The organism is Streptomyces sp. NPDC017940 (assembly GCF_044328435.1).
Lineage (GTDB): Bacteria > Actinomycetota > Actinomycetes > Streptomycetales > Streptomycetaceae > Streptomyces.
Genome location: NZ_JBIRHJ010000004.1, coordinates 453,368 through 508,968 on the forward strand (window position 1 = coordinate 453,368; position 55,601 = coordinate 508,968).

Below are 55,601 nucleotides of genomic sequence, written 5' to 3' on the forward strand. Positions count from 1 at the left end.
CCGCGGCACCGGCCTCATCTCCGTCGGCCTCCTGGACCCCACCGCCTGGCACGCGCTGCACGACGCCCGCCGCCACGCCGCCCAGGACACACCCCGCTCCCCCGGGTCCGGCACGGGCTCCCGGGCGGACACCGCGGGCTCCACGGGCTCGGCGGACTCTGCGAAGTCGGCGAACTCGGCAGGCCTCACGGACTCCACCGGCTCGTCGAACGCGGCGAACCCGGCAGGCGCCACGGACCCCACGGGCTCGGCGGACTCCTACGTGGTCGCCCCGCTCCACCTGCTCGACGAGGGCGAGGACCCCCGCGGGGACGCGGCCCGGGACGCCACGGGCCACCTCGTCCTGTCGCTCCTGGCCTTCGCCGCCGACACCGCCGCCGACACACCCGCCTTCGCCGAGCAACTCGGACCCGAGGAACGCGAGGCGGTGCGGCGGCTCCTCGACCGGCGCGGCACCACCCCCACCGCGCCGGACCGGCACACCAAGCTCTACCCCGACTACCTCGAACGCATCGCACCGCAGGACCGGGACCTGGTTCTGCCCTCGCTGATGAACGCCCTGGCCCTGCTCGGCACTCGCGACGACCTCCTCGCCCGCATCACCACCCTGGAACAGGCGGGCGTCGACGAGCTCCTCATCCAGCCGGTGGTCGACCCACCCACCGAGATGGCCCGGCTCGCGGGGCTCCTCACCTGAGCGGCCCCGCGCGAGCCGCCCTGTGCCCAGTCCGGTCCGGCCCTACCCGGCCCAGCCCGGCAGGACATGATGGACCCCCATGAACGACGACCCACACCCCCTCCTGGCGCTCTTTCTGCACGCCGCCGAGTCACGCTTCCCGCCCGCGGACGGCCGGGTGACAGTCCTTCCCCCGCTGTCACGGGGGCTGGAGTGCTCCGTCGCCTTCACCGGCCACGCGGTGCTCGCCACCGCGCTGCCCGCTCGCGAGGTCCTCGCCCATGGGCCCGACGGGTACGGGGGTTCCCTTGCGCCCGACTTCCTGCGCCACCTCGCCGGCCGCGAAGGCGACGTCGGCAGCACGGACGTCGTACTCGTCGCGCGCGGCACCTCAGGCTCTGCCCGCCTGTTCGAGCGCTCGGACGTGGACCATCACCCGCGCGTTCGCTACGCCAGGGAGGTGCGTGAGAACGTGCGGGTCCTCGGGGACGCACGGGGTTTCGTCACCATGGCCGACGGACTCGCGGGACGCCGCGAGATCAGTATCGAACTCGAACACCCCGACGGCGCCGGTACGGGGCGCGGCCGGGCCCTGTTGCGTGACGCGCTCACCCTGGTCCCCGCGGGTGAGCCGGTGTTCGCCGCCGTCGCACCGGGGAACGCCCGCTCCCTCCGGGCCTTTCTCGCCACCGGTTTCACACCGCTGGGGAGCGAGGTCGTCATCCGCCCCCGGCGCCCCCGGCTCGGGGAGGGCGGCGGCCCCGAGGCGGCCGCGTACGCGGGGAGCTGAGTCCCGCTTCCCGGTCACTGCGGGGCCGGGCGCCTCGTTGGTAGTCTGTTCGAGGCAGCGTCGACGCGGCGGGTGTGCAGCCGGAGGACAGCGGCTAGAAGCCGTCCAGATGGTCACCGAGTCGGTCGGCGGGCGTGTTCGCGCAGGTGGCAGGGGTTTGTGATGTCCGCACCCGTGTCCTACCCGGCTCCTCTGCCACCCCCGTTCCGGCTCCGCCGGTGCGGTCACCTGCTCGGGCCCGCTGTCGCGGGCCCGCATCTGCCGGGCCTTCCTCGGCACGTACCCCATGAGGAAGGCTCTTCATGACGCACCACGACCGCCGCCCCGACACCGACACCACTGCGCACGACGAGGGCCCCGCCAGCCCGTCCGGGCGGGACACCGGGGCCGACGCCCCCGGGCAGGCCGGGCGCGCCCCCGGCGCGGAGGCGTCATCGGCGCCCTCGGCCGCCACCTTCGCCGATCTTGAACTGCCCGCCGCACTGCTGCGGACGCTGGACGGCCTCGGCGTGCGCGAGCCCTTCCCGATCCAGGCGGCCACGCTGCCGAGCGCCCTCGCCGGACGTCATGTGCTGGGGCGTGGCCGCACGGGGTCAGGCAAGACGCTCGCCTTCGGCCTGCCGCTGCTCGCCCGCACGTCCGGGCGCCGCGCCGAGCCGAAGCAGCCGCTCGCCCTCGTCCTGGTGCCCACCCGGGAGCTGGCGCAGCAGGTCACCGAGGCGCTCACGCCGTACGCCGCCGCGGTGGGGCTGCGGCTCGCCACGGTCGTCGGCGGCATGTCGATCGGCCGCCAGATCGCGGAGCTGCGCGACGGGGCCGAGGTCGTCGTCGCCACCCCGGGCCGCCTGCACGACCTCGTCGAGCGCAAGGCCGTGCGCCTCGGCAGGGTCCGCGTCACCGTCATCGACGAGGCCGACCAGATGTGCGACATGGGCTTCTTGCCGCAAGTCACCGAGGCGCTCGACCTGGTGCACCCCGACGGCCAGCGGATGCTGTTCTCGGCCACCCTGGACCGCGACGTCGACCAGCTCGTCGCCGGCTACCTCCACGACCCCGTCGTCCACTCGGTCGACCCGTCCGCGGGGGCGGTCACGACGATGGAGCACCATGTGCTGGTGGTCCACGGACCCGACCGGTACGCCGTGACCACGGAGATCGCCGCCCGCGACAGCCGCGTCCTGCTGTTCCTCGACACCAAGCACGCCGTCGACCAGCTCACCCGGCATCTGCGGGCCAGCGGTGTGCGCGCCGCGGCCCTGCACAGCGGCAAGTCGCAGCCGCAGCGTACGCGCACCCTGGCCCAGTTCAAGGACGGGCAGGTCACCGTACTGGTGGCGACCAACGTCGCGGCCCGGGGCCTGCACGTCGACAACCTCGACCTGGTGGTCAACGTCGACCCGCCGACCGACCCCAAGGACTATCTGCACCGCGCGGGCCGCACCGCCCGGGCCGGGGAGTCCGGCCGGGTGGTCACTCTGGTCCTCTCCGGTCAGCGCCGCGAGACGAGCCGGCTGCTGGCCGAGGCCGGCATCGAGCCGAAGGTCACCAAGGTGCGCTCGGGCGAGGCGGAGCTCAGCCGCATCACCGGGGCCAAGGCTCCCTCCGGCACCCCGCTCGACGGCGGTCCCCCGGCGTCCCGCCCCAAGAACACGAACACTCCCTTCCGCGGCCTCGGCACCAGCAAGGACACCTCCCGCGGCGCGGGCGGCAAGTCCCGCAGGACGGGTGAGGCCCGCAAGCTGGCGGAGGCCAGGAAGGCGGCCCGGGTCCGCCGCGGGGGCTGACGGGGGCTCGCCACCGCCGGGCCCCCGGGGGTCCGCTGTGAAGGTCCGGGGCACCGGTCCGCCCGGCGCCGTGTAGCCCCCGGCGGCCCACCACCACGGGCGGGACGCGGACCTACGCGTCCTGCGCCTCCTCGATCAGCGACCGCGCTTTGGCCTCCGCCTGGTCGTAGCGTTCCGGGTGGCTGGAGCGTTGGACGGCCTGGGCGAGCCGGCCCGCCGTCCAGCCGGGGTTGCGCCGGTCCTCGTCGACGGCGCGCCGGAGGAAGGACGCGGTGGCGTGCGGCACGTCCCCGCACTGCTCGACCGTGCCCCAGCCCTGGCTGGGGCGCTGCTGGAAGACGCCGACCGAGTCCTGGTCCCCGCAGGCGAGGTTGTTCATGTGGGACTCCACCCAGCCGGCCTCGAAGGCGGCCAGCCGGACCTTGCTGCTCACATCGAGGTCGACGCAGGCCCGGTAGACGGCTCTTGTCACCTCCGGGTCGTGCTCGGCGGGCACCGAACATGGCGCGTCGTCAGGCATGGGCCCCCTGTCCCCGGTACGGGTCGCACCGGCTTTCCGGCCGGGGCCCGCCCGCTCAGAGCGAACGTCGACCGCGTGGTCCCGGCAAAGTACAGCAGCGGGGGGGCGGGTGCGGCAGGTGCCGTGAGGGTGACGGCCGCGGCCACCGACGCCTCACCGCGTGCCGTTCCCAGCGGTGCGGGTGCGCGTCTGCTGAGGTGGTCCGGGGCGCAGCGCCCTCACGAGGTCGGGGTCGTCCGTGCAGGGCCGGGGGACGGGTTCCCCTGCGGACTCGTGTCACCCGCTTCGCCCGTCCGTGGCCGCACCCGGCGCGGAGCCTCACCCGTAAGGAGCGGAACCTCACCCGTAAGGAGGAGCGAAGCCTGTGCGTGTCCTGGTGTGTGCCCAGCGCGACCTCGTGGTGTGCGTCGCGTTGAACCGTCTGCTGCCACAACTCGGCGATCACGAGGTGGCGGTGGCGCTGAACAGGCCGTCGCCGGGTGACCCGACCGCCGCGGACCCGCTGCGGCGCCAGCGCTGGTTCGAGCGGGGCCTCGTCGACGAAGTCGTCTTCCCGCCCCTGGACTCCCGCCCGCACCCGGCCGGCGAACTGCTGACCTTCCACCACCTCTCGCGCGCGCACGGCATCGGGTTCCAGGACGTGCAGCGCGTCAACACCGGTGACGGCCTGGCGTTCGCCCAGGCGTTCCGGCCGGACCTGATCCTGTCCGTGCGGTTCGACCTGATCTTCAAGGAGCCGGTCCTGTCGCTGCCCTCCCTGGGGATCCTCAACATCCACCCAGGAGCCCTCCCGGAGTACGCCGGGCTTGCCGCGCCCATGCGCACCCTGATCGCCGGTGAGCAGAAGCTCACCAGCACCCTGCACGAGATCGACCGCGGCATCGACACGGGCCCTGTGATCGCCAGCCACGAGCTTCCGTACGACCGCGGCCGTTCGCTGTTCTGGCATCTGACGCGCCTGTACGAGCTCGGTGTCGACCTGTTCCTCCAGGAACTGCCCGGCCTTGCGGAAGGCAGGAGGCCTCCGGCGCGGCCACAGGACCGAACGCACCGGCACTACCACAGCAAGCCGACTCCCCAGGAGATCGAGACCTTCGAGCAGCTGGGGTTCCGATTCCTTCTGGAGAGGGACTACGAGGAAGTCGTCAAGCGCTTCGGCGGCACACCGCCGGAGTACCCGGAGCACGGGGCCCCGGTGTCCTGATCGCAGGGCGTCGACCGCCCCGCGGTCGCGCTCAGGGCACCGGGCCCGCTGGGTGAGCGCTGTGTGCCCGGAGGCGGGGCGCCTCCGGGCACGGGCAGCCGGATCAGCGGGTGACCCGGCAGGCCGGACCCGCTCAGCGGGTCAGCGGGTCACCACGTGGCGCTCGTTGGGCACGCAGTGCGTCATGGTCAGCCCCGCGACGTCGCGCGGCGGGTTGTCGCCCAGGTGCTCCAGGCGCTTGCGGTCCTCCTCCGTCAGGGTCTGGCCCGGCAGCGGTGCCAGGTGCGCGACGTCGGACGGCCTGATGCCGAGGCCCTCGCCGACCCGCAGGCCGAGGTCGTTCTCGACCAGCAGGAAGTGCCAGACCATGCGCTCCTGGACCGGTCGCTCGCACTGGGAGATCAGCGACACGAAGTTGTGCACCAGGTCGTCGCGTTCCCAGTCCTCCATCAGCAGGTAGCGCTGTCCGGCCTGGAGGTAGTCGTTGGTGCGCGGGATCCGCTTGCGGGTCAGCCGCCCCTGGATCTGCGGCCCCTGCTCGTCGTGGTGCGGGTACTGGGCCTCACGGAGGCCGCCGGTGATGGACGGCTCGTAGTTGACTTCGGGGTTCTCGTTGGCCGCACCGTTGTCGTAGGCCATGAGACCGTCGCGCTGGTTGGTGCGCACGTCCGTGTTCTTGGCCTGGTTGACCGGGAGTTGCAGGTAGTTCGGGCCGACGCGGTAGCGCTGGGTGTCGCTGTAGGAGAACGTCCGCCCGACCAGCATCTTGTCGTCGGAGAAGTCGAGCCCGTCCACCAGGACGCCGGTGCCGAAGGCGATCTGCTCGTTCTCGGCGAAGTAGTTGTCGACGGTGCGGTCCAGGACGAGGCGGCCGACCGCCTTGGGCGGGAAGTCCTGCTCCGGCCAGGTCTTGGTGTCGTCGAGCGGGTCGAAGTCCAGCTCCGGGTGCTCGCCGTCCTCCATCATCTGTACGAGCAGTTCCCACTGGGGGAACTCGCCGCGGCGGATGGCCTCGTACAGGTCCTTGGTGGCGTGGCCGAGCTCGTCGGCCTGTACGTTCGCCGCGTCCTGCTCGGTCATGCTGCGTACGCCGCGCTCGGGCATCCAGTGGTACTTGACCAGGACGCTGCGGCCCTCGCCGTTGATCCACTTGTAGGTGTTCACGCCGAAGCCCTGCATGTGCCGGTAGTCCGCGGGGATGCCCCGGGGGCTGAAGAGGTTGACGAGCATGTGCATGCTCTCGGGCGTCTGCGACATGAAGTCGAAGATGCGGGCGGGCTTCTGCTCGTGCGAGACGGGGTCCGGCTTCAGCGCGTGGATGACGTCGGGGAACTTCACGGCGTCCCGGATGAAGAAGACGCCGAGGTTGTTGCCGACCAGGTCCCAGTTGCCGTCCTCGGTGTAGAACTTCACCGCGAAGCCGCGCGGGTCGCGGGCGGCCTCGGAGGAGTCACGGCCTCCGATGACCGTGGAGAAGCGCAGGGCGACGTCGGTGCGCTTGCCGCGCTCCTGGAACAGCTTGGCGCGCGTGTAGCGGTCGATCGGCTCGTCGCCCCAGGCTCCGTACGCCTCGAAGTAGCCGAAGGCGGTGACGCCGCGGGCGTGGACGACGCGCTCGGGGATGCGTTCCCGGTCGAAGTGGCTGATCTTCTCCAGGAAGTGGTAGTTCTCCAGCGTGGCGGGGCCTCGCGCCCCGACCGTCCGCTGGTTCTGGTTGTCGTAGACGGGGTGACCCTGCCGGTCGGTGAGGACCGGCCGGGGGTCGTCCGCGGATGAACCCATGCTGGACACGTCAGTCATGACCGTCGGCTCCTTGGCGGGGTGGCCGCGTGCCCGCCCCCTCGCGTGGCGGCGGGCGGGCGCGCGGGCTCGTCGGGGGATTCGGTACCCACCAGTACTCACCCCGGGTGCCCTCGTACGACGGTCATATGCGGTGTGTCGGCCGAAGTGCGCACGTCCGGCGGGTGCCCTCCGACCCTTTTGTCACAGACCCCGGGCGGTGGGGTGCGCGGATGCGGAGGGCGCGAGCCGTCAGCGGGCGGGGGCGAGCCGTCAGCCGTTGCGCACGCCGTTGCCGGAGAGCGCCGGGATGTCGTCGAGGATGTGCGACAGCGGCTCGTCGCCCTTGGCCTGGGTGGAGTTCTCGGTGCAGATCTGCTTCTGCTCCGCCGAGAGGACCGGGATGTCCTGGACGGCGACGTTGATCAGCAGGAGCAGGGAGCCGATGTTCGCGTCGACGGGCACGCCGAGGCAGGGCTTGTTCAGCGTGCCCTGGATCAGAGAGAGCTGCGGGCTCTTGTCCCCCTGGGTGCCGCTGTTGCCGTACGACTCCTCGGCACCGTTGCCACTGGCACTGCTGGTGCCGGAGTCGTCGCCGATCGCGGCCGCGCTCCCGGCACTGCCGACGAGAGCGAGGGCGGCGAGGCTCAGGGCGAGGGGGAGGTTACGGGATCGCATGTCTCTCCAGTGCAGAACGTCCGGTCGGGCAGTCGGGCCAAGTACATCCGCCCGCGGCCCGTGAACGTCCCGATTCGCCCGTTGGCGGAGTGTCGGTGTCACGAGGCTGACGCCGACCGCCCGGGAGCGGTCGTCCCCGCGACGCACACGCCGCACGCCGTCGACCGAGAACGCACCCCCCGGCCTTCTCGCACCGTCGCGACCGCGAGGCCGACCAAGGGGGCCGCGGCATACGAACGACGTCATGCGCCCTGTTTCCGTACCCTTGCGGTATGCGCTCCCGCCCCACCCTGAGCTGGTCCCCCACCGGGGACCTCCCGCCGGGCACCACGGACCCCCAGCCGGTCGCCGACGCGCTGGGCAGCGGCGGTGTGCTGGTGCTCAGCGGGGCGGGCCTCTCCACGGAGTCGGGCATCCCCGACTACCGGGGCGAGGGCGGCAGCCTGAGCCGGCACACCCCGATGACGTACCAGGAATTCACCGCGGACGCCGGTGCCCGGCGCCGGTACTGGGCGCGCAGCCACCTCGGCTGGCGTACCTTCGGCCGTGCCCTGCCCAACGCCGGGCACCGGGCCGTGGCCGCTTTCGGGAAGCACGGCCTGCTCTCGGGTGTGATCACCCAGAACGTCGACGGCCTGCACCAGGCCGCGGGCAGCGAGGGCGTCGTGGAACTCCACGGCAGCCTGGGCCGGGTCCGCTGCCTCTCCTGCGGCACCGTCAGCCCGCGCAGCGAGCTCGCCCGGCGCCTGGAGGCAGCCAACCCGGGCTTCGATCCCGTGGCCGCCGGGATCAACCCGGACGGTGACGCCGACCTCTCCGACGAACAGGTCATCGACTTCCACGTGCTGCCCTGCACGAACTGCGGCGGCATCCTCAAACCGGACGTGGTGTTCTTCGGTGAGACCGTGCCGCCGCAGCGGGTCGAGCACTGCCGCCGGCTCGTCCACGAAGCGACGTCGGTGCTGGTCCTCGGCTCCTCGCTGACGGTGATGTCCGGGCTCCGGTTCGTCCGCCAGGCCGCGCGGGCCGGGAAGCCCGTACTGATCGTCAACCGGGACCCGACCCGGGGCGACCAGCACGCCCGCACCCGGGTCGCCCTCCCCCTCGGCACGACCCTCACCACCGTGGCCGCCCGCCTCGGCATCCCCACCGACACCCACTAGCCCCTGACGCCCCGACCGCTCCGGGCACCACCGGCACCACCACCGCCGGAAAACCGGTGGAGCCCCGCTTCGCTGTGCCATTACCGTGCTCCCGCCCCTGTCACCCGGCCTGGGACGTGCCGTTGTACACCGCGTGAGACCTCCTGAGCGCTGATCCGTCGCGCGTCGCACCTGTGCGACGTGCCCCTTTTCGCTGCGGACTTCTCACTGGAACCGGTGTGTCACTGTGTCCGAAACCTGGGTGGTCGTTCCCACCCGTCTGCCTCTCGTCCTGCGCCGTTGCCGCACCTGCGCCTGCGAGCGCTTCCGTACGGACGGCAAATTCCGCGTCGACGCCCACCACAAGCTCATCGACGCCTGGCTGCTCGCGCTGTGCACCACGTGCGGGGCGGCCACCGGGCTCACCGTCCTGGAACGGGTGAACGTGCGCTCCGTACGTCCCGAACTCCTGGACCTGCTGCACGGCAACGACCCCGGCCTGGCAGCCGAACTGCTCCAGGATCCGGTGGTGCGGCGCCGCAACCACATCGCCCTCGACTGGGACGCCGCCTGGCGCCTGGACACCGGTGCGCCGCACCGGCCGCGGGGCGAGGCGATCGAGGTGTCGGTCCGCTTCGCGGCACGGATCCCCGTCCGGCCGGTGCGGCTGATCGCTGAAGGTCTCGGCCTTTCGCGCGCCGAGGTCGAAGGACTGCTCGCCGAGGGCAACCTCGTCTCGGCAGTCCGCCTGGGCGGCAAGCCCACCGGCGACTTCACCTTCACGCTCAAACGCTGAGCACCAGGGACCCCGGCGAACCGGGCCGGGGTCCCGTCCCGCCGGCCGCGCGTCGCGGCCCGCGGGGCGTTCGGGTTGCGGTGGGTGCGAACCCGTCAGCCGTTGCGCACGCCGTTGCCGGAGAGCACGGAGATGTCGTCGAGGATGTGCGACAGCGGCTCGTCCTCCTTGGCCTGGGTGGAGTTCTCGGTGCAGATCTGCTTCTGCTCCGCCGAGAGGATCGGGATGTCCTGGACGGCGACGTTGACCAGGCCGACGATGGAGCCGACGTTGGCGTCGACGGGGACACCCAGGCAGAGCTTGTTCAACGAGCCCTGGACAAGGGAGAGCTGCGGGCTCTTGTCCCCCTGGGTGCCGCTGTTGCCGTACGACTCCTCGGCACCGTTGCCACTGGCACTGCTGGTGCCGGAGTCGTCGCCGATGGCGGCCGCGCTCCCGGCACTGCCGACGAGAGCGAGGGTGGCGAGGCTCAGGGCGAAGGGGTTGCGGGTGCGCATGTCACTCCAGTACGAAACGTTCGGTTGACCAGAAGAGGCAAGTACATCCGCTGATGTCCGGAGAATGGCCCTATTCGCCCGTTGGTGGAGTGTCGGCGCCGCAGGGCTGACGGCCGCCGGGGGCCGTACCGCTTGTGTCTCCCGTAAGGGGAGACATCAGGGTGTGCCCATGGACGACGACACCCTCTGCTCGATCGGTGAACTGGCCCGGCGTACCGGGTCGACGGTCAAGACGATCCGGTTCTACTCGGACCGGGGCCTCATCGAGCCCGCGGAACGCTCCCCGGCCGGGTACCGCCGCTACGACACCGAGGCGGTCGCCCGCGTCGAACTGGTGCGGACCCTGCGGGACCTCGGTCTCGACCTGGACACGATCCGCAAGGTGGTGGCGCGGGAGGTCTCGTTGGCGGACGTCACCGCGTCCCACGCCGAGGCCCTCGACGTGCAGATCCGTGCCCTGCGGCTGCGCCGGGCGGTGCTGACCGCGGTGTCCGGGCGGAACTCGACACCCGCGGACCTGGAGCTGGCGCACCGGCTGGCGAAGCTCTCCGGTACGGAACGGCGCCGCCTCGTCGACGACTTCCTCGCCGCCGTCTTCGACGGGCTACACGGCCACCCGGCGTTCGTGGGCGTCATGCGCTCGATGACGCCGGAGCTGCCCCACGATCCGAGCCCCGAACAGATCGTGGCCTGGGTGAGGTTGGCGGAGCTGTTCCGTGACCCGGACTTCTGCTCCAGCATGCACGGGATGGCCCACGGCATGGCGGCCGACCAGGCCCCCGACGACGCCTTCGGGCTCACCCGCACCCTCGCCGAGGCCGTGCGCACCCGTGTCACCCCGGCACTCGCGGCGGGCGTCGACCCGGCGTCGACCGAGGCCGGGGCCGTCGTCGACGGCCTCGCCGCCCACTGCGCGCGCGTCCTCGGCGAGGGTTCCGGCACGTCCGCCCCGCGCTCCCGGCTGCTGTCCCGCCTGGAGTCCATGAACGTCCCGCGGCGCGACCGGTACCAGGAACTGCTGGCGGTGGTCAACGGCTGGCCGCCGCCCGAGCGCCTCGCGCCGGTCCTCGACTGGGCCCTCGCCGCGCTCCGCGCCCACTGACCGTGCGGTCCGGCCCGCCCCTACGCGTGGGCCTCCGCCTCCACCGGCTTCGGGATGAGGAAGGACGTGACGAAGGCGGCCGCGATGAGGACCACGCCGGCGATCATGCCTGCCGAGTAGCCCGCGACCGAGGTCCTGTCCGCCGGTTCCGCCGCGGTCTGGACCGCGTACAGGAGGGCGAAGCTCAGGCCCGCGCCGAGGTTGAAGGCGCCCGCGTTCAGGCCCGGCAGGAAGCCGGGGTTCTCCTTCGGGGACAGCACGATGCCGAGGCCGTTCAGGACGATGTTCCCGACGCCCGCGTAGGTGACGCCGATGAGGACCGACGAGACGAGCAGGAGCGGGCGCGAGTCGGCCTGGAGGGTGAACAGCATCAGGGCGACGGTGACGGCGGAGCCGACGAGGCCGAGGCGCAGGATGCGGCCGTAGCCGTGCGTGGCGGCGAGCCGCCCGGCGATCGGGCCCATGGCCAGGCCCGCGAGGGCGTACGGGGTGAGGGTCCACCAGGCCGACTGCTCGGCGCTCATCCCGAAGCCGGCGTCCGCGTTCTGGGCGAACGCCGGGATCATGCCGTTCATGACGGCGAAGACGCCCGTCATGGTCAGGACGGTGGTCAGGAGCAGCGCCCAGGTGGCGCGCCGGCGCAGGTGCCGGGTGGCGACCAGGGGGTGCCTGCTGCGGTTCTCGGTACGCCAGAAGGCGGCGAAGGCGAGGGCGGCGACGACGGCGAGGGCGGCGACCAGCGGCCAGTTCGCGGCGCCGAGCTTGCCCGCCTCGTTCAGGGCGACGAGGGCCGCGCCGACGGAGACCACGAGGAGTGCCACGCCGGGCCAGTCCATGCGGTTGTCGGAGCCGGTGGCGCGGGCGGTGGACTCGGGGGTGAGCGTGGCGATGAGGACCATGGCGAGGCCGGCGACCACGGCCATGACCCAGAACACCGACTGGAAGCCGTAGTGGTCGGCGAGGGAGCCGCCCGCGATGGAGTCGACGCCCGCGATGCCGCCGTTGACGGCGGTGATGACGCCGAGCAGGGTGCCGTACCGCTTCGGCTCGTGCACCTCGTTGCGCAGCATGATCAGGCAGAGCGGCACGGTGGGTCCCGACACGCCCTGGATGACGCGTCCCGCGAACAGCATGGGCACGCTCTGCGCGAGCGCGGCCACGACGCAGCCGACGGCCATGAGCGCCATCATCGCGGCGAGGACGCGGCGGCGGCCGATGAGGTCGCCGAGGCGCGGCAGGAACAGCGAGAAGAGGGCGGCGGAGGTGAAGAACGCCGTCTGGGTCAGGCCGACCTCGGCGGAGGTGGCGTCGAGGGTGTCCTCGACGCTCTTGAGGGCGGGGCTGAGCATGCTCGCGTTCAGCTGGAAGGCGAAGCAGGCCACCAGGAGGGCGGTGACAAGGACCCCCACGCGGACGGGGCGGCCGCCCGGCGAAGCGGCGGGGTGTGCGGGTTCGGTGCTGGAGGTGTTCACGCGGCCACGTCACCGATCCGCTCGAGGGCATCCACGACCAGGTCCCAGAATCGTCCGTGGTCCAGGTCGACGGCCACCTGGGTGCGGCAGTCGGCGGGGGCGGGCGCGCGGAGGTCGGTGACGGTCATGCCGAGGGTGAGCGTGCCGGTGAGCTCGATGTCCACGGGGGCCTTGCGTACGGTCATGACGCTCGGGTCGATGACGTAGGCGACGGCGCACGGGTCGTGCACGGGCGGCGCCGCGAAGCCCTGGGCCCGGAGGTACATGGCGCCGAAGAAGTCGAGGAGCTCGTTGACGAAGACGGCGGGCTTCGTGCCGACCCGGGCGATGCGCTCCACGACCTCGGGGGTGGCGAGGGCCTGGTGCGTCAGGTCGAGGCCGACCATGGTGACGGGCCAGCCCGCGTTGAAGACGATGTGCGCGGCCTCGGGGTCGATCTTGATGTTGAACTCGGCGACGGGGCTCCAGTTGCCCGTGTGGTAGCCGCCGCCCATCAGGACGACCTCGCGTACGCGCTCGACGATGCGGGGCTCCTTGCGCGCGGCGAGGGCGATGTTGGTCAGGCCCGCCGTGGGCACGATGGTGATCTCGCCGGGCTCGTGGGCCATGACCGTGTCGATGATGAGGTCGACGGCGTGGCGGTCGTCGAGGCCGAGGACCGGCTCGGGCATGACCGGGCCGTCGATGCCGCTCTCGCCGTGGATCTCGGGGGCGGTCTCGACGGTGCGGACCAGGGGGCGGGGGCATCCGGCGGCGAAGGGCACACCGGTGATGTCCGCGACGCGGGCCACGGAGAGGGCGTTGCGGGTGACCTTCTCCAGGGTCTGGTTGCCGACGACCGTGGTGACCGCGACCAGCTCGACGTCGGGGTTGCCGTGCGCCAGGAGCATGGCTATCGCGTCGTCATGCCCGGGGTCGCAGTCGAGGATGATCTTCTTGGCCATCGCGGAACCTCTTTGTTCGGCTGAGCCGCCACCGCCGGGTGACGCTCGGGAAAACGTTCTCCGAGCACATTGTGCAGGAGGGTGAATCCTGTCAATGACCTGCACCACGCCCGAGCTGTGCGTTCCTCGTCACAGGCTTGTTGACTGCTCTGTTCGGGACACGTGGCCGTTGATAACGTTTGCCGAAACGCAGCGGAGGGGTGGGGCTCAGGCGTGGCTGATGTGACTCTGCGGGATGTGGCCCGTGCCTCCGGCTGTTCCGTCGCCACCGTCTCGCGGGTCCTGGCAGGCACCCGCCCGGTCGGCGCCGACACCGCCCGCCGGGTCCGCGCGGCCGCCGAGGCGCTCGGCTACCGCCCCAACCACGCAGCCCGCGCCCTGCGCAGCCGCGCCACCGGCACCGTCGGCCTCGTCCTGCCGCAGATCACCAACCCCTTCTACCCGGCCCTCGTACGCGAGCTCGCCCACGCCCTGCACGCCGAGGGCCGCGCCGTGCTCCTCGCCGACTGCGACGACGACCCGGTGGCCGAGGCCGGGTACCTCGACGATCTCCTGGCCCGCCGGGTCGACGCCCTCCTGGTCGTACCGGCCGACGAGCGCCGCAGCCGGGACGCGGTCGCCGCGGCCGCCGCGCAGGTGCCGCTCGTCCTGCTGGACCGCGGCTGCGGCCCCGGCGTCGCGGACTCCGTGGCCGTCGACAACTTCGCGGGCATGGCCCTCGTACTCGGCCATCTCGCCGCCACCGGCCGTCGGCGCGTCTGGTTCGTCGGAGCCGAGGGGACGGCGTCGACCGCGGCGGAGCGCCGTGCGGCGTACGCGGCCGGGGCCGCCGCGCTCGACGAGGGGGCTCCGGGGCGGATCGCGCTCGGCGACTTCTCCGTGGCCTGGGGCCGCGCGGCCGTCGACCTGGTGTGGGAGGCGCGACCCGACGCCCTGGTGTGCGCCAACGACCTCATCGCGGTGGGCGCGCTGCAACGGCTCGGGGAACTCGGCGCGGACGTGCCCGGTGACGTCGCCGTGACCGGCTTCGACGACATCCCGATGGCGGCCCTCGCCGCGCCCGGCATCACCACCGTCCGCCAGCCGGTGCCCGAACTGGCGGCGGAGGCCACGCGGCTGCTCAACCACCGCCTCGCCGGTGGCGACGACGGCCCGCAGCAGGCGGTACGGCTCGCGCCTGAGCTGGTGGTACGGGAGTCCAGTGCGCCCCGGCCGCCGGCGCGGGGGGACGGGCAGGGCCCGGGGGCGGCCTCCGGTCGGGCCGCGGAGGTGCCCGTGCCCCGGCAGGTTCCCTGACCGGAGCGGTCACGGCCCGCGCAGGACGCCCGCGGCCACTCCCCCGCCGCCGGGTTGCCGGTGCCGGCGGGCGGACCCGTCGGCACCGGCGGCCCGGAGCGGGCGCGGACGTCAGTCCCGCAGTACCACCAGGACGAAGACGGCGGAGATCGCTCCCAGTGCCACGGCCGCGACACCCCGGGGGAAGCGGTGGTCACGGAGTCCCGGCAGGAGCTGGTCGGCGGCGAGTCGGCCGGGGCCGGTCAGGGCGACCGCCACCGCGCCGGAGAGCAGCACCAGTTGGTACTCGATGCCCTCGGGGGCGAAGAAGCCCCCGTCCCAGGTGACGGCGATGGCGTTGAGCATGACGCCCAGGATGCCCGCGGCCGCCAGCGGGGTGAGCAGGCCGATGGCGAGGCCCAGGCCGCAGAAGGTCTCCGTGAGCGCGGCGACCCACGCCATGGCCCTGGCCGCCTTGTAGCCCTCGGAGGTGAAGAAGGCGGTGGTGGCGTCCAGGCCGGAGCCGTCGAACCAGCGGAAGAGCTTCTGCGAACCGTGGACGGCCATGATGAGCCCGACCGCGAGACGCACCACCAGCACACCGCTGTCGAGCGCGACCTGTCGGTCCTGCTCCGCGGACGCTCGGCGGCGCGAGGGATCCGTCCGCGTACGAGGGGAGGCGGACGGTGGCGGCGGGGACTGGGGGTCGGCGGAGTGCGGGGGAAGGGAGGAGGACATGCTGGATCTCTCCTTGGGCCAGGGGGATGTGAGGGGGACGCCGTGCGGCGCCCGCCCGGGGTGGGTCGGCGTACGCGGACGGGAGGAGAGGGTCCCGCTACGTCCTGATCACCCGGGTGCTGTACAGGTCGACCGCGCTGACGTCGGGCGCGGCCGTGCGGACGAGCGGGGCCAGGCCCTGACCGGAGTCGTGGCGGACGGAGGCGGGCCGCTGGCCGTGGCCGCCGCCGGGCTGTTCGGGCACGGGGAGCACGGCGGCACGGGACGCGTCGCCGTCGTCACCGCCGTGGCAGCCGCTGTCGCCGCCTGCTTCGCCGCGCACTGCGCCGCCCGCGCGGCCACGCGCTGCGCCGTCCGGCACGCCGCCCGTTTCGCTGCGTGCCACGCCGCCCGTTTCGCTGCGCCTCAGGCTGCCTGTTTCGCTGCGTGCCAGGCCGCCCGTTGCACCGCGCGCCGCGCCGTCCGTTACACCGCGGGCCACGCCGCGCGCTCCACCGTGCTCTGTGAGCGCGTCGGCCGGAGGTCCGAACGGAGCCGTGGCGGCTGCGTCGTCGCTCCGGTGCGCGGAACTTTCGGGGAAGACCGCAGCCGACGCGCCGAGCGCCGTGACCAGGCAGAGCAGGGCGACGAGCAACCACGGGGCGTACCCGCCCCCAAAAGCCCGTACGACCTGCCCCCTCGCCGGACAGCCCCTCGGGAGCCGGGGCGTAGGCCCCGGTCCGTGCCCGGGGGCGGCACCGCGGTGGGGGAACGCTGGCCCGCTCATGACAACGGATGATAGGTCCAGACCAACGTCGGACTGAACCCCTCCGACGCACCCAGGACCCGGCCCGGCACATTGCGGCCGGAATTCACCCTTGGCCGACGGGCCCCTCGCCGTGCCGGGCCGCCGCGGGGGTGGCAGGCGGCGGCGCCCCGGGGGTAGCCCGCCGCCGCACGGGGCGCCCCATGCACACCCGCGGCCAGCGGTCGAGGCCGAGCGCCGACTCGTCCGCACGGACGGCCCGCAGCTCCGGGCCGACGGCCTCCTCGTCCAGGACGGCGAAGCCGCAGCGCGCGTAGTACGGCGCGTTCCACGGCACGTCCCTGAACGTCGTCAGGGTCAGCGCGGGGACGGCGTCGGCCGCCGCCCGGTCCGCGAGGTGGTCGAGGAGGGACCTGCCGATGCCGCGGCGCGCGTACCCGGGATGCACGGACACCTGCTCGACGTGGAGGTTGCCGTCGACGCGGTCGGCGATGAGGTAGGCCACGGGCACACCGGCGGCGGACGGGCCGGCGGCGGACAGGTCGGCGGCGGACGGGTCGGCGGTGGCGGACAGGCCGTCGGCGGACGGGGCCACGGCGACCCAGGCGAGACCCGCGCGCAGATGGCGTGCGAGCACGTCCAGGGCGGGCGGCTCGTCCTCGGCGATCTCCGCCATGCCGACGTCCCGGAAGCACCGGCCCGCGGCCCGCTCGATGTCCTGAAGACGCGGCAACTCGTTCCTGAGGGCTGCTCGGATGCGCATCGGACCATTGTCCCGCGGCCCGCGCGGCCCGCGCGGCACGTCGGCGCGGGGGCGGGCCGACGTGCCGCGGCAAGGCCCGGGCGGTCCCGCGGGACCGCCGCGTCGCCCTCCCGTCAGCCCTCCTCGTGCAACGTGATGGCCCGCACCGGGCAGGCCCGTGCCGCCTCCCGCAGCAGGGGATCGTCCACCGGCTCCGCGCACCCGGCGAGCAACTCGCCGAAGCCGTCGTCGTCCTGGGTGAAGACCTTCGGCGCGGTCAGGACACACTGACCCGCACCGATGCACACGTCCGTGTCGACGGTGACGCGCATCAGCGAGGCCCCCAGGTGACCGGCAGTTCCCTCAGACCCTGGATGGTGTCGCCTGGCTTCATCCGGATCGCGTCGGCGGGCACGGCGAGGCGCAGGTCGGGGATGCGGGCGAGCAGGGTCCGCAGGGCGATGTCGAGTTCGAGGCGCGCGAGGTTCTGCCCGAGGCACTGGTGGATGCCGAAGCCGAAGGCGAGGTGGTGCCGGGCGCTGCGGCGCACGTCGAGCCGGTCCGCGTCCGCGTAGACGGCGGTGTCGCGGTTGATGGTGGAGGCGGCGAGGACCACGCCCTCGTGGGCGCGGATGGTCTGCCCGGCCACCTCGATGTCCTCGGTGGCCACGCGCAGCAGTCCGTCCGCGATGGACAGGAAGCGCAGCAGTTCCTCGACGGCGTCACGCGTCAGGTCCGGTTCGGCGCGCAGGGCCGCCAACTGGTCGGGGTGTTCGAGCAGGGTGAACATGCCGAGCGAGATCATGTTGGCGGTGGTCTCGTGCCCGGCGACGAGCAGGATGAGGGCGACGCGCACGAGTTCGTCGCGGTCGAGGGAGCCGTCCGCGAGGCGCTCACGGATCAACTCGTCGAGCAGCCCTTCGGGGGTGTCGCGCCGGGTCTCACGAGCTTCGCGGGGCCACTCGGGCGCCGGGGAGTCGGCACCCGGGAACGCCCCGGCGTCGGCCGTCTTGCGCTTGCGGTCGACCAGCTCGCCCAGGTAGTCCGTCAGTTCCCGGCGGCCCGCCTCCGCCTCCTCGGGGGTCTCGGACCGCAGGAGCCTGCGCGACGCCCCCTCGAAGAATTCGTGGTCGGCGTAGGGAACACCGAGCAGTTCACAGATCACGACGGAGGGCACGGGCAGGGCGAACGCGGAGACGAGTTCGACGGGAGGCCCCTCGGCCTCGACGGCGTCGAGGAGTTCGTCGACGACGCGCTGGACGCGGGGCCGCATCGCCGCCACCCGCTTCACCCCGAACGTGGGGATCAGCATGCGGCGCTGCTTGTTGTGCAGCGGATCGTCGACGCCGAGCAGCGCGGTCTGCACGTGCCGGGAGAGTTCGAAGCGCGGCGCGGTCAGCGGGAAGGCGGGGTTCTGCCGGTCGGCGGAGAGCCGCGGGTCGGTGAGCAGGGCCTGGGCCTCGGCGTGCCCGGTGACGAGCCAGGCCTGGCTGTCGTCGTAGAGGGTGACGCGGTTGAGCGGCGCGCGTGCGCTCAACGGCCGGTATCCGGTGGGCGGGTGATAGGGGCAGGTGCGGTCCTGGGGGAAGGGGGCGGCTTGCGCCATGGCGTCCTCCGCGGTGCTCGAACGGGACGTACGGGTCGTACGGTGTCCCGCTCCTCACTTCATGCCCTATGCACCTAGCCGGACCACGACCGGTTCGGCCAACTTCGCCACGGTCCGCCCCGAGTATGACGCCGTGGCCGGATTGCTACGCCGGCTCACGGTCGTCACCCCATACGAACTCACTGGGGGCGCGCCCCACGTACGCACAGGTGCGTCAGTCACCGACGCGAATGGCGTGATCGCGCCGACCGCCGTCGAGGGGCGAGACGTACTCGCGCAGGTGGCGCGCCGTCACCGTGTCCGCGGTGTCGACGAGTTCCCTCGGCGTGCCCGTGAAGACGATCTCGCCGCCGTCGTGGCCGCCGCCGGGGCCCAGGTCGATGATCCAGTCGGCGTGGGCCATGACGGCCTGGTGGTGTTCGATGACGACGACGGAGTTGCCGTCGTCGACCAGGCGGTCCAGGAGCGCGAGGAGTTTGTCGACGTCGGCGAGGTGCAGGCCGGTGGTCGGCTCGTCAAGGACGTACGTGGAGGACTTCTCGGCCATGTGGATGGCGAGCTTGAGGCGCTGGCGCTCGCCGCCGGAGAGGGTGTTCAGTGGCTGGCCGAGGCGCAGATAGCCGAGGCCGACGTCGCAGAGGCGGCCGAGGATGGTGTGCGCCCGGCCCGTCGGGAAGAAGTCGTACGCCTCGGCGATCGACATGCCGAGGACCTCGCTGATGTCCTTGCCGCGCAGCCGGTGGGTGAGGACCTCCGGCATGAAGCGCTTGCCCTCGCACCGTTCGCACACGGAGGCGACGCCCTGCATCATCGCCAGGTCCGTGTAGAGAAGGCCGAGGCCGTTGCACTTGGGGCAGGCGCCCTCCGAATTGGCGCTGAACAGAGACGCCTTGACGCCGTTGGCCTTGGCGAAGGCGTTGCGGATCGGACCGAGCAGGTTCGTGTACGTCGCCGGGTTGGAGCGGCGTGAACCGCGGATCGGGGACTGGTCGGCGACCACGACGCCGTCCTGCCCGGACAGATGGCCGTGGATCAGCGAGCTCTTGCCGGAGCCCGCGACTCCGGTGACGACGGTGAGGACGCCGAGCGGCACGTCGACCGAGACGTCCTTGAGGTTGTGCAGTCCCGCGTCCTTGATGGACACGTGCCCCCTGGGCGTACGCGGCTGCTCACGGAGCCGGGCGCGGTGGCCGAGGTGGCGGCCGGTGAGGGTGCCGGAGGCGCGCAGTCCCGGCACGTCACCGGTGTAGCAGACCTCGCCCCCCGCGGCGCCGGCGCCGGGGCCGATGTCCACCACGTGGTCGGCGATCGCGACGACCTCCGGCTTGTGCTCCACGACGAGCACCGTGTTGCCCTTGTCCCGCAGGCGGAGCAGCAGGTCGTTCATGCGCTGGATGTCGTGCGGGTGCAGCCCGACGGTGGGCTCGTCGAAGACGTAGGTGACGTCGGTGATGCTGGAGCCGAGATGGCGCACCATCTTCACGCGCTGCGCCTCACCGCCGGACAGGGTGCCGGTGGGGCGGTCGAGGCTGAGGTAGCCGAGGCCGATCTCGGTCAGCGAGTCGAGGAGGTCGAGGAGGTTGGCGAGCAGCGGGGCCGTTCCCGGGTCCTCGATGGCGCGGACGAAGTCGGCGAGCTCGTCGATCTGTAGGGCGGCGCACTCGGCTATGTTCAGGCCGTCGATCTTCGAGGAGAGCGCCGCCCGGTTGAGCCGGGTGCCCTCGCACAGCGGGCACCGGGCGAAGACCACGGCGCGCTCGACGAAGGCCCTGATGTGCGGTTGCAGCCCGTCGCGGTCCTTGGCGAGCCAGGTGCGCTGCATCTTGCTGATCAGACCCTCGTAGGTGAAGCCGTTGGAGCCCACCTTCACCTTCACCGGTTCCTTGTGCAGCAGGTCCGCCCACTCCTGCTCGGTGTAGTCCCGCAGCTTCTTGTCGGGGTCGTGGAAACCGGCGTTGACCACGACCTGCCAGCTCCAGGAGTCCACCGCGTGGTACGGCAGCGTGAGAGCGCCCTCGTTGAGGGAGAGTTCGCGGTCGAGGAGCTGGTCGACGTCGACGGTGGAGACCTCGCCGGTGCCCTCGCATTCGAGGCACATGCCCTCCGGCACGTTGAAGCTGAAGGCTCCGGAGGTGCCGATGTGCGGCTCGCCGAGGCGGCTGAAGATGATGCGCAGCATCGTGTACGCGTCCGTGGCCGTGCCCACCGTGGAGCGGGAGTTGGCGCCCATCCGCTCCTGGTCGACGACGATCGCGGCGCTGAGGTTGCGCAGTTCGTCGACGTCGGGGCGGCCGACGCTCGGCATGAACGACTGCACGAAGGCGGTGTACGTCTCGTTGATCAGGCGCTGCGACTCCGCGGCGATGGTGGCGAACACCAGCGAGGACTTGCCGGATCCGGAGACGCCGGTGAAGACGGTCAGCCGCCGTTTGGGCAGGTCGAGGGAGACGTTCTTGAGGTTGTTCGCACGCGCTCCACGGACCTGGATCACGGTGTGGCTGTCGGCGGGGGTGACGTTCACGGGTGCTCCTCGGGTGGCTCGCACGGCCCTGGCCCTGCGTACGGTGCGCTGCCCTGCGGCAGGAATCGCGTACAGCGTACCCAGTGAAGGAACGGCGTACAACGTACTCGGTGAAGTGTGCGAGGGAACCCGGTGGACCGGTCCCGGGGGGCCGGTTCCAGGGGGCCGGTTCCGGTCAGGGCACCGCAGGGCACAGGGCGCCGCAGTGCTCCCCCACCTCGACCTTGCCGGTCACGACGTGCAGGGAGAACTGGAGATCGCGCAGGCCGCCGAGGGTGCCAAGGTCCCTGGCCAGATGCTGTTCGAGAGCGCGCAAATGGGAGCGCACGGTGGCCTCGGACAGGCCGAGGGCCCGCGCGGTCGGCTCGATGTGCGCGTCGTGCGTGAGCCAGACCGTCGCCGTGGTGAGCAGGTCCCTGCGGTCGCCGCGGGCGGAGAGCAGCAGCGTGTCGGCCCAGGCCGTCACCTGGGGCGAGGACAGCAACGAGCGCAGCGTCGGCGGCAGTTCGCCGGACGGCGCGGAGCCGTCCGGCTGTTCCCGGCAGGTGACCAGTTCGAGGGCGAGGCCGACGGCGATGCGGTCGGAGACGGCGGCGAAGTCCACGTGCAGGGCCTCCGCCGCCCGGGCCACGCGGCGCGTGACGGTGTTGCGGTGCAGGCTCAGCCGCCGTGCCGCGACGGTGTACGGGTGGGCGAGGGCCGTGAGCAGGGTCTCCCGCATCTGCTCCCACTGGGCGTCGTTGCGCATCAGCGGGGACAGCAACTGCCGGGCCCACAGCTGTGCCTCGCGCGCGGGGAGCAGGCTGAGCAGGTCCGTGTGGTGGGCCGTGAGGGCGGCGGAGTCCGGCTCTTGCAGCGCGAACCCCTGGGCGGCGGTCGCCTCCCGGAGCGCTTCGGCGAGCAGGGACATCGAGTAGACGCCGCTGCCGCCCACGGAACCTATCCCCAGGGCCGCGATCAGCCTGGTCAGCTCGGTGCCCACGCCGTCCGTCGGCCGGCCCGCCCGCACCGGCTGGACCACCAGGATCCGGCGGTCCGTACGCGGGTCCGCGATCACCAGGGCCCGGCCGGACGTGGCGGCCTCGCACCGGCGCACCGCGGTGTCCCGGTGGGTGCGCGGCACGTCGACCACGAAGACGCGGGCCGTGTCCGTCTCCAGGAGGCCGGGGGCCTGCGGCGCCATGACGCGCCGCGCCTTGTCCACCTCGCCGTCCAGGAGGAGTTCCATCGCGGCCCTGCGGGCGGCACGGGAGGCGTCGGCGGCCGCGCGGTGCTCGCGGCGCGCCTGGTCCAGGAGTCCGAGGAGCCGCGCCGCGTGGCCGAGCAGCCGCAGCTCGGCCTCGTCGAACGGGGCGGAGCTGCGGGCGACGGCCAGGACCGTGTCGGCCCCGCGGGCCGGGGCGAGGGTGATGAGCCGGGTGTGCGGGCTCGCTGGGTACGTCACGTCCACCGGGTTCGCCGCGTGCGTCGGGGATGCCGGGTTCGCCGGGTACATCGGGGACGCCGGGTTCGCCTGGTACATCGAGGACGCCGGGTTCGCCGCGTGCGACGGGGACGCCGGCCAGTGGGTGCCCGGGTGCGGCGCCGACTCGGCCATGGACCGGTGGATGATCGCCGGTGCCAGGGTCTCGGCCGCGGTGGCCGGGGAGGCCGCGAGGACGCGGTGCGGATCGCTGACGAGGACCTGTACGTGCAGGGACCGCGCCAGCCAGTCCGCGATGCGCTGCATCGCCTGCGGGTCCGCCAGTTCGGTCGGCACCTGCTGCACCAGCGTGGTGAGGTGCGTGACGTGGCGCTCGGCACCGGCGAGCCTGCTGTCCCTGAGGAGGTGACGCGTCCTTGCCCACATCGGCGGCGCCGCGGAGGTGGTCAGGAGCGGGACGGCGAGGGTGTGGGACAGGTCGACGACGGCCCGGGACAGGCCGTGGGCGGCCCGGAAGGGGGCGCGGGCCGCTCGGGAGGACGGGTCGTGGGCCGTTCGGGAGGCGGCGTGGGTGGCTCGGGGCGGGTCGTAGGTGCCTCGGGACGGATCGTAGGCGGCGTCTCGGGGCGGATCGTAGGCGCCTCGGGGCCGGGTTGCGGACCGTGGCGCGTCGGGGGTGGTGTGCACGACGAGGCCCGCGCACCGGTCCAGGGCGAGCTGCTCCATGAGTGTTTCCAGGGCGACCTCCGCCCGCCCCCGCAGCCGCGACTCCAGGCCGGTGATCAGGACGAGGGATCCGGGCTCCAGGCGCCGCTGCGGCTCGCCCTCCAGGAGCTGCGACAGGGTCAGGGTCGTCAGGGTGGCGACCCCCACCGCCTCGTACCGGGCAGCGTCGACACCTGCGGCGAAGTCCAGCTCCAACTCGGCCCTGCCGACCAGCGTGCCCAGTGTCAGCACGTCATCTCCCCCTTCTGCCCGAGGTGTTGGTCCTGTCCTGCGACGGCGTGTCACAGCCGCGGGGTGCGCGGGCGCGCGCCCTCGGGCCCGCCGGCGCATCACCTCCGGCGATGCGAGCTCGGGCAGTGCGAGGCGACTTGGGCGGACTTCCCGCCGTCCGCCGCCATGGACATACTCAACGGGTTGCGCACAGAGATTGCAAGCGACAAGGTATGCACTATCAGCAACTTGAGGTGAGTGCCGGAAGGAGAGCGCGTGGCCCGCGAACGGTCAGGCCCGACGCTCGCCCATCTCGTTCTGGCCACCCGGCTCAGAATCCTGCGCGAGGCGGCAGGGCTCTCCCGCAAGCAGGCCGCCGACGACCTCGGCGCCCACCCCGTCACCGTGCGCCGGATCGAACAGGCCCAGACGTCCCTGGACGAGGGCCAGGTCCGGGCGCTGCTCCGGGCGTACGGGGCGCCGCCCGCCGAGACGGAGGAGTTCCTCGGCAAGCTGGCCACCGCCAACCTGCCCGGCTGGTGGCACCCCTGGCGCTCCGTCATGGACCCCTGGCAGCTGGACCTGATGAGCGTGGAGTCGGCCGCCAGCATGATCCGCGCCTGGGAACCGGCCCTCGTCCCCGCCCTGCTGCGCACCCGGGCCTACGCGCGCGCCGTCGACGACACCCTGCGCCCCGATCTGTCCGCGGCCGTCAAGGACGCCCGTACGGATCTCCTGATGGCACGTCAAGAGCGTTTGCGTACGCAGCAGACCAGGATCTGGGCGGTGATGTCGGCCGTGGCCCTGCACACCCGCGTCGGGGGCGAGGAGGTCATGGCGGAGCAGGTGGCGGCGTTGCGGGCGGCCGTCGACGGTCCCGACGTGACCCTCCAGATCCATCCCCTCGACGGGCCGCCGCACGCCCTGACAGGCACCCCCGCGATCACCGTGTACCGGGTCGAGGCACCGGAGATACCGGACCGCGTGGTCCGCGAGTGCGGTCCTGCGGGCGCCGCCGACGTATGGGACGCGAGCACGACCGTGACGGACTACCGGCTCCTCCTGGACTACTCCTGCGCCACCGCTTTCCATCCCGACAAGTCGAGAGAGGCCCTGGCATGACCGAGCCGACAGACCCCCAGCAGATAGACACCTCCGTCGCCCACAGCGCCCGGGTGTGGAACTACTGGCTGGGCGGCAAGGACTGGTTCCCCGCGGACCAGGCCGCCGGCGACGCCTACCGCGACAAGTATCCGCTGATCGAGCCCATGGCCCAGGAGTCACGGGGCTTCCTGGTGCGCAGCGTCACCTGGCTGGCTCGGGAGGCCGGGATCCGTCAGTTCCTCGACGTGGGCGCCGGTCTTCCCACGGCCAACAACACCCACGAGGTGGCCCAGCGCATCGCCCCCGAGTGCAGGGTGGTGTACGTCGACCACGACCCGCTCGTCCTGCTGCACGTGCACGCGATGCGCAAGAGCACGCCCGAGGGCGCGATGGACTACGTACTCGCCGACATGCGGGACACGGAAGCCGTCCTGGAGGGCGCGGCCAAGACCCTGGACATGAGCCGGCCCGTAGCGCTGGTGATCAACGATGTGCTCGGCCACATCGTGGACTGGGACGAGGCCCTGGCGCTGGTGCGCCGGCTCGTGGACCGGCTGCCCTCCGGCAGCTATGTGTCCCTGAGCCACTCCACCGCCGCCGACGACAAGCACCGCGAGGTCCAGGAGGAGTACAACAGCTCCGGCGCCATCCCCTACGTCTTCCGTGAGCCCGAGCAGACCGTCGCGTTCTTCGACGGCCTCGAGCTGGTCGACCCCGGATACGTGTGCTGGCCCGACTGGCGGCCCGACGCGACCACCGGCCGCCTCACGGAGCGGGCGGGGTGGGGCGGCGTCGCACGGATCTCATGACGGGGAGCGGTGTGACGGGGAGCGGCGTGGCGGGCAGTGACGTGACCGGCGGTGGCGTGACCGGCAGTGGCGCCGCGGGCGGTTCCGCGGGGCGCTCGGCGCAGCCTTGGGAGGCCGCTGTTCCCGCCGTTCCCCAGGGTGCGGCGCCGGGGTCCGCAGCTTCCACCGGCAGGGCGCCGGGGCCCGCGGTGTCCGTGCCGGGCGCTGCCGCGCAGGAGGTGTCGTGCCCCTGGGTGCGGCGCCTGACGCGGTCCGCCGCCCATTCCGGCGCCTGTCTCGTCGCCGAGGCGGCCGCTCTCGCCGACGGCTGGGCGGCCCTGGTGGACCCCGTGGCAGGCGCGGTCCACAGCACGCCGCGCGGTGCAGGGAGCGAGGCCGAGCGCGCCGCCGCGCACCCGGGGGCCGCCGCGCACCTCACCGTCCATCAGGTGGCCGACAGCGACGGCACCGTCCTCGTCATCGGCCCCGGCAGGGCACCCGTCGCGCCGGCCTCCCTGATCGCCCAGGCCACCGCGGACCTGCTGCGGGTACGGGCCCGGCGGGCGGACGACGTGCGCGGAGCCGAGCAGCGGCTGCACACCGCGGTGCTCCGGCTGCTCAAGGACGGCAGGCCCGAGCTGGCCGCCGACGTCCTCGGCGCCGCCGCCACGCACGCCACGGTGCACCGGCTCACCGGGCGGGCCGTGCACGCCGCGCACCAGACCCTCTGGCGGGCGGCGCAGCCGGGCACCGCGCTCGGCGGCACCCGCATGCTGGTCTGCCTCGACGGCACCGAGCTGGTGGTCGTCGCCCTGCACGGCGCCGCCCACGGCGAACACGCCGCGGTGCGCTCGCTCGTCGCCCGCATCGCGGACCGGCACGAGCTCTCCGGGGGCGCGGCCGACCCCGCGCCCCTCGACATGTTCGCCACCGCGTGGGCGGAGGCCGGGACCGCCCGTACCGGTGCCACCGCCGGCTGTCTGTCCGCCGCGGGCGGCCTCGGCGCGCACGGTCTGCTCCGTGTCGTCCCCGCCGAGCGCCTGCGCGCCTGGGCCGCGACGGTGCTGCGGCCCCTGGACCGGGAGCGGCGCCGGACCCTGGAGGCATGGCTGCGTTCGGGGTCGGTGCAGACCGCCGCGCCCGCCCTCGACGTGTCCGAGGGCACGGTCCGGGCGCGGCTGCGGGGCATCGCCACCCTCCTGGGCGCCGACCTCGACCACCCCACGGTCCAGGCGCAGCTCCTGCTCGCCCTGCGCGCGCCCGCCGCTCCCCGGCCCGCGGCGGCGACGGCCCGGCTCCGCCCCGATCCGCCGCTGCCCGCCGACCTGATCCACGCCGAGGACGCCGGGCGCTGGGCGGCCGCGCTCCTGGAACCGCTGGACACCCGGCTGCGGATCGCGCTGCGGTGCTGGCTGCGCCACCGCGGCAGGACCGCTCCCGCCGCCGTCGAACTCGGCCTGCACCGCAGCACGCTCGCCGCCTGGCTCGGCGAGTGCGGCAAGGCCCTCGACCTGGAACTGTCGTCGGCGACGACCAGGGCGGAGCTGCACCTGGCCGTCGAGACCACCGCCACGCCCGACGACGTACCGGCAGCGCTTCCGCGCCGCGGCGGCCGGACGTACCGGGCAGGACGGAGCGAGGGCTGACGCCTGCGGACGCGGACGAGCGCCGGTGCCTCAGGTCGTGGGTGAGCGCCGACGTCTCAGGTCGTGGACGAGCGCCGACGCCTCAAGTCGTGGACGAGCGCCGACGTCTCAGGACTTGCGGAGCCAGTGCGTCACCGCTTCCCGCCACCGCGCGAACAGCTCGCGGTCCCCGGTGAACTCCACCGCGTCGTCCAGGACGTCCTGCCGCTGGTACATGAGCAGCAGCAGTGCGGCGGCCGATCCGCGTACGGTCACGGCGGCTTCCTCGCCCGTCCGCTCGGCGGCCTCGGCGTCCCGTGCGACGGGGGCCGCACCGGTGAGGTCGACCAGCCACGACGCGCCGGGGGCGGCGTCCGCCCCGCTCACCTCCATGCGCACCGTGCGGCCGGGGGCGAGGAGTGCGCGCACCGCCTCCGGCGACGGGTAGGCCTGCGGCAGTTCGGTGAAGCCCCGCCACTCGTCGAGGCCGTCCAGGGCGACCTCACGGTCCAGGGTGTACGTGCCGCCGACGGCGACGGCCGCGTCGGCGCGGTGGAGCGCCGACTCGTGCATCATGCGGCGTGCCCAGAACAACGGGGTGCCGTTCGGCGCCACCGTCCAGACCCGCGCGTCCGGGCCCGCGTCCCTGAGCGCGCCGGCGAGCAGGGCCGCGCCCTCGCGGAGCCAGTCCGCGAGGGCGGCCGCGTCGGCGCGGTCGTCGCCGGACACGTCGTTCACCTGGTCGTCCGACACCGGGCCCGTCGCCCTGGTGCGTACGATCTCCTCGGCCCAGCGGTGCGCCCCGCCCACGTGTCGCAGCAGGTCGCCGAGGCTCCAGCCGGGGCAGGTCGGCACCGGCAGAGCGAGGTCGGCGCCCTTGGTCCGCTCCGTCAACCTGTCTGTCTGCGCGATGATCTGGGCGGCGTACCGTTCCAGGGGCATGAAGGTCATGTCGTCACACTAGGCGACGTGCCGCGGCCGCCTCGACGGGGTTTTTCCCACCGTCCGGGGCCGCCCTCCCCTCGGCGCACCCGGCTCACGACGACGCCAGGAACTGCGTCGCGGCCAGCTCCCCGTACAGCGGATCGGCCACCACCAGTTCGTCGTGCGTGCCCACCGCGCGGACCCGGCCCGCGTCCATGACGACGATCCGGTCGGCGAGCGTGACCGTCGACAGGCGGTGCGCGACGACGAGGACCGTCACCTGCTGGGACACCTCGGCGACGACGTCGCGCAGCGCGAGTTCGTTGACGGCGTCCAGCTGGGACGTCGCCTCGTCGAGCAGGAGCAGCCGGGGCTTGCGCAGCAGCGCGCGGGCGATCGCCACGCGCTGGCGTTCGCCGCCGGAGAGCTTGGAGCCGCGGTGCCCGACCACGGTGTCCAGGCCGTCGGGCAGCGTGTCCACGAGGGTGTCGAGCCGGGCGCGCACGAGGACGTCGCGGATGTCGGAGGCGGTGGCGTCGGGCGCGGCGAACAGCAGGTTCTCGCGCAGGGTGCCCGCGAGGACGGGGGCGTCCTGCTCGACGTACCCGATGGCGGCGCGCAGTTCGGCGAGCGGCAGGCGGAGGACGTCCTCGCCGTCGACGAGGACGCGGCCGTCCGAGGCCTCGTAGAAGCGTTCCACGAGCCCGAAGACCGTGGTCTTGCCCGCGCCCGAGGGGCCGACGAACGCGGTCATGCCGGGGCCCGGGACCGTGAAGCTCACACCGTGATGGACGTACGGGAGGTCGGGCCGGTAGCGGAAGGTCACGTTCTCGAAGGTGACCGACGCGGGGCGGGTGCCGGCGGGGGCGGGCACCCGCGGCGGCGTGTCGGACTTCTGCGTCCCTCTCGGCGGCGAGGCATCGAACTCCTCCGTCTCCATCCGCTCCGCCTGCACGATGCGGGCCACCGCGGCGGAGCCGACCTGGTACTGCGTGACGGCGTCCACGAGGCGGGTCACCGGGTCGATCAGGTAGAAGAGCAGCATCAGGAACGCCACGAGCGTCGCGACCGAGATGGCCTCCGACGCGACCCGTGCCCCGCCCACGCCGAGCACCGCGAGGAACGACACCTGGATGGCGAAGCCCATGGAACTCCACGCCACGGCCTGCCACTTGGCCGACCTCACGCCGTGCCGCCACGCTTCGCTCGCCGCCTCCTCGACCTTCGCCACCTCGCGCTCCTCGGCGCCGGATGCCTTCAGGGTGCGGAACGCGCCGAAGGCCCGCTCCAGGGCGGTCGAGATCGAGCCGACGGCTTCCTGCGCCTGCCGGGTGGCCTTGGAGATCTTCGGCATGACCAGGGCGGTGGCGGCCCCGATGAGCACGATCACGCCGAGGGTGACGCCGAGCAGCACCGGGTCCATGAAGGCCATCATCACGACGGTGGCGACGACGGTGAGGCCGCCGGAGAACGCGGACACCACGGCCTGCGTGGTGACGGCCTGGAGCAGGGTCGTGTCCGAGGTGACGCGGGACATCAGGTCACCGGGCTGCACGCGCTCCAGCTCGGTGACCTTCAGCCGCAGCAGGCGTCCGATGAGGGAGCGGCGCGAGTCGAGGACGACGGACTGCGCGGTGCGTTCGAGGATGTAGCTGCCCACGGACTCGACCGCCGTGCCGATCACCAGCAGACACGTCAGGAGAACGAGGATCGAGGTGACCGACTCGTCGTCGGAGAGCCGGTTCACCAACGCCTCGACGGCGACCGGCTGGGCGAGTCCCGTGGCCGCGCCGATCAGGGTGAACAGGGCGCCGACGGCCACCACCCCGCGGTGCGGGCGGAAGTGGCGGTACAGGACGGCCCAGGTCTCCCGGGCGGAGAGCGGCGGCCCGGCCTCCGTGGGGTCCGCCGTCTTGACTTGCGGTTGTTCGTCGAACACGGGTTCTGAGTGGGTCACGCACCACAGGACGCGTCAGGGCGCGTTCCGCCTGACCGCGCCCGGAGAAGCCGGGGGGGGCGCCACGGCTCGCCACCCGGGGCGAGGGGGGGCGCCGGGATCGCACGGCGTAGCAGTCCGATCATCTGCATAGGCCCCGAGTTGCACCGCGTGCCCCCGGCATGTGACCGCGTTCCCGGTTAACACGGACGGCGCAGGGGAGGACGGTGCTGGCGGAAGGTGCGCGCGCCTCCCGCACGCCGCCCTCCGCACACCGCCTCCCGTACGCCGCCCTCCGCACGACGCCTTCCGTACGCCGCCCTTCGCACGACGCCTTCCGCACGCCGTCCTCCGCACACCGTCCTCCGCACACCGCCTCCGCGTGCCCGCCGTGCGGCATCCGGCCCTTTCCGACGACCTGCCCCGGGGAGAGAGCGCACCATGACCGACATCCACCAGATCACCATCGCCCTCGTCACCGCCGATGTCGCGGGGGCGGCCACGCAGGGGCGGATCTACCTGGGCATAGCCGGACGTGAGTTCCTGCTGGCGAACTCGGACAGGATCGCGCGCAACGGCGACAACCAGTTCGTCCTCGGCGAGGGCGGCAACGTCGTCAACGCGTACTACAACGACCCGCGCAGACCCCAGCTCGACACCGAGGACCTCGACCTGTACCCCGTCTACATCCGGCTGCGCGCCGAGGGCAACGACCCGGCCTGGTGCCTGGAGCAGGTGTGCGTCGCGGTCGACCCGCGGGGACCTGTCCGGCACCAGTTCTCGAACCCGCGGCTCGGCGGCATGCACACCGACGAGGCCCGCATCTGGCTGGGCGACGACTACGGCACCCGGCTGCACCTGAGGCGGGGCGGCCTCGGAACCTGACCGGCCCCGGGAACGCCGGGGTGCTCAGGCCCGGAACGCCGGGACGCTCAGGCCCGGAACGCCGCGGGGCGTTCCGGGCTCGCGTCCGCGAGCGCCCGGGTCACCTCGGCGACGCCACCGCGCAGCCCGTACACGGGGGTGTCGGGCTGCTGACGCCACGACTCGTCGATGCCGCCCGCGTCGACGGTGTCGAAGCCCATCTCGTCGATCAGCTCGCGGACCACCTTCTTGGCGGCCTCGTCGTCCCCGGCCACGGGCAGCGCCATCCGCTCGGGCGCGCCCTCGGGGAGCGGCTTGTCGAGGATGTCGTCCGCGTACGTGCCGTTGAACGCCTTGATGACGGGGTGCCCGACGTGCTGCTCGGTCCAGCGGCTCTCCGGCAGGCCGGCCTCGATGGCGTCGATCCTGCCGTCGCGCTCCCGGGGGTAGTAGTTGCCCGTGTCGATCACCGCGAAGCCCTCCGCGGCCCCGTCGAACAGACCGGACGGCAGATCGGGGACGTTCTTCAGCGGGACGGTCACCACGACGACCTCGGCGCCGCGTGCCGCCTCGTCGACGGTCACGGGCGTGGCACCGGTCTCCTCGGCGAGGGCGGTGAGGGTCTGCGGGCCTCTGGAGTTGGCCACGGAGACGTCGTGGCCGAGTGCGGTCAGGCGCCGGGTGAGGTTGCCGCCGATGTTGCCCGCGCCAATGATGCCGATCTTCATGGAGTCCTCCGGTGGGGTGCCGCGACCGGGTGCCGCTGGCGCATGTGTGCCTCCAACCCCCCTGACGACGGGGCTATTTCCGCCGGTCCGAGGGAATATTCGGCAGTCGCGTATTCCCTTTCGCCCCATCGGATATTCCATGTCTCTCACTCGATTGCCCAGTGGATTCCGATGGCTGGGACGGGCGGGGACCTGACGACCACGCCGCGGGTCGCGTGGCTGCTCCGGGGCCGCCTCGTCGCGGCGGGCGCCGACTTCGGAAGGACTAGCCGCATGCGCCGCGCTGTCCTGTCCTGTCCGACGTGACGCGGGGGCGGTCGAGCCGGGCCGCCCGCCCGTGACCGGCCGCGAGGCTGCCGCTGCATGCCCGTATCCGCCGTTCGGGCGTTCTTGCGCATAGGTTCGTAACCGTCACCCGTCTTCTCGTAGCCGTCACACATCTTGTGGTACGCACGCCGTGAAAGGACCGCTCCCATGAGCACCTCGAACACCTCGCGCCCCGCCGACGCCTCGGGCACCTTCGCCCTCGGCGGCGACCTGCCCGTCAACCGTCTGGGTTACGGCGCCATGCAGCTCACCGGACCGGGTGTGTGGGGCGAACCCAAGGACCGGGACGAGGCCGTTCGTGTGCTGCGCCGCGCCGTGGAGCTCGGCGTCACCTTCATCGACACCGCCGACTCCTACGGACCGTTCGTCAACGAGGTCCTCATCCAGGAGGCCCTCAAGCCCTATGCCGACGACCTCGTCATCGCCACCAAGGGCGGCTTCACCCGCTCGGGGCCGGACGCCTGGAGCGCGGTCGGCCGCCCCGAGTACCTGCGCCAGCAGACCGAGCTGAGCCTGCGCCACCTGGGCGTGGAGCGCATCGACCTGTACCAGCTGCACCGCATCGACGAGCAGGTCCCGCTCGCCGACCAGCTGGGCGAGCTCACCCTGTTGCAGAAGGAGGGCAAGATCCGCCACATCGGTGTCTCCGAGGTGACCCTGGAGCAGCTCGAGGCGGCCCGCGAGCACGCCGAGATCGTCTCCGTGCAGAACCGGTACAACCTCGTCGACCGCGGCTCCGAGGACGTGCTCGCGTACGCCGAGCGGGAGAACATCGCGTTCATCCCGTGGTACCCGATGGCCACCGGTGAGCTGGCCCGGCCCGGCGGACCGCTCGACGCCGCCGCCACGGACCACGGCGCGAGCCCCTCCCAGCTCGCCCTCGCCTGGCTGCTGCGCCGTTCACCGGTCGTGCTGCCCATCCCCGGCACGTCGCGCGTCGCGCACCTGGAGCAGAACGTCGCCGCCGCGGGCATCACCCTGGACGACGCCCAGTTCGAGGCGCTCGCCGCCGCCGTCTGACCCGGCTCCCGCACGGCGAAGGCGCCGGTGCTCAACCGACGTGCGGTGAGCACCGGCGCCTTCGCGGTCAGCCGGACGGTCGGTCCGCCGGTCGGTCAGCCAAGCGGTCAACCGGTCAGCCGGGACCTCGGCGCGCCCCCACCGCCACCGCGAGCACCGCCGTGAGCCCGCCGAGCACCATCACCGTCGAGGACGAGGTCCGGTCGAGCACGGCGCCGCCCGCCAGCGCCCCGAGCGAGAGCGTCGCCTGGAACGAGGCGGTGAACAGCACCGACGCCGCCTCCGGTGCGCGCGGCAGCGCCGCCGCGAACCAGGCCTGCGAGCACACCGGCACGGCACCGTAGGCGATCCCCCAGACCACGAGGAGCACGACCGCACCGACCGGCCGGTCACCGAGGACGGGCAGCAGCAGCGTGGCACACGCGATCAGACCCGCCGCCGTCACGAACCCGGCCCGCGGCCTGCGCGCCACCGCCGCGCCGCCCACGAAGTTCCCGGCGATCCCGGCCGCGCCGTACGCCAGCAGGAACACGGTGACCAGGTCCGGGCCCACGCCCGTCACCTCCCCGAGGAAGGGCGTCACGTACGTGTACGCGCCGAAGTGCGCCAGTACGACGACGACGGTCGTCCACAGCGCCCCGCGCACGCCTCGGCCGCGCACGGACTCCCGCAGCACGGCCACGCGCAGCGCCTGTTCCGGCGGCAGCGGCCGCAGCACCGCAAGCATGGCGCCCCAGACGCACAGGGACAGAACTCCCAGGGCGCCGAAGGCGGTCCGCCAGCCGGCGGCCTCGCCGACGAACGTACCGGCGGGCACCCCGAGCACCGATCCGAGCGGCACCGCGGAGAAGATCACCGCCGTCGCCCGCGCGGCCGATCCCGGTGCCACCAGACGCACCGCGAGCCCGGCTGCGATCGACCAGAACCCGCCGATGGTGACGCCCACCATGACCCGGGAGACGAGCACGAGCCAGTAGGCGGGCGCGGCTGCGGCGAGGAGGTTGGCCGCCGCGAGCAGGGCCATGAAGGCGCACAGCATGGTGCGCCGGTCCACGCGGGAGGTGGCCGTGGTGACTAGGGGCGCGGAGAGGGCGGCGAGGAAGCCCGGCATCGTCATCGTCAGACCGGCGGTGCCGTCCGTGACGTCGAAGCTCCGTCCGATCGAAGGAAGCAGGCCGATGGGCAGGATCTCCACGGTGACGATGGCGAACAGGCCTGCCGTCACCGAGCCCACGGCGAGCCATCCGCGCAACGGCGTGCGGGAGGCCGGGGCGGGCACGGCGGTTCTGAGCTGGGGCATGGGTCCTTCCTGGCGGGAATCCGGGGGTGCGGGGTACTTGGGGTACGGGGTACTCGGGGTACGCGGTACTTGGGGTACGCGGAGTGCTCGGGGTGCGCGGGGCACTCGCGGTACTCGGCGTACCTGTCAGGGGTGCCGGTCGGGGGCACGGCTCAGTTCACCAAGGGGCACGGCCCGTGGTCTGGCAGGTATGCGACGCCGTAGTGGAGGACCCGGCGGCCCGAGGCTTGGCGGCCCGCGACCCCAGCGCCCCGCGGACCGCTGTCCTGCGGACCGGCGCCCCGCCGACAAACACCCCGCGGACCAGAACCCAACGGACCAGTGTTCACGCGAAAACCCCGGGCCCCGTCCGCGGGCCCGGTGCTAGCATCCCCGCATGATCACGCCCGAGTTCCGCAGCGTCATGATGCCCCGCCGACGGGGCCGCTGACTTCGGACGCACGCGTGTTCCGAGGCCCCGAGACGGGGCCTCGTCGCGTTGCGGTCACGGAGCCCCGCCTCTCCCCCTGGAGATCCTGGAGGCTCCCATGACCACCCCGCGTACCACGTACGTGACCACGACCATTCCCTACGTCAACGCCCGCCCGCACCTCGGCTTCGCCCTCGAGATCGTCCAGGCGGACGTGCTCGCCCGGCACCGCAGGCACCGCGGCGACCGGGTCCGCTTCCTGAGCGGCACGGACGACAACTCGTTGAAGAACGTTCTCGCCGCCGAGGCGGCGGGCGTGCCCGTGCAGGACCTGGTGGACCGCAACGCGGAGGCGTTCGCCGCGCTGCGCGGTCCCCTTGACCTCTCCTTCGACGACTTCATCCGCACGAGCCGCGACCCGCGCCACCGCGTGGGCGTGGAACGCCTGTGGCGGCGGTGCGCCAAGTCGGGCGACCTGTACCGCAAGCACTACGAGGGCCTGTACTGCGTCGGCTGCGAGCAGTTCTACACACCGGCCGAACTCGTCGGAGGGCGCTGCGCCGAGCACGGCACGGAACCGCGGTCCGTCGCCGAGGAGAACTGGTTCTTCCGGCTCTCCCGGTACGCGGACCGACTGCACGGGCTGATCTCGTCCGGGCGCCTGCGCGTCGAGCCCGCCGTGCGCCGCAACGAGGTGCTCGCCCTCATCGAGGGCGGCCTGCACGACTTCTCGGTGTCCCGGTCGCACACGCGGGCCCGCGGCTGGGGCATCCCCGTGCCCGACGACCCCGAACAGGTCGTCTACGTCTGGTGGGACGCCCTCGGGAACTACGTCACCAGCCTCGGTTACGGCACCGGCGACCCCGCGTACGAGCAGTGGTGGAGCGGTGCGACGCGCCGCACCCACCTCGTCGGCAAGGGCGTCGTCCGCTTCCACGCGGTGTACTGGCCGGCCATGCTCCTCTCGGCCGGACTGCCGCTGCCCACGGACGTCCTCGTACACGACTACCTCACCGTGGACGGCCGCAAGATCAGCAAGTCGGCCGGTGCCACCGTCGATCCGACGGAACTCGTCACGGAGTCAGGGACGGACGCGGTGCGCTGGTGGCTGCTGCGGGATGTGCCGCGCGTCGGCGACGCGGACTTCACCCGGGAGCGGCTCGTGGCCCGGGCGGACGCCGACTTCGCGGGCGGGCTGGGGAATCTCGTCAACCGGGTCGTGACGATGGCGCACCGCTTCCGCGACGGCCGGGTGCCGGTGCCCCGCGTGCCGGCCGAGGGCACGGAGCGGCTCGTGGCCGCCTGCCGTGAGGTTCGGGGCCGGGTCGACGACGCGCTGGCGGACTTCGACTTCCGGCGGGCGGTGGACGCCGTCTGGCGGATCGTGGCGGAGGCCGACCGCTGCGTCGACGGCACGCGGCCCTGGGAGCTCGCCAAGGCCGAGCGCGCGGGCGACGCGGCGGCGGGCGACCGCCTCGACGGGGTGCTCGCCGCCCTGATCGGCGCGTGTCGCACGCTCGCCGGCGAACTCTCCCCGTTCGTACCGGAGTCGGCCTCCCGGGTGGCCGCGCAGTGCACGCCCACCGCCGACGGGCGGCTCCCGCGGGCCGCACCGCTATTCCCGCGCGTCGGAGAGTCACTGCGTCCGGCGGTCTGAGGGGGCGGGCCGCAGGGCGCGGGGCTCGCGGCCCCTGTCCCTCAACTGTCCCTCAACCCGAGGGGTTCCTGCGCTCCTTGGCCCGCCGGTGGCTCGCCACCCGCTCACGCGTCGCGCACCGCGGCGAACAGTAGCGGCGCGCCGTGCCGCTGCCGCCGGTGACGTACACGGTGTCGCAGCGCGGTGACGCGCACAGCCCGCCGGGAGGCCGCTGCCGGTCCCAGAGCAGCACGGCGAGGGCCATGCAGGACGAGGCCAGGAACCACTCCGCCCACGGCGCGGAGTCGTCGCTGTCCAGGTGGATGTGCCAGGGCGTGCCGCCGCCGTGCGCGGTGAGCCTGACCGGTCCGCAGCCTTCGGCGATGAGCCTGTTCAGGCGGGCCGCCGCGGCGTCGACACCGGGAGCGGTGAAGACGTCGCGGAGCCGGTCGGACACGGCGCGCAGGTCCGCCACGTCCTGCGCGGTCACCTCCAGCGCGCCCCGTTCCCCGTACTCGCGCAGCACCGCGGTGACCGACGCGACGGCTTGCGCGTCGGGCCCATCCACGCTGTCGGACGCTTCCGCGTCGTCGGGCCCTTTCGCGCCGTCGGGCCCACCCGCGCTCAGGACGTTGACCAGTGCGGCGGCGCGCTGCGCCGAGCGCAGGACGGAATGGCGCGTGGACCACTCGTCGGAGCGCGTGGACCGCTCCTCAGGGCGGGACCACCCCTCAGGGCGCGTGGACCGCTCGTCCTCGGGCGCCCCCGCGCCGTCGCGCGGTTCCGCGGTCTCGCTCTTCTCGGCCTTCGGCTTCCTCACGAGAGCCAGAGTAACGCCCATAGTCAGCTTGCCCGTTACCTTGTAACGTCGTACGCATGTCAAAGCGTTACGGCATCGGGAGGTACCTCACGGGTGCCACCGCCGCGCGCACCGGTGATGAGATGTCAGGTCCTGCCCTGCTCCTGGTGGGGCTCTCCGTGACGGGCTCGGCGTCGACGGCTTCGGCGCTCCTGTCGGGGATCACGCTCTCCGCTGCCGTGGGCGGGCCCGTCTTCGGGGTGCTGCTCGACCGGGCCGCACGGCCGGGTCGGCTGCTCACCACTGCGCTGGCCGCGTACTCCCTGGCGCTGCTCGCCATCCTGCTGGGCCTCGGTCGGCTGCCTTTGCCGGTCGTCCTCGCCACCGCCCTGTGCGGCGGTCTCCTGGGCCCCGCCCTGGCCGGTGGCTGGACCTCGCAACTGCCGCAGGTGGCGGCCCCCGGGAACCTGCCGCGTGCCACCGCGCTCGACGCCCTGACCTACAACTTCGCCTCCCTGGCGGGACCGGCGCTCGCCGGGGCGGTCGCCATGGCGGCGGGGGCGCCGGCGGGTGTCGTGGTGTCCCTGGCCCTGGTGGTCCTCGCGCTGCCCGCGGCATGGACCCTGCCCGCCCCCTCCCCCACGCCCGCCACCGCGCCCGCGTCCGTCATCGCCGATCTGCGGTCGGGCTTCGCCGTCATCGGCCGCGTCCGCCCCCTCGCGCGCGCCACGCTGACCTCCGTCATCTCCTACGTAGGCGTCGGCACGCTGGTGACCTGCACTCCCCTGCTCGGCGAACGGGCCCTCGGCGCCACCGACTCGGGGACCTTCCTCCTGGCCGCGCTCGCCGCCGCCTCCCTGGCCACCAACGCCCTGCTGGCCCGGAGCCCCGGCGCGCTGCGGCCCGACGCGACGATCCTGGCCAGCACGCTCGCCCTCGCCGGGGCGCTGCTCCTGGCCGCGACCCTGACGCCGCTCGCGCTGTTCGCGGCCATGGCGGTCGCGGGAGCCGGGGCGGGCCCGCAGCTCACGGCCCTGTTCGCGGTGCGGCACCGGGAGGCCCCCGCGCACCTGCGCGGGCAGATCTTCACCACGGGGGCCAGCCTGAAGATCACCGGTTACGCGATCGGTGCGGGCCTCGGCGGGCCGCTGGCCACCTGGTCGCTCCCCGGTGCGCTCCTCGTGGCCGCGGGCTTCGAAGCCCTCGCGGCCCTCTGCTTCGTGGCGCTGACGGGGGTGGGCCGCGGCCGGCGGCCTGGTGTGCCCCAGCGCGCGCAGGGAACCCGTACATCACCCTGACGTGCCGACGCCACAGGGTCCTCATGCGTGCGCGCGGCCGTAACGTCCGGCACGTCCCGGACGTTCCGCCGTGCGCCACACCCGCCCGCTCCGTGAGGCGCCCACCGCAGCACCGAAAGAGAGCTTTCGTGCCCCTGCCCGCACCGTACGCCCGCCCAGCGGGTTCCCTGCGCCACCACCGACTGTCCGACGTCCTGGAGGATGCCGCCGAGGCGATGCGCGCCGACGGGCGCTCCGGCGGGGCGGCGGTCGTCGCGGCGCCCGCCCGCGGCAGTGCCGCCGTCCACCATGAGCCCGGCATCGAGCGGCGGCGCTGATGCCTGCCGCGGACGAGCCCGCCGCCCCGCCGCACGAGGTCGTGTTGCAGGACTACGACCAGCACGGGCGGATCTGGTCGCTCGACGTCACGACGGGCGTGCTCACCCCCGGTTCCGGGCGCTGCCATGGATTCGTGCACCTCACGGACGCCTCCCGGCGGGGTGACGTGGCCGTGGCCGCCGCCCTGTACGCCGACGGCCCGGGGGCGGGCACGCTGTGGCTGCAATACGGGCCGACGCGGTGGGACTGCTCGCGGGTGGCCGTGCGGCAGGCGTCGGAGGCGGACGGCCACCGCCTCTTCACGGTGTTCGGGACGGGCGGCCCCGAGCTCGAACTCCGCTACCCGGCGCCGGACCCCGGCCCCCTCGACCCGGCGTACGACTGGATCGTCACCGTCGCGGACGACTTCTTCCTGTGGGCCGCCGAACGGCTCGGGGACGACGGCGGCAGCACCCGGCACACCCTCACGGAGCACTTCGGCGCGGGCTTCCTGCCCGACTGAGGGTGTCCGTCGAGGACAGGGGCGTGCTCCGGGACCCGCTGTCCGGCCAGGGCAGGATCGCCCCGAGGAGGGCCCGCGCGCACAGGTCGCGCACCTGTGCGCGCGTCAGTTCCGGCTCGTCGAGCCACTCCAGACAGACCGCCACCATGAAGGCCAGCCAGCCGCGCACGGCCAGCTTCAGGGCGGCCGGCTCGGCGGTGAGCGGTGCGGTCTCGGGGTCCGCGGTGAGGGCGGCGAGGATCTGCCGCTCCTGCGCGGCGAGCCCTTCGCCGTACACCGCCCGCACGGTGGGGTCGCCCGCCTCCTTCGCACGGTGGAAGGCGCGGAAGCCCTGGGCGTGGCCCTCGACGTAGCCCAGGAAGGCGTCCAGGCCGGTCCCGAGCTGCTCGCGCACCGGCAGTCCCGGTTCGGCGGTCGTCAGGCGCAGCATGCGGTCGCTCTCGCGCTGGACGACCGCGGCGAAGAAGTCCCGCTTCGTCGGGAAATAGTGGTACAGCAGCCCGCGGGAGACACCCGCGATCTCGGCGACCTGCTCGATCCAGACGTCGTCGTAGGGGTTCTGTGCGAACAGCCGCGCGCCCACCGTGAGCAGTTGCTCCCTGCGCTCCTGGGTGCTCAGCCTGCGCCGGGGGCTGTGCTGCGGGTCCGCGGCCATGGCAGCACCTTACTTGACGTCGGTTCAACAACAGGACCAGACTGCAATCCCTTGTTGAATCCACGTACAACAGGCTCTGGTCACTCCAAGGAGCCCTGTGCACAAGGGAGATGGTGGCCATGGCGCAGACCACGCGGCCGACGGGAAGCGCCGGGCCGCCGCCCGGGGGCCTGCCGAAGGGGTTCCGCAGCGCGGAGGCCGGCTGGCCCCGGCTCGACCGCATACCGCACCCGCCCCGCCGCGTTCCGCTGATCGGCGACGTGCTCGGCGCGAACGTCCGCACGCCCGTGCAGGACTCGATGGCGATCGGGCGCCGCCTCGGTCCGGTCTTCCGCCGCAAGGCCTTCGGCAAGGAGATCGTCTTCGTCTGGGGCGCACGGCTCGCGGCCGAGCTCGCCGACGAGGCGCGGTTCGCCAAGCACGTGGGGCTCGGCGTGGCCAACCTGCGGCCGGTGGCGGGCGACGGCCTGTTCACGGCGTACAACCACGAACCCAACTGGCAGCTGGCGCACGACATACTGGCGCCCGGCTTCAGCCGGGAGGCGATGGCGGGCTATCACCCGCTGATGCTCGACGTGGCCGGGCAGCTGACGGCCCGCTGGGACGCCGCGGCGGCCGCAGGTCGGGCCGTGGACGTGCCGGGCGACATGACGAAGCTGACCCTGGAGACCATCTCCCGCACCGGCTTCGGGCACGACTTCGGCTCCTTCGAGCGGGCAAGGCCGCACCCCTTCGTGAGCGCCATGGTCGGCACGCTCTCGCACGCGCAGCGGCGCAACGTCCTGCCGCCCGCGCTCGCCCCGGTGCTGCTGCGCCGCGCCGAGCGGCGCAACGCCGCCGACACGGCGTACCTGAACCGCACCGTCGACGGCGTGGTCGCCGCCCGGCGCGCCGCCGACGCCTCGGGTGCGCGCGGCGACCTCCTGGACCGGATGCTGGACGTCGCCCACCCCGACACCGGCGAACGCCTGTCTCCGGAGAACATCCGCCGACAGGTCATCACCTTCCTGGTGGCCGGGCACGAGACGACGTCGGGCGCCCTCTCGTTCGCGCTGCACTACCTCGCCGCCCACCCCGAGGTGCTCTCCCGCGCGCGGGACGAGGTCGACCAGGTGTGGGGGGCCGCGGAGGCACCCGCGTACGAGCAGGTGGCGAGGCTCCGCCACGTACGCCGCGTCCTCGACGAGTCGCTGCGCCTGTGGCCGACCGCCCCCGCGTTCGCACGGGAGGCCCTGGCGGACACGGTGCTCGGCGGGGCGCACCCGATGCGGCGGGGCGCATGGGCGCTGGTGCTCACGATGCTCCTGCACCGGGATCCGGAGGCGTGGGGTCCGCGGCCCGAGGAGTTCGACCCCGGCCGGTTCGCGCCCGCCGCGGTGCGGTCGCGGCCCGCCCACGTCTTCAAGCCGTTCGGCACCGGCGCGCGTGCCTGCATCGGCCGTCAGTTCGCCCTGCACGAGGCGACGCTGGTGCTCGGGCTGCTGCTCCGCCGCTACGACCTGGTGCCGGACCCGGGCTACCGGCTGCGGGTCGTGGAGCGGCTGACGCTGATGCCCCAGGGGCTGCGGCTGCGGCTCGTACGCCGGTCCGGGTGAACCGTGCCGGTACGCCGTCCGGCTGCTCGGGACCGGTACGCCGTCCGGCTGCCGAGGACCGGTACGCCGGTCCGGGTGACCCCGCGCCGCCGACCGCGTGACGTGACGCCGGGCGGCGGCTCGCGTGGCGGTTGAAGGGCAATTGTCAGACCCGTGCGCAAGAGTGGGGGTTGCACCTTCGACCTTGGGAACCGCGCGCTAAGGAGCCAACCGACATGACCGGCACGACGTATCCCGAACTGGCCGCGGCGCAGGCGTGCTTGCGGCTGCTGCACACCGCGCGCGCCGCCCTGTCCGCGCCCGCGACGGCACAGACGGCGGCGCTGCTCGCCGTGCCGATCGCGGACGCCGACGAGGCGCTGCGGCGCGCGGGCCTCGCGGGCAACGAGGCCTGGCTCCTGGACAGGATCTACGATCTCGCGCCGCCCGCCCCGACTCCGGAGCCCGCCGACGCCGACCGCGGGCCCGCCGACGAACCGTCACCGGACGGCCGCCGACCTACCGGGCCGGACGCGGCGTCGGCCCCCGCGACAGCCCCGGCCCCGCGCCGCGAGGGGAGCCTGCGGTGAGCGAGGGGGGCGAGCGGAAACCCAAGGACGGAGGGACGTCCGGTGGGGATCAGGCGTCCGGCAACGCCGCGCTCGGCAAGAAGCCGTTCAAGCGCTCGCGCAGTCACTTCGCCGACCGTGTGACGGCGGACGGCAGGGACGGCTGGCCCGTGGAGGCGGGGCGCTATCGCCTGGTGGTGAGCAGGGCCTGCCCGTGGGCGAGCCGCGCCCTCGTCTCCCGCAGACTGCTCGGCCTGGAGGACGCGCTCTCCCTCGCCGTCACCGATCCGATCCAGGACGACCGGAGCTGGCGCTTCACCCTCGACCCGGGCGGCCGCGACCCCGTCCTCGGCATCCACCACCTCAGCGAGGCCTACGACGCACGCGAGTCGGATTATCCGGGCGGCGTGAGCGTGCCCGCGATCGTGGACGTCCCGAGCGGCAAGCTGGTCACGAACGACTACCAGCAGATCACCCTGGACCTCGCCACGGAATGGCAGGACCTGCACCGCCCCGGCGCCCCCGAGCTGTATCCCGAGCCGCTGCGCGCGGAGATCGACGAGGTGATGGAAGGCATCTACCACGACGTCAACAACGGCGTGTACCGCGCGGGCTTCGCCTCCACCCAGCACGAGTACGAGTCCGCGTACGAGGATGTGTTCCGGCGCCTCGACGAGACGTCGCGGCGACTCGCCGAGCGCCGCTATCTGGTGGGCGACAGCATCACGGAGGCCGACATCCGGCTGTTCACGACGCTGGTGCGCTTCGACGCGGTGTACCACGGCCACTTCAAGTGCAACCGCAGGAAGCTGACCGAGGACCCCGTCCTGTGGGCCTACGCCCGTGACCTCTACCAGACCCCGGGCTTCGGCGACACGGTCGACTTCGACCACATCAAGCGCCACTACTACCAAGTGCACACGGGCATCAACCCCACCGCCGTCGTCCCCCTCGGCCCCGACCTGACGGGGTGGCTGACGCCGCACCACCGCGAGCAGCTCGGCGGCAGCCCGTTCGGTGCGGGGACGGCACCCGGGCCGGTTCCGGAGGGTGAGGAGGTCGCTGCGGCGGGGCGTCCGTGACGGCGTCGTACCGCCGACCCAGGCACCTTTTGCTCATGGGATCCATTTTCATATAGCCTCGGGCCGTCCCCGTACCCCTCGCACCAGGAGGATCCGATGGCCGTACCGAAGCGGAAGATGTCCCGCAGCAACACGCGTCACCGCCGCGCCCAGTGGAAGGCCACCACCCCCCAGCTGGTGCCGGTGACGGTCGACGGCGTCCCCCGGATGGTCCCGCAGCGCCTGGTCAAGGCATACGAGCGCGGCCTCGTCACCCCCGAGGGCTGACACCGCGGGGCGCGAGCGGCGCGTTGCACGGAATGCAACTCATGTTGCGGGTCTTGTCCGTTGGGACTTCTGGGGTCACTGTGGCTGTCACATCCGTCACTCCCGTCCATGAGGTGCAGTCATGAACAGAAGGCGGTTCATCGGTACGTCCCTCGCCGTGACCACGGCGGCCGTGACCGGCGCGGCTCCGGCCGGGGCGGCTCCGGCCGGGGCGGCTCCGGCAGATGCGGCTTCGGCCGACGCGGCTCCGGCCCGTGGAGGCGCCGGCGCGCAACGGCGCCTGTTCCTCGGCACGTACACCTCGCAGCCGGGCGGTGGAACCGGCATCGGGACAGCCACGTACGACGAGGCGACGGGCACCGTGACCGCCGCGGGCACCATCGAAGGCGTGGCGGACCCCTCCTATCTCGCGGTGCACCCCTCGGGGCGGTCGCTGTACGCCGTCAACGAGCGCGCGCAGGGCGGGGTGACGGCGGTCGACCTGCCGCCCGCGGGCAGCCCGCGGGTGCTCGGCACGCGCGCCAGCGGCGGTGCCGGGCCCTGCCACCTGTCCGTGCACCCCGGCGGCCGCTGGCTGCTGAGCGCCCACTACACCTCCGGCAGCGTGGCCGTGCACCCCATCGAGGCGTCGGGCGCCCTCGGCGAGCGCACCGATCTCGTCACGCACTCCACGCCGCCGCCCGGGCCCGGCCAGCAGGGGCCGCACGCCCACCAGATCGTGACCGCGCCGGACGGCCGCCACGTCCTCGCCGTCGACCTCGGCACCGACACGGTCTACACCTACCGGCTCGACACGGCCGCCGGAAAGCTGAGCCGTGTCTCCCACGCGACGGTGCGGCCGGGGGCCGGGCCGCGCAATCTCGCCTTCCACCCGTCGGGGCGCTTCGCGTACCTCGCCGACGAGCTCGACAACACCGTCGTCGTCTGCGCCTACGACCCGGCGAGCGGACGGCTCACTCCGGGTGCTCCGCAGCCCACCGGCACCCGCCCCGGCGTCACGAGCTATCCCGCGCAGCTCGTCGTGACCGGTGACGGGGCCTTCGCCTACCTCGCCAACCGCGGGGACAACACCCTGACCCGGTACGCGGTCGAGCGCGGCGGCGCCCGCCTGCGGCTGCTCGGCACGGTGCCGGTGGACGGCGACTTCCCGCGCCACCTCGCGCTCTCCGCGTCGGGCCGGCTCCTGTTCACCGCGAACCAGCGCTCGGGGTCGGTGAGCGTGTTCCGCGTGGACGGGCGGACCGGGGCGCTCAGCCCGGCGGGCAGGCCGTTCCGGGCGCCCGTCGCGGTGTGCGTCCTGCCGTTGTGAGGAACGCGGCGCGCGGGTGCCCGACGCGGGGGCCCCGGACACGCCCGTAGCGGGGGTGCCCGAACGAACCCCGCTACGGCGCCACGAAGCGCACGCCGTCGGCGCTCGGCACGATCTCGACCTCGTCGCCGAGTGCCCACTCGGCGACGCGTGACACCGTCGCCGCGGGGACGGCGTCGCCGATGCCCGCGGCGGCCGGTATGTCGTACGTGCCGTGGGCGTCGTGCGCGATGACGACGCGGAAGTCGAGGTCGAGGGCCGTGCGGGCGGTGGCGCTGACGCACATCTCCGACATGACGCCGCAGACGGCGAGCGCGGTGACGCCCCTGCCCCGCAACAGCTTCTCGAGTCCGGTCTCCTCGAAGCCGTCGTCCGCGGTCTTGCGCAGCACCACCTCACCGCGTTCGGTGTCCACCGGCAGATGGACCTCCCAGCTGGGCGTGCCCACCTCGTCCGGCGCGCCCTCGGGGCCGTCGTTCTGCAACTGCACGACGAGGGCGCCGGCCGCGCGGGCCCCGGCGATGAGCTGTTCGGTGCGGGCGAGGACGGTGGCGGCGTGGGGCACGGCGTCCGCACCGGTGACGAAGGCAGACTGCATGTCGACCACGATCAGTGCGTGCACGGGGTCGTCGGTGCGGGTAGGCGAACCTGTGTCTGAAGCTGGGGAGTCCAGGGACCCGGCGGGCGTGGCCGCGACGGGCTCGGGACGGCTGTCGGTGTTCATGGGCGCCATCATGCCCGTGGCCGCGCCGGCCGCGCCCCTCAATTCGATCGGAGTGCTGGTGCGGTGAACTCGGAAGTCATGGTGCTGCTCGCCGTGGCCGCGGTCCTCGTGGTCGCGATGCTGGTGGTGGCCGTCGTGCTCCTGGTACGGCTCGTCCGCACCCGCCGCGCGCTGCGGCGGGCCGGGCTGCCGACGGGGCGGGCGTGGGTGTTCTGGGGCGCGATCGGCTATCTCGTGCTGCCCGCCGACCTGATGCCCGACCCCGTGCTTCTGGACGACATAGGTGTGCTGTTCCTGGCGCTGCGGTCCCTGCGGTCCGGTGCCGAGCCGCCCTCCGGAGGGGGTGGGGAGGTGCTCAGGACTCGGGAGGGGCGCTCGGGCGCAGCACCGGGCGGCGCAGCAGACGCGCCTTGGTGAGCAGGGCGTGCATCCGCTCGGTGACCTGGCCGAGGTCGTCGACGTGTTCATGGAACTGAAGGCGTACGTCGGCCTGACTGCTGACGCGTTCCAGACGCAGCGTCAGGCCGTACCGGTCGATGGCGAGCGGTTTGACGGCGACGACGCCGGCGAGGCTGTCCGCGGAGATCAGCCGCGTGAGCTGCTCCACGGCCTCCGGATGGGCGTCGGCGAGATGCGTGAGCAGCCGGGACTCGGCCTGCGCGAGCGGGTCGGGGTCGGTGAGCGCGAACTCGTCGAGGTCGATGCCCGTACGACCGCCCGCGTCGTGCAGGACCACGCAGACCGGATCGAACACGAGGTGGTCGCGGGTCGTGGTGAGCGTGCCGGAGAGCCAGAGCCGTGAGCGCACCCGGTCCCTGATCGGCACCGGGGCCACGTCCGCGAACTCCAGGAGCGTGGACGGCTCGCCGCGCGGGGCGCAGATCAAGGCGGCGGCGAGCGCGCTGTCCTCGGGCGGGTGCAGGATCACCGTGCCCCGTTCGCTCACGGTGTGGGCGCCGACGAGATCGTCCCTGCCGATCTCCGTGGTCACCGCACAGGACCAGGCGGTGGTGAGCACGGAGCGGGCGCGCGCCGCCGCGGTGGGCATGGTCGTGCTGACGTGTCGGACACCCATCCTGAACCTCCATTAGGTAAGCCTTGCCTAACTTATCGGAGATCGGGGCGTGCTGCCAGCAGGCGTGAGCTGCGGTGTGCACGACGAAGGCCGCCCTCGAGCGACAGTCGAGGACGGCCCTGGCGCCGGTCCAGCGGAGGCGGCCCGCAGTCACGGCGGGCGCGGCCCGCCGCGGAGGCGGACACGGTCTAGTGCCCGCGCGCGATCCACTCGTCGAGCTGCGGCGCCTCCGCGCCGATCGTCGTGCTGTCACCGTGCCCGGTGCGCACCACTGTCTCCGGGGGCAGCGTCAGGAGCCGTTCCCGGATGGACTCCACGATCGTCGGGAAGTCGCTGAAGGAGCGGCCCGTCGCGCCGGGCCCGCCCGCGAACAGCGTGTCCCCGGTGAAGACGGTGCCGAGCGACGGCGCGTACAGGCTGACGGCGCCGCGGCAGTGGCCGGGGGTGTGCAGCACCCGCAGCACCGTCCCTGCCACCGTCAGCTCCTGCCCGTCGGCGAGTTCGCCGTCGGGTGCGCGGTCCGGGTGGGTGAGCTTCCACAGCTCCAGGTCGTCGGGGTGCAGCAGGATCGGGGCGCCGGTGCGGGCCGCGAGGGCCGGTGCGGCGTCGACGTGGTCGTCGTGGGCGTGCGTGCACACGATGGCGACCAGGCGCCGCTCGCCCAGGGCGGCCGCGATGGCTTCGGCGTCGTGCGCCGCGTCGATGACGACGGCCTCGTGGTCGTCGCCGACGATCCAGACGTTGTTGTCGACGTCCCACGTCCCGCCGTCGAGCGAGAACGTGCCGGAGGTGACGAGATGGTCGACGCGCGCGGCGCCGCCCTCGCCGGGGGCGGTCGCGGCGGTCATCAGAACACCACCACCGAACGCAGCACGTCGCCCTGGTGCATCCGCTCGAAGGCCTTCTCGACCTCGTCGAGCGCGATCGTCTCGGTCACGAACGCGTCGAGGTCGAGCCGTCCCTGGCGGTAGAGGTCGATGAGCATCGGGAAGTCGCGCGAGGGCAGGCAGTCCCCGTACCAGCTCGACTTCAGCGCGCCGCCGCGGCCGAAGACGTCGAGCAGCGGCAGGTCGATGCGCATGTCCGGTGTCGGCACGCCGACCAGGACGACCGTGCCCGCCAGGTCCCGGGCGTAGAAGGCCTGCTCGTACGTCTCCGGGCGGCCGACCGCCTCGATGACGACGTCGGCCCCGAATCCGCCGGTCAGTTCGCGGACGGCCTCGACGGGGTCCGTGGAGCGCGAGTTGACGGTGTGGGTGGCGCCGAGACCGCGCGCGGTCTCCAGCTTGCGGTCGTCGACGTCGACAGCGATGATCTTCGCCGCGCCCGCGAGGCGAGCCCCGACGACGGAGGCGTTGCCGACGCCGCCGCAGCCGATGACCGCGACGGAGTCGCCGCGGCCCACTCCGCCGGTGTTGATGGCGGCGCCGATCCCCGCCATCACCCCGCAGCCGAGCAGGCCCGCCGCGGCCGGGGAGGCCGCCGGGTCCACCTTGGTGCACTGCCCGGCCGCGACGAGCGTCTTCTCCGCGAACGCCCCGATGCCGAGCGCGGGCGCCAGTTCGGTGCCGTCGGCCAGGGTCATCCTCTGCTTGGCGTTGTGCGTGTCGAAGCAGTACTGCGGGCGCCCGCGCAGACAGGCACGGCACTGCCCGCACACGGCCCGCCAGTTGAGGATCACGAAGTCACCGGGCGCGACCTCGGTGACGCCCTCGCCCACCGACTCCACGACGCCCGCCGCCTCGTGCCCGAGCAGGAACGGGAACTCGTCGTTGATGCCGCCCTCGCGATAGTGCAGGTCGGTGTGGCACACCCCACACGCCTGGACCTTCACCACGGCTTCACCCGGCCCCGGGTCGGGCACGGTGACCGTCTCGATCCGCACCGGCTCACCCTTCGCCCGTGCGACCACTCCCCGCACTTGCTGCGCCATGACTCTCGCCCTTCTCTCGCCTGCGTACGTCCGTCCGGCACGGCCGCCACGAGGGCGGACGCGCCGGTACGAGGAGCCTACGGGTCCGCGCACCTAGGCTGTGGACGTGCGCGTATCCGCTGCTCAGACGCTGCTGCCCGTGAACGCCGCGCTCGCTGCGGCGCTGGTGGTGCTGCTGCTCGTCGCGGCGGCGGCGGCCGCGGTGTTCCGGCTGTCGCCCGACGCGTCGCGGGGCCGCGCACGGGAGGTCGTCGTGGCCGGGGTGCGGGCCGCGGCCCAGCTCGGCGCGGTGTCGCTGCTGATCGGCTGGGTGGTGCACCACGGGGTGGCGCTGTTCGCCTTCCTGCTGCTGATGTTCGCCGTCGCCACACGCACCGCGGGGCGCCGCGTCACCCCGAACGCCACCTGGTGGTGGGCGGCCGTGCCCCTCGCCGTGCCCGTGGTGCCGGTCGTCGCGGCCCTCGCGCTCACGGGTCTCGTGCCCGTGGACGGCATCGCGATGATCCCCGTGACCGGCATCCTCATCGGCGGCGCGCTCACCGCGACGGTCCTCGGCGGCCGTCGCTCCCTCGACGAGCTGCGCACCCGCTGTGGCGAGTTCGAGGCGGGCCTCGCGATCGGCCTGCCGGAGCGCGACGCCCGTCTGGAGGTCGTCCGCCCCGCCGCGTCCGACGCGCTCCTGCCCGGCCTCGACCAGACCCGCACGGTCGGCCTCGTCACGCTGCCCGGCGCGTTCGTCGGCATGCTGCTCGGCGGGGCTTCGCCGGTGCAGGCGGGCGCCGTGCAGCTCTTCGTGCTCATCGCCCTGATGGCGGTGCAGGCGGTGGCCGTCGCGGTGACCGTGGAGCTCATCGCGTACGGGAAGCTGCACCGCGAGCCGGACTCCGCCCGGGACCGGCGCGGAGAAGCCGCCCGTGCGGGCGTGGTACGGCGCAGGCCGTAAGCTCCGCGGCATGTCTGTTTACGACGCGATCGACATCGACAGCCTCCAGGGCGGACCCGCCGACCTCTCCCAGTACCGGGGCAGAGCCGTCCTGGTCGTCAACGTGGCCTCCAAGTGCGGTCTCACGCCCCAGTACACCGGGCTCGAGCGCCTGCACGAGCGGTACGCGCCGCACGGCTTCACCGTCATCGGCGTTCCCTGCAACCAGTTCATGGGCCAGGAGCCCGGCACGTCGCAGGAGATCGCCGAGTTCTGCTCCGCCACGTACGGCGTGACGTTTCCGCTGACGGAGAAGGTGGAGGTGAACGGCGACGGGCGGCACGCCCTGTACGAGCGGCTCGTGCCGACGGCCGACGCGGAGGGCCACACCGGGGACGTCCGCTGGAACTTCGAGAAGTTCCTGATCTCCCCCGACGGCGAGGTCGTCGCCCGCTTCTCCCCGCAGACCGAGCCCGACGCCCCCGAGGTCGTCGCCGCCGTCGAGGCGAACCTGCCGTCCGCTTAGGCCCGGGCACGCGCCCGGGCCCTCCACAGCCACGACGGCGTCCTGGGCGTCCGGCGGTCGACGACGTGCGGTCAGGGACGGCGGTTGTGCGTGCCCGGCGTGTACCCGAACGACCGCCGGAAGACATCGATGAACGCGCTCGTCGACGACCAGCCGCAGTGGTGGGCCACGGTCGTGACGGGCGTGTCGTCCGCGAGCATCCGCAGGGCGTGGTAGAGGCGGGACTGGGTGCGCCACTGCGGGAACGTCATGCCCAGTTCGGCACGGAAGAGACGGCTGAGGGTGCGCTCGCCGACTCCGGTCGCGGCCCCGAGCGCGGCGAGCGTACGGGGGTCGGCGGGGTGGTCGTGGACGAGCGAGCAGACGGCCGCGAGGCGGGGGTCGGTGGGCGTGGGCAGCTGCATCGGCTGCTGCGGCGACGCCCGTAGCTGATCGAGCAGGACGGCGCGCAACCGGCCGCGTTCGGGGCCGGTCGCGGCGGGCACGCGCGTGTACTCGACGATCAGCTCCCGCAGCAGCGGGCTCACGGTCAGGACCGTGGGGGCGTCCAGGTGCAGCGGGTTCTCGTCGGCGGGCAGGCCGACGAAGTGCGCGTTCAGGCGGCCGTGCGCGCGGTGGGCGTGGACGGTGCCCGCGGGTACCCAGATGGCGCGGTTGCCCGGCGCGAACCACGTGCCGGCCTCCGTGGTGACGGCGACGACCCCGGAGCCCGGCAGCACGATCTGGTGGTCGTCGTGCCGATGGGCGTCGATGCGCTCACCGGCGGCGAGGTGCCGGACGTGGGTCGGCGCCGTGGGGGTGTGCCGGACGGCTTCCGGCACGGGGGCCTTTCCCGGGCGGCGGGCGGTTCCCGGCAGGGGCGCCTCCCCCGGGCGGCGGACGGCTCCGGGCAGGGGCGCCTCCCCCGGGCGGCGGATGGCTCCGAGCAGGGGCGCCTCCCCTGGGCGGCTGGCAACTTCCGGCACGGACACCTCCCCCCGGCGACCGAAGGCCTCTGGCACGGCTGCGTCACCTCCGACGCGGGCCTGGCGGAAAATCGCTACAGGCTGGCACTTTATCGGAAGCCCGACAGCGGTCACGGTGGCGACCATCGACGGGTGTCCCCGAAGAAGCCCCTCACCCTGCTGTCCCTCAGCCACGCCTGCGTGGACGTGTACCAGGGCTCGGTCGCCGCCCTCGTACCGTTCTTCGTGTCCGAGCGCGCCTACTCCTACGCCGCCGCGTCCGGCATCGTCCTCGCCGCCTCACTCCTGTCGTCCGTGGTGCAGCCCCTGTTCGGGGCGCTCACCGACAAGTGGGCGCTGCCGTGGCTGCTGCCGGTCAGCTCGCTGGTGGGCGGCGCGGGAGTGGCGCTCAGCGGCGTCGGCGGCTCCTACGCCCTCACGCTGGCGGTCGTCGCCGTCTCCGGGATCGGCGTCGCGGCGTACCACCCCGAGGCCGCCCGCATGGCGCGGGTCGCGAGCGGCGGCAGCCACACCGCGATGGGCTGGTTCTCGTTGGGCGGCAACGTCGGCTTCGCCACGGCCCCGCTGCTGGTCGCCGCCGTGATCGCGGCCGGCGGCCTGGGCGCGTCCCCGCTGCTCGTCGTGCCGGCCGTCGCGGGCGGGGCCCTGTGCGCGGTGGCGCTGCGCGCGCTCCGGGCGCCGGGCACGGCCACGGCCACCGCCCGCGGCGGCGACGCGAACGGCCACGACGACTGGCCCTCCTTCCTGCGTCTCTCCGGTGCCGTGGTGTGCCGCTCGATCGTCTTCGTCGGCCTGAGCGCCTTCATCGCGCTGTACGTGCGCGAGCGCACCTCCGGTGGTGGGTTCGCCGGTACGGTCGCGCTGTTCGTGCTCTATCTCGGCGGCGCGGTGGGCACGGTCGTCGGAGGGCGGCTCGCCACCCGGTACAGCCGCGTCACGGTGGTGAAGTGGTCGTACGCGCTGAGCGTGCTCGCCGTCGCCGGAGTCGTCCTCGTCCCCGGACCCCTCCTGTACCTGTTCGTCGTGCTCACCTCCGCGGGCCTGTACGTGCCCTTCTCCCTGCATGTCACGCTCGGCCAGGACTACCTGCCGCGGCGCGTGGGCACCGCGGGCGGTGTGACGCTGGGGCTGACCGTCAGCGTCGGCGGCGTGGCGAGCCCCGCCATCGGCGCCCTCGCGGACACGACGTCCCTCCGGACCGCCCTGGCACCCCTGATCGTCCTGCCCGCCGTCGGCTGGCTGCTGCTGCGCCCCCTGCGCGAGCCCGCCATGCCGGAAGCGGTCCCCGTGCCGGAAGCCGCGCCCGCCGAGGACTACCGCTCCCCCGAGCGAGGTTGATGCATGCCGATGCACACGGCCTGCCGGGCCCGCGCTCTCGGCGGGCGCGATACATCCACCCGGGCCAAGCCGATCTGCGCGGCCGGAAGCCCGCTTCTACGGTGGCTGAATGGTCACCAGGTACCTTTCGCGTCCGCTCGGGCGCGCCACCGTCCTGCGCGCCGCGGCCCTCGCCGCCGGCGCCTCGGTCTGCCTGTCGGCACCGGCGGCCGGCCTGTCGGCGCCGGGCGTCGCCGCCGAGCCCGCGCCGCCGAAGCCGCTGCCCGCGTACTCCTCGTCCCTGCTCGACCGGCCCGGTGTCCAGGTGCGCCCGGCAGTCGGCGTCCCACTGGCCCCTCGTGACCTGACCGCCCGCTCCTGGCTGGTGTCCGACGCCCGCACGGGCGAGGTGCTTGCCGCGCACAACGCGCACCGTCGGCTGCGGCCCGCGTCCACCCTGAAGTCCCTGTTCGCCCTGACGGCCCTGCCCCGGCTGCACCCGGACACCCCGCACACGGTCACCGACCGCGAACTCCGCAAGGTCGGCGGCGGCAGCAGCCTGGTGGGCGTCGACGCGGGGCGCAGGTACCGGGTCGCGGACCTGTGGCGCGGGGTGTTCCTCAGCTCGGGCAACGACGCCGTGCACGTACTCGCCGAGATGAACGGCGGCTGGCGGCACACCGTGCGGCAGATGCAGGCCAAGGCCCGCGAGCTGGGCGCGAGGGACACCCAGGTGGTCTCGCCCGACGGCTACGACGCCCCCGGCCAGGTGTCGTCCGCGTTCGACCTGGCGGTGTTCGGCCGGGCCGGTCTCGCCGATCCGCAGTTCGCCCGCTACTGCTCGACGGTGCGGGCGCGCTTCCCGCACGGCGACTGGTCGTACCCCATCCAGAACACCAACCGCCTCCTCACGGGCGCGGACGGCGTGGCCCCCTACCCCGGCCTGATCGGCGTCAAGAACGGCTACACCAGCGGCGCCGGGCACACTCTCATCGCCGCGGCCCACCGCGGCACCCGCACCGTGCTCGTGACGGTGATGGACCCGGGCGGGGGCGGCTTCTCCGTGTACGAGGAGGCCAGGACGCTGCTGGACTGGGGCTTCAGCGCGGTCGGCCGCGTACAGCCGGTGGGGTCGCTGCTGCCGGCGAGGCCGCGCAAGGCCCCGGACCGCGACCTGCGCAGCGCGGCGGCCGCGATCGTGCCGCCGGGGCGGTCCAACGACTCGTCCTCGCTCGCCCTGGTCCTCGTCGGCGTGGGCTCGGCCGCCGTTCTCGCCGGGTGCCTGGTGCTCGTACGCCGCCGGGCCGCTACGGTGGCCCGACGCAGGGCCGCGGGAGGGGAGTTCATCCGGTGAGCGAGTCGTTGGGGGTGGCCGTGCTCGGCGCGGGCCACATGGGCGCCGACCACATACGGCGCCTCGCGCGGTCCGTGGCCGGGGCCCACGTGGTGGCCGTCGCGGATCCCGACCGGGCGCGGGCCCGTGCCGCCGTGGCCGGGCTCGGCGGCGTACGCGTGCACGCCGACGCGCTCGCCGCCGTCGCGGAGCCCGGCGTGGGTGCGGTGCTCGTGGCCTCGCCCGAACACGCGCACGAGGAGGCGTTGCTCGCGGCGCTCGACCGGGGTCTGCCCGTGCTGTGCGAGAAGCCGCTCGCGCACGACGCCGCGGCCGCGCTGCGCGTGGTGGCGGCGGAGGCCCGCGGCGGGCGGCGGCTGATCCAGGTGGGGTTCATGCGCCGCTACGACGCCGAGTACTTGGGGCTGAAGGCGCTGCTCGACTCCGGCGGCATCGGCAGGACCCTGATGCTGCACTGTAGGCACCGCAACGTGGCCTCGCCGCCGCACTTCACCTCCGCGATGCTGATCAGCAGCTCGGTGTCGCACGAGATCGACGCGGCCCGCTGGCTCCTCGGCCAGGAGGTGACGGCGGTGACCGTGGTCAGGCCGCGCCCGTCGGCGAGCGCCCCCGCCGGTCTTCAGGATCCGCAGCTCGTGCTCCTCGAGACGGACGACGGCGCCGTCGTGGACGTGGAGATCTTCGTCAACTGCGGCTTCGGCTACGAGGTCGCCTGCGAGGCGGTCGGTGAGAGGGGCAGTGCCCGCATCGGCGACGAACCCGCGATGGTGGTGCGGTCCGCGGGCCGCGCCCAGCAGGAGATCGCCCAGGACTACGTGGTGCGGTTCGCCGACGCCTACGACCGCGAGGTGCGCGAGTGGGTGGCGGACGCGCGGGAGGGCCGGGTGACGGGGCCGAGCGCGTGGGACGGCTACGCGGCGGCGGCCGTCGCCGAGGCGGGGGTGCGGGCGCTCGTCGACGGCGGCAGGGCCGAGGTCGGCCTGGCCGAGCGCCCCGCCTTCTACCGCTGAGCCGTCGGCTCGCGGAGCCTTGTGGGCCACGGCGCCGTCGGCTCACAGCCGCCACTGGGCTCCAGCGCCGTCGGCTCGCGGCGGCCCGCGGGCCACGGCCTCACCGCACCGCCGTGCCCCTGCCGCTCACACCCCGCCCAGGAGCTGGTGGAGCCCTCGGTCCAGGTCGCCGTCCGCCTCCTCGTCGCCCGCGCCCACCACGGCGTACGACCGCATCAGGAACCGGCGCAGGGCGGCGCGGTCGAACTGTACGAGGGCAAGGCCGTGGACCGCGTGGAACTCGAGGACCGTGCGGGCCCGGCCGCACGGCCAGATGTGCACGTCCCCCGTGCCCGCGGGCGCGCCGAGGCCGGCTTCGAGCAGACCGCGGCCGAAGACCCAGGTGACCTCGGCGCCGTCCAGGGACACCTCGGGAGGGAAGGAGATCTGCACGGCGAGCGGGTCGGCCGCGGTGTAGCGCAGCGTCACGGGGATGGGCCGTTCACGCCCCTCGGGGGTGATCAGACGGGCGCGGGCTGACTGTTCGAGCGTCACGGCCATGGTCGTTCTCCACTTCTCCTGCTTCCTTGCCCCTTCGACCCCGTTGCGGGTGCCCGTATTACGCAAGCGCACAGAGAGATCCGTGTGACCTACACCACTCCTCTCCGACAACAACCCACACTCGCCCCCACCTGCACCTCCACAGATCCACCCGGCACCGGCCCCGCCCGTCACCGGACCGGACCGATCCGCGGCGGTGAGCGCGGCCGGGGGGTTCTCGACGAACGCGGGGCGAGCGGGTAGGAGTACGGGCGTGTCCCCTTCCTCACTGCCCTCGTCGCCCCAGCCGCCCGCCGGGCCTCCCCGCGCTCCGGGCCGCGTGTCCGCGCGGGCGGCCGTCGCCGCCGTGGCGTCGGACTTCGCCGACCTCTCGTACCCGTCGCGGGCGGGGCGGCCGGACGGCCCACTGGCGTGGGCGGGGTACGACGAGGCGCGGGCCGTCGCGCGTGCGCGTACGGGTGAGACGGAATCCGTGATCGCGGGGACCGCGACGGTCGCGGGGGAAGCGGCCGTCCTGGTGTCCTTCGACTTCCGGTACCTGGGCGGGTCGCTCGGCGAACGCACCGGAGACCGGCTGGAGGCGGCCTACACGGCCGCTCGCGAACGGGGCCTGCCGCTCGTCTCGCTCATCGCGACCGGCGGCAGCCGCATGCAGGAGGGCATGCGCGCCCTGCACCAGCTCCAGCGCGTGGCGGCCCAGTCGGTCCTGAACCGTGCGGCGGGGCTGCCGCAGATCGCGGTGCTCCGCGACCCGACGACGGGGGGCGGCTGGGCCACGCTCGGCGCGGGCGCCGACGTCGTCCTCGCGCTGCCCGGCGCGCAGGTGGGCTT

At 73.4% G+C, this 55,601-nt stretch carries 54 protein-coding genes (2 of these 54 running past the window's edge); 29 read left to right on the forward strand and 25 right to left on the reverse strand.

Features of this window, described 5'->3' with window-relative positions; all coding sequences use genetic code 11:
• The 3 genes from ACH4DX_RS16285 to ACH4DX_RS16295 form a co-directional block, all read left to right on the forward strand.
• On the forward strand, window positions 1-697 hold the 3' portion of the coding sequence (locus ACH4DX_RS16285) for an LLM class flavin-dependent oxidoreductase (protein WP_398155554.1). The gene continues 509 nt to the left of window position 1, outside the view; 697 of the gene's 1,206 nt are visible here — the last part of the coding sequence; the start codon falls outside the window, past its left edge; its stop codon occupies window positions 695-697.
• A 79-nt stretch (window positions 698-776) separates the two neighbouring features.
• Window positions 777-1,466 carry a hypothetical protein gene (locus ACH4DX_RS16290; RefSeq protein ID WP_398155555.1) on the forward strand — a complete coding sequence of 230 codons (690 nt, stop codon included), beginning with the start codon at window positions 777-779 and terminating at the stop codon, window positions 1,464-1,466.
• Between the two features lie 302 nt (window positions 1,467-1,768).
• Entirely contained in the window at window positions 1,769-3,250 is a 1,482-nt protein-coding gene (locus ACH4DX_RS16295; protein WP_398155556.1) for a DEAD/DEAH box helicase, read from the forward strand.
• A gap of 112 nt (window positions 3,251-3,362) precedes the next feature.
• Here ACH4DX_RS16295 and ACH4DX_RS16300 read toward each other — a convergent pair whose 3' ends face one another.
• Complete coding sequence (locus tag ACH4DX_RS16300) at window positions 3,363-3,770, reverse strand: hypothetical protein (RefSeq protein WP_398118730.1); 408 nt, start codon at window positions 3,768-3,770, stop codon at window positions 3,363-3,365.
• 364 nt (window positions 3,771-4,134) lie between these two features.
• Here ACH4DX_RS16300 and ACH4DX_RS16305 point away from each other — a divergent pair, with 364 nt between their 5' ends.
• Window positions 4,135-4,974, forward strand: coding sequence for a formyl transferase (locus tag ACH4DX_RS16305; RefSeq protein WP_398118728.1), 840 nt, complete (start codon window positions 4,135-4,137; stop codon window positions 4,972-4,974).
• 141 nt (window positions 4,975-5,115) lie between these two features.
• Here ACH4DX_RS16305 and ACH4DX_RS16310 read toward each other — a convergent pair whose 3' ends face one another.
• Window positions 5,116-6,774, reverse strand: a complete 1,659-nt coding sequence (locus ACH4DX_RS16310) for a catalase (protein ID WP_398118726.1) — start codon at window positions 6,772-6,774, stop codon at window positions 5,116-5,118.
• Between the two features lie 252 nt (window positions 6,775-7,026).
• Entirely contained in the window at window positions 7,027-7,431 is a 405-nt protein-coding gene (locus tag ACH4DX_RS16315) for a rodlin (protein ID WP_398118724.1), read from the reverse strand.
• A gap of 272 nt (window positions 7,432-7,703) precedes the next feature.
• Here ACH4DX_RS16315 and ACH4DX_RS16320 point away from each other — a divergent pair, with 272 nt between their 5' ends.
• Window positions 7,704-8,594, forward strand: a complete 891-nt coding sequence (locus tag ACH4DX_RS16320; RefSeq protein WP_398118722.1) for an NAD-dependent protein deacetylase — start codon at window positions 7,704-7,706, stop codon at window positions 8,592-8,594.
• 226 nt (window positions 8,595-8,820) lie between these two features.
• A complete protein-coding gene (locus ACH4DX_RS16325) occupies window positions 8,821-9,369 on the forward strand; it encodes a DUF1062 domain-containing protein (RefSeq protein ID WP_398155557.1) in 549 nt (182 codons plus the stop codon).
• 95 nt (window positions 9,370-9,464) lie between these two features.
• Here the strand turns inward: ACH4DX_RS16325 and ACH4DX_RS16330 are convergent, their stop codons facing one another.
• Window positions 9,465-9,866 (reverse strand): rodlin, encoded by a 402-nt coding sequence (locus ACH4DX_RS16330; RefSeq protein ID WP_398118720.1) that lies wholly within the window; start codon window positions 9,864-9,866, stop codon window positions 9,465-9,467.
• Between the two features lie 169 nt (window positions 9,867-10,035).
• Between ACH4DX_RS16330 and ACH4DX_RS16335 the strand changes: the two genes are divergently transcribed.
• Window positions 10,036-10,968: a MerR family transcriptional regulator gene (locus tag ACH4DX_RS16335; RefSeq protein WP_398155558.1), complete on the forward strand. Its 933-nt coding sequence runs from the start codon at window positions 10,036-10,038 to the stop codon at window positions 10,966-10,968.
• A gap of 20 nt (window positions 10,969-10,988) precedes the next feature.
• Here the strand turns inward: ACH4DX_RS16335 and ACH4DX_RS16340 are convergent, their stop codons facing one another.
• Both ACH4DX_RS16340 and ACH4DX_RS16345 read right to left on the reverse strand, forming a co-directional pair.
• Window positions 10,989-12,440, reverse strand: a complete 1,452-nt coding sequence (locus tag ACH4DX_RS16340; RefSeq protein WP_398155559.1) for an MFS transporter — start codon at window positions 12,438-12,440, stop codon at window positions 10,989-10,991.
• On the reverse strand, window positions 12,437-13,384 hold the full coding sequence (locus ACH4DX_RS16345) for a nucleoside hydrolase (protein WP_398118715.1): 948 nt from the start codon (window positions 13,382-13,384) through the stop codon (window positions 12,437-12,439). Before ACH4DX_RS16345 ends, ACH4DX_RS16340 begins: the two co-directional genes overlap by 4 nt.
• A 213-nt stretch (window positions 13,385-13,597) precedes the next feature.
• Here ACH4DX_RS16345 and ACH4DX_RS16350 point away from each other — a divergent pair, with 213 nt between their 5' ends.
• Complete coding sequence (locus ACH4DX_RS16350) at window positions 13,598-14,680, forward strand: LacI family DNA-binding transcriptional regulator (protein ID WP_398155560.1); 1,083 nt, start codon at window positions 13,598-13,600, stop codon at window positions 14,678-14,680.
• Window positions 14,681-14,791: 111 nt separating this feature from the next.
• Here ACH4DX_RS16350 and ACH4DX_RS16355 read toward each other — a convergent pair whose 3' ends face one another.
• The 7 genes from ACH4DX_RS16355 to ACH4DX_RS16385 form a co-directional block, all read right to left on the reverse strand.
• The gene (locus ACH4DX_RS16355; protein ID WP_398118711.1) at window positions 14,792-15,397 is read right to left on the reverse strand and encodes a DoxX family protein; all 606 of its coding nucleotides are present in this window, start codon (window positions 15,395-15,397) and stop codon (window positions 14,792-14,794) included.
• A gap of 97 nt (window positions 15,398-15,494) precedes the next feature.
• A complete protein-coding gene (locus ACH4DX_RS16360; protein WP_398155561.1) occupies window positions 15,495-15,782 on the reverse strand; it encodes a hypothetical protein in 288 nt (95 codons plus the stop codon).
• A 466-nt stretch (window positions 15,783-16,248) separates the two neighbouring features.
• Entirely contained in the window at window positions 16,249-16,905 is a 657-nt protein-coding gene (locus tag ACH4DX_RS16365) for a GNAT family N-acetyltransferase (RefSeq protein WP_398155562.1), read from the reverse strand.
• Between the two features lie 113 nt (window positions 16,906-17,018).
• Window positions 17,019-17,216: a ferredoxin gene (locus tag ACH4DX_RS16370; RefSeq protein WP_398155563.1), complete on the reverse strand. Its 198-nt coding sequence runs from the start codon at window positions 17,214-17,216 to the stop codon at window positions 17,019-17,021.
• Window positions 17,216-18,490 (reverse strand): cytochrome P450, encoded by a 1,275-nt coding sequence (locus tag ACH4DX_RS16375; protein ID WP_398155564.1) that lies wholly within the window; start codon window positions 18,488-18,490, stop codon window positions 17,216-17,218. Before ACH4DX_RS16375 ends, ACH4DX_RS16370 begins: the two co-directional genes overlap by 1 nt.
• 214 nt (window positions 18,491-18,704) lie before the next feature.
• Window positions 18,705-21,011, reverse strand: a complete 2,307-nt coding sequence (locus ACH4DX_RS16380; RefSeq protein ID WP_398118702.1) for an ATP-binding cassette domain-containing protein — start codon at window positions 21,009-21,011, stop codon at window positions 18,705-18,707.
• A gap of 175 nt (window positions 21,012-21,186) precedes the next feature.
• Window positions 21,187-23,391, reverse strand: coding sequence for a helix-turn-helix domain-containing protein (locus tag ACH4DX_RS16385; RefSeq protein WP_398155565.1), 2,205 nt, complete (start codon window positions 23,389-23,391; stop codon window positions 21,187-21,189).
• A gap of 255 nt (window positions 23,392-23,646) precedes the next feature.
• Here ACH4DX_RS16385 and ACH4DX_RS16390 point away from each other — a divergent pair, with 255 nt between their 5' ends.
• Genes ACH4DX_RS16390 through ACH4DX_RS16400 form a run of 3 tightly spaced genes read left to right on the forward strand, consistent with a single transcriptional unit; the run spans window position 23,647 to window position 26,908 of the window.
• Complete coding sequence (locus ACH4DX_RS16390; RefSeq protein ID WP_398118698.1) at window positions 23,647-24,492, forward strand: helix-turn-helix domain-containing protein; 846 nt, start codon at window positions 23,647-23,649, stop codon at window positions 24,490-24,492.
• Complete coding sequence (locus tag ACH4DX_RS16395; protein ID WP_398118696.1) at window positions 24,489-25,283, forward strand: SAM-dependent methyltransferase; 795 nt, start codon at window positions 24,489-24,491, stop codon at window positions 25,281-25,283. The genes ACH4DX_RS16390 and ACH4DX_RS16395 overlap by 4 nt, the downstream gene beginning before the upstream one ends.
• A 26-nt stretch (window positions 25,284-25,309) precedes the next feature.
• A complete protein-coding gene (locus ACH4DX_RS16400; protein ID WP_398155566.1) occupies window positions 25,310-26,908 on the forward strand; it encodes a helix-turn-helix domain-containing protein in 1,599 nt (532 codons plus the stop codon).
• A 108-nt stretch (window positions 26,909-27,016) separates the two neighbouring features.
• On the opposite strand, the gene ACH4DX_RS16405 is transcribed toward ACH4DX_RS16400, so the two are convergent.
• Window positions 27,017-27,838, reverse strand: a complete 822-nt coding sequence (locus ACH4DX_RS16405) for a maleylpyruvate isomerase family mycothiol-dependent enzyme (protein ID WP_398155567.1) — start codon at window positions 27,836-27,838, stop codon at window positions 27,017-27,019.
• A gap of 85 nt (window positions 27,839-27,923) precedes the next feature.
• Complete coding sequence (locus tag ACH4DX_RS16410; RefSeq protein WP_398155809.1) at window positions 27,924-29,750, reverse strand: ABC transporter ATP-binding protein; 1,827 nt, start codon at window positions 29,748-29,750, stop codon at window positions 27,924-27,926.
• Window positions 29,751-30,188: 438 nt separating this feature from the next.
• On the opposite strand from ACH4DX_RS16410, the gene ACH4DX_RS16415 reads away from it, so the two are divergent.
• Complete coding sequence (locus ACH4DX_RS16415) at window positions 30,189-30,632, forward strand: hypothetical protein (RefSeq protein WP_398118690.1); 444 nt, start codon at window positions 30,189-30,191, stop codon at window positions 30,630-30,632.
• Between the two features lie 47 nt (window positions 30,633-30,679).
• Here the strand turns inward: ACH4DX_RS16415 and ACH4DX_RS16420 are convergent, their stop codons facing one another.
• A complete protein-coding gene (locus tag ACH4DX_RS16420; RefSeq protein WP_398155568.1) occupies window positions 30,680-31,339 on the reverse strand; it encodes an NADPH-dependent F420 reductase in 660 nt (219 codons plus the stop codon).
• 474 nt (window positions 31,340-31,813) lie between these two features.
• On the opposite strand from ACH4DX_RS16420, the gene ACH4DX_RS16425 reads away from it, so the two are divergent.
• Window positions 31,814-32,686, forward strand: a complete 873-nt coding sequence (locus ACH4DX_RS16425) for an aldo/keto reductase (protein WP_398118684.1) — start codon at window positions 31,814-31,816, stop codon at window positions 32,684-32,686.
• 115 nt (window positions 32,687-32,801) lie between these two features.
• Here the strand turns inward: ACH4DX_RS16425 and ACH4DX_RS16430 are convergent, their stop codons facing one another.
• Window positions 32,802-33,986: an MFS transporter gene (locus tag ACH4DX_RS16430; RefSeq protein ID WP_398155569.1), complete on the reverse strand. Its 1,185-nt coding sequence runs from the start codon at window positions 33,984-33,986 to the stop codon at window positions 32,802-32,804.
• A gap of 527 nt (window positions 33,987-34,513) precedes the next feature.
• Between ACH4DX_RS16430 and ACH4DX_RS16435 the strand changes: the two genes are divergently transcribed.
• Window positions 34,514-36,052, forward strand: a complete 1,539-nt coding sequence (locus ACH4DX_RS16435) for a methionine--tRNA ligase (protein WP_398155570.1) — start codon at window positions 34,514-34,516, stop codon at window positions 36,050-36,052.
• A gap of 52 nt (window positions 36,053-36,104) precedes the next feature.
• On the opposite strand, the gene ACH4DX_RS16440 is transcribed toward ACH4DX_RS16435, so the two are convergent.
• Window positions 36,105-36,698: a CGNR zinc finger domain-containing protein gene (locus tag ACH4DX_RS16440; protein ID WP_398155810.1), complete on the reverse strand. Its 594-nt coding sequence runs from the start codon at window positions 36,696-36,698 to the stop codon at window positions 36,105-36,107.
• Between the two features lie 209 nt (window positions 36,699-36,907).
• Between ACH4DX_RS16440 and ACH4DX_RS16445 the strand changes: the two genes are divergently transcribed.
• From ACH4DX_RS16445 to ACH4DX_RS16455, 3 genes are all read left to right on the forward strand, one after another.
• On the forward strand, window positions 36,908-38,128 hold the full coding sequence (locus ACH4DX_RS16445; RefSeq protein WP_398155571.1) for an MFS transporter: 1,221 nt from the start codon (window positions 36,908-36,910) through the stop codon (window positions 38,126-38,128).
• 128 nt (window positions 38,129-38,256) lie between these two features.
• Window positions 38,257-38,445 (forward strand): hypothetical protein, encoded by a 189-nt coding sequence (locus ACH4DX_RS16450; RefSeq protein ID WP_398155572.1) that lies wholly within the window; start codon window positions 38,257-38,259, stop codon window positions 38,443-38,445.
• A complete protein-coding gene (locus tag ACH4DX_RS16455; RefSeq protein WP_398155573.1) occupies window positions 38,445-38,948 on the forward strand; it encodes a hypothetical protein in 504 nt (167 codons plus the stop codon). The genes ACH4DX_RS16450 and ACH4DX_RS16455 overlap by 1 nt, the downstream gene beginning before the upstream one ends.
• Here the strand turns inward: ACH4DX_RS16455 and ACH4DX_RS16460 are convergent.
• The gene (locus ACH4DX_RS16460) at window positions 38,911-39,603 is read right to left on the reverse strand and encodes a TetR/AcrR family transcriptional regulator (protein WP_398155574.1); all 693 of its coding nucleotides are present in this window, start codon (window positions 39,601-39,603) and stop codon (window positions 38,911-38,913) included. The two genes, ACH4DX_RS16455 and ACH4DX_RS16460, sit on opposite strands and share 38 nt — an antisense overlap.
• Window positions 39,604-39,722: 119 nt before the next feature.
• On the opposite strand from ACH4DX_RS16460, the gene ACH4DX_RS16465 reads away from it, so the two are divergent.
• The 5 genes from ACH4DX_RS16465 (at window position 39,723) to ACH4DX_RS16485 (ending at window position 44,404) form a co-directional block, all read left to right on the forward strand.
• The gene (locus ACH4DX_RS16465; protein WP_398155575.1) at window positions 39,723-41,198 is read left to right on the forward strand and encodes a cytochrome P450; all 1,476 of its coding nucleotides are present in this window, start codon (window positions 39,723-39,725) and stop codon (window positions 41,196-41,198) included.
• Between the two features lie 215 nt (window positions 41,199-41,413).
• Window positions 41,414-41,767, forward strand: coding sequence for a hypothetical protein (locus tag ACH4DX_RS16470; protein WP_398118672.1), 354 nt, complete (start codon window positions 41,414-41,416; stop codon window positions 41,765-41,767).
• Window positions 41,764-42,828 (forward strand): glutathione S-transferase family protein, encoded by a 1,065-nt coding sequence (locus ACH4DX_RS16475; RefSeq protein WP_398155576.1) that lies wholly within the window; start codon window positions 41,764-41,766, stop codon window positions 42,826-42,828. Before ACH4DX_RS16470 ends, ACH4DX_RS16475 begins: the two co-directional genes overlap by 4 nt.
• Window positions 42,829-42,924: 96 nt before the next feature.
• Window positions 42,925-43,095: a 50S ribosomal protein L32 gene (rpmF, locus tag ACH4DX_RS16480; protein ID WP_398155577.1), complete on the forward strand. Its 171-nt coding sequence runs from the start codon at window positions 42,925-42,927 to the stop codon at window positions 43,093-43,095.
• A 121-nt stretch (window positions 43,096-43,216) separates the two neighbouring features.
• Complete coding sequence (locus ACH4DX_RS16485; RefSeq protein WP_398155578.1) at window positions 43,217-44,404, forward strand: lactonase family protein; 1,188 nt, start codon at window positions 43,217-43,219, stop codon at window positions 44,402-44,404.
• Window positions 44,405-44,477: 73 nt separating this feature from the next.
• Here ACH4DX_RS16485 and ACH4DX_RS16490 read toward each other — a convergent pair whose 3' ends face one another.
• A complete protein-coding gene (locus ACH4DX_RS16490; RefSeq protein ID WP_398155579.1) occupies window positions 44,478-45,128 on the reverse strand; it encodes an isochorismatase family protein in 651 nt (216 codons plus the stop codon).
• A 78-nt stretch (window positions 45,129-45,206) separates the two neighbouring features.
• Between ACH4DX_RS16490 and ACH4DX_RS16495 the strand changes: the two genes are divergently transcribed.
• Entirely contained in the window at window positions 45,207-45,545 is a 339-nt protein-coding gene (locus tag ACH4DX_RS16495) for a YkvA family protein (RefSeq protein WP_398155811.1), read from the forward strand.
• On the opposite strand, the gene ACH4DX_RS16500 is transcribed toward ACH4DX_RS16495, so the two are convergent.
• From ACH4DX_RS16500 to ACH4DX_RS16510, 3 genes are all read right to left on the reverse strand, one after another.
• A complete protein-coding gene (locus ACH4DX_RS16500; protein ID WP_398155580.1) occupies window positions 45,484-46,203 on the reverse strand; it encodes a DUF2470 domain-containing protein in 720 nt (239 codons plus the stop codon). The genes ACH4DX_RS16495 and ACH4DX_RS16500 overlap by 62 nt on opposite strands.
• Before the next feature lie 188 nt (window positions 46,204-46,391).
• On the reverse strand, window positions 46,392-47,051 hold the full coding sequence (locus tag ACH4DX_RS16505; protein ID WP_398155581.1) for an MBL fold metallo-hydrolase: 660 nt from the start codon (window positions 47,049-47,051) through the stop codon (window positions 46,392-46,394).
• Entirely contained in the window at window positions 47,051-48,136 is a 1,086-nt protein-coding gene (locus tag ACH4DX_RS16510; RefSeq protein ID WP_398118658.1) for an S-(hydroxymethyl)mycothiol dehydrogenase, read from the reverse strand. The genes ACH4DX_RS16505 and ACH4DX_RS16510 overlap by 1 nt, the downstream gene beginning before the upstream one ends.
• A 106-nt stretch (window positions 48,137-48,242) precedes the next feature.
• Here ACH4DX_RS16510 and ACH4DX_RS16515 point away from each other — a divergent pair, with 106 nt between their 5' ends.
• Both ACH4DX_RS16515 and ACH4DX_RS16520 read left to right on the forward strand, forming a co-directional pair.
• On the forward strand, window positions 48,243-49,079 hold the full coding sequence (locus ACH4DX_RS16515) for an ABC transporter permease (protein ID WP_398155582.1): 837 nt from the start codon (window positions 48,243-48,245) through the stop codon (window positions 49,077-49,079).
• Window positions 49,080-49,089: 10 nt separating this feature from the next.
• On the forward strand, window positions 49,090-49,584 hold the full coding sequence (locus tag ACH4DX_RS16520) for a glutathione peroxidase (RefSeq protein ID WP_398155583.1): 495 nt from the start codon (window positions 49,090-49,092) through the stop codon (window positions 49,582-49,584).
• Window positions 49,585-49,655: 71 nt separating this feature from the next.
• Here the strand turns inward: ACH4DX_RS16520 and ACH4DX_RS16525 are convergent, their stop codons facing one another.
• The gene (locus ACH4DX_RS16525; protein ID WP_398118652.1) at window positions 49,656-50,405 is read right to left on the reverse strand and encodes an AraC family transcriptional regulator; all 750 of its coding nucleotides are present in this window, start codon (window positions 50,403-50,405) and stop codon (window positions 49,656-49,658) included.
• Between the two features lie 276 nt (window positions 50,406-50,681).
• Here ACH4DX_RS16525 and ACH4DX_RS16530 point away from each other — a divergent pair, with 276 nt between their 5' ends.
• The 3 genes from ACH4DX_RS16530 (at window position 50,682) to ACH4DX_RS16540 (ending at window position 54,230) form a co-directional block, all read left to right on the forward strand.
• Window positions 50,682-51,887: an MFS transporter gene (locus ACH4DX_RS16530; RefSeq protein WP_398155584.1), complete on the forward strand. Its 1,206-nt coding sequence runs from the start codon at window positions 50,682-50,684 to the stop codon at window positions 51,885-51,887.
• 109 nt (window positions 51,888-51,996) lie between these two features.
• Complete coding sequence (locus ACH4DX_RS16535; protein ID WP_398155585.1) at window positions 51,997-53,220, forward strand: D-alanyl-D-alanine carboxypeptidase family protein; 1,224 nt, start codon at window positions 51,997-51,999, stop codon at window positions 53,218-53,220.
• A complete protein-coding gene (locus tag ACH4DX_RS16540) occupies window positions 53,217-54,230 on the forward strand; it encodes a Gfo/Idh/MocA family protein (RefSeq protein WP_398155586.1) in 1,014 nt (337 codons plus the stop codon). Before ACH4DX_RS16535 ends, ACH4DX_RS16540 begins: the two co-directional genes overlap by 4 nt.
• A gap of 126 nt (window positions 54,231-54,356) precedes the next feature.
• On the opposite strand, the gene ACH4DX_RS16545 is transcribed toward ACH4DX_RS16540, so the two are convergent.
• Window positions 54,357-54,770, reverse strand: a complete 414-nt coding sequence (locus ACH4DX_RS16545) for an SsgA family sporulation/cell division regulator (RefSeq protein ID WP_398118646.1) — start codon at window positions 54,768-54,770, stop codon at window positions 54,357-54,359.
• A 268-nt stretch (window positions 54,771-55,038) separates the two neighbouring features.
• Here ACH4DX_RS16545 and ACH4DX_RS16550 point away from each other — a divergent pair, with 268 nt between their 5' ends.
• Window positions 55,039-55,601: the 5' portion of a carboxyl transferase domain-containing protein gene (locus ACH4DX_RS16550; RefSeq protein ID WP_398155812.1), read on the forward strand. The gene runs 805 nt beyond the window's last position; the window shows 563 of its 1,368 coding nt (coding positions 1-563); it begins with the start codon at window positions 55,039-55,041; its stop codon lies off the right edge, out of view.

Coding starts and splice junctions, on each gene's coding strand:
- ACH4DX_RS16290 (WP_398155555.1), top strand. CDS start 777: ATGAACGACGACCCACACCCCCTCCTGGCGCTCTTTCTGCACGCCGCC.
- ACH4DX_RS16295 (WP_398155556.1), top strand. CDS start 1,769: ATGACGCACCACGACCGCCGCCCCGACACCGACACCACTGCGCACGAC.
- ACH4DX_RS16300 (WP_398118730.1), bottom strand. CDS start 3,770: ATGCCTGACGACGCGCCATGTTCGGTGCCCGCCGAGCACGACCCGGAG.
- ACH4DX_RS16310 (WP_398118726.1), bottom strand. CDS start 6,774: ATGACTGACGTGTCCAGCATGGGTTCATCCGCGGACGACCCCCGGCCG.
- ACH4DX_RS16315 (WP_398118724.1), bottom strand. CDS start 7,431: ATGCGATCCCGTAACCTCCCCCTCGCCCTGAGCCTCGCCGCCCTCGCT.
- ACH4DX_RS16320 (WP_398118722.1), top strand. CDS start 7,704: ATGCGCTCCCGCCCCACCCTGAGCTGGTCCCCCACCGGGGACCTCCCG.
- ACH4DX_RS16330 (WP_398118720.1), bottom strand. CDS start 9,866: ATGCGCACCCGCAACCCCTTCGCCCTGAGCCTCGCCACCCTCGCTCTC.
- ACH4DX_RS16335 (WP_398155558.1), top strand. CDS start 10,036: ATGGACGACGACACCCTCTGCTCGATCGGTGAACTGGCCCGGCGTACC.
- ACH4DX_RS16345 (WP_398118715.1), bottom strand. CDS start 13,384: ATGGCCAAGAAGATCATCCTCGACTGCGACCCCGGGCATGACGACGCG.
- ACH4DX_RS16355 (WP_398118711.1), bottom strand. CDS start 15,397: ATGTCCTCCTCCCTTCCCCCGCACTCCGCCGACCCCCAGTCCCCGCCG.
- ACH4DX_RS16365 (WP_398155562.1), bottom strand. CDS start 16,905: ATGCGCATCCGAGCAGCCCTCAGGAACGAGTTGCCGCGTCTTCAGGAC.
- ACH4DX_RS16370 (WP_398155563.1), bottom strand. CDS start 17,216: ATGCGCGTCACCGTCGACACGGACGTGTGCATCGGTGCGGGTCAGTGT.
- ACH4DX_RS16375 (WP_398155564.1), bottom strand. CDS start 18,490: ATGGCGCAAGCCGCCCCCTTCCCCCAGGACCGCACCTGCCCCTATCAC.
- ACH4DX_RS16395 (WP_398118696.1), top strand. CDS start 24,489: ATGACCGAGCCGACAGACCCCCAGCAGATAGACACCTCCGTCGCCCAC.
- ACH4DX_RS16405 (WP_398155567.1), bottom strand. CDS start 27,838: ATGACCTTCATGCCCCTGGAACGGTACGCCGCCCAGATCATCGCGCAG.
- ACH4DX_RS16415 (WP_398118690.1), top strand. CDS start 30,189: ATGACCGACATCCACCAGATCACCATCGCCCTCGTCACCGCCGATGTC.
- ACH4DX_RS16420 (WP_398155568.1), bottom strand. CDS start 31,339: ATGAAGATCGGCATCATTGGCGCGGGCAACATCGGCGGCAACCTCACC.
- ACH4DX_RS16425 (WP_398118684.1), top strand. CDS start 31,814: ATGAGCACCTCGAACACCTCGCGCCCCGCCGACGCCTCGGGCACCTTC.
- ACH4DX_RS16430 (WP_398155569.1), bottom strand. CDS start 33,986: ATGCCCCAGCTCAGAACCGCCGTGCCCGCCCCGGCCTCCCGCACGCCG.
- ACH4DX_RS16435 (WP_398155570.1), top strand. CDS start 34,514: ATGACCACCCCGCGTACCACGTACGTGACCACGACCATTCCCTACGTC.
- ACH4DX_RS16445 (WP_398155571.1), top strand. CDS start 36,908: ATGTCAAAGCGTTACGGCATCGGGAGGTACCTCACGGGTGCCACCGCC.
- ACH4DX_RS16455 (WP_398155573.1), top strand. CDS start 38,445: ATGCCTGCCGCGGACGAGCCCGCCGCCCCGCCGCACGAGGTCGTGTTG.
- ACH4DX_RS16460 (WP_398155574.1), bottom strand. CDS start 39,603: ATGGCCGCGGACCCGCAGCACAGCCCCCGGCGCAGGCTGAGCACCCAG.
- ACH4DX_RS16465 (WP_398155575.1), top strand. CDS start 39,723: ATGGCGCAGACCACGCGGCCGACGGGAAGCGCCGGGCCGCCGCCCGGG.
- ACH4DX_RS16470 (WP_398118672.1), top strand. CDS start 41,414: ATGACCGGCACGACGTATCCCGAACTGGCCGCGGCGCAGGCGTGCTTG.
- rpmF (WP_398155577.1), top strand. CDS start 42,925: ATGGCCGTACCGAAGCGGAAGATGTCCCGCAGCAACACGCGTCACCGC.
- ACH4DX_RS16485 (WP_398155578.1), top strand. CDS start 43,217: ATGAACAGAAGGCGGTTCATCGGTACGTCCCTCGCCGTGACCACGGCG.
- ACH4DX_RS16490 (WP_398155579.1), bottom strand. CDS start 45,128: ATGAACACCGACAGCCGTCCCGAGCCCGTCGCGGCCACGCCCGCCGGG.
- ACH4DX_RS16495 (WP_398155811.1), top strand. CDS start 45,207: ATGGTGCTGCTCGCCGTGGCCGCGGTCCTCGTGGTCGCGATGCTGGTG.
- ACH4DX_RS16500 (WP_398155580.1), bottom strand. CDS start 46,203: ATGGGTGTCCGACACGTCAGCACGACCATGCCCACCGCGGCGGCGCGC.
- ACH4DX_RS16505 (WP_398155581.1), bottom strand. CDS start 47,051: ATGACCGCCGCGACCGCCCCCGGCGAGGGCGGCGCCGCGCGCGTCGAC.
- ACH4DX_RS16510 (WP_398118658.1), bottom strand. CDS start 48,136: ATGGCGCAGCAAGTGCGGGGAGTGGTCGCACGGGCGAAGGGTGAGCCG.
- ACH4DX_RS16520 (WP_398155583.1), top strand. CDS start 49,090: ATGTCTGTTTACGACGCGATCGACATCGACAGCCTCCAGGGCGGACCC.
- ACH4DX_RS16535 (WP_398155585.1), top strand. CDS start 51,997: ATGGTCACCAGGTACCTTTCGCGTCCGCTCGGGCGCGCCACCGTCCTG.
- ACH4DX_RS16545 (WP_398118646.1), bottom strand. CDS start 54,770: ATGGCCGTGACGCTCGAACAGTCAGCCCGCGCCCGTCTGATCACCCCC.